The following is a 57,671-nucleotide window of genomic DNA, read 5'->3' as shown; positions in this document are numbered from 1 at the left end:
TAGGGCCGGTAAAAAGCTAGTCATTTACTCAGTAAGCGAACGTCGAGTTGTTCGCGTTTTGGACTCATCTAATGGCATAAATTCTTTAGTCTATGGAGTACACGAAACCCCTTCCGGCCTGTGGTTAACTACACGTTCTGACGGTGTTATCCAATTAGATAAAAAGAACTTTGCCTTAGTAAATAAACAAAAGAGGGATAACCAAAGCGGTTTTATTACCTCGACAATAGCAATAGAGAATAGTATCTGGTACTCGGATGCCAGAGGGGTTCATAAGGTTCACCTACCGACATTGAGAGAGGCGGACAGTATTCCCAATGCACAGCTGGAATTTAATTCTCTTGGCGAAGGCGCCGTCATTGCCACTTTTGATAAGACAATTTATTTCGGTGGTAATAAAGGCTTTGTCAAGATCTCAAAGCAAGCGATTAACGCTAGTGACCAAGTGAAGAAAACGCTTCCTCCCCAACTTTACCAAGTGAGTGTGTTTGGCTCATTAGCAAAAGCCAGACAAAAGCAAATTGAAAATGACGAAGCTTCAAATTATTTGTCTTTAAAAGAAAAAATCACCTATGAAAAGCAGTTGGAGCTTAAGCACGACGAAACCCGCTTTAGTATTTCCTTTGGGCTAGTTAACCCGGTTTATCCAAACCAAGTAACCTATCGTTACAAGCTCACCGGTTTTGAGAATGACTGGATTTACGTCGATAAAGAACGCACTGCTCAGTTTAACAATATTTCTTTTGGTAACTATATGTTTTCAGTGCAGGCTAAAGAGCCAGGTAAAGCTTGGTCTGAAAGCAAAAACTTGAAAATAACCATTGAGCGCCCCCCTTGGCTTCATACCGTTGCCCTTGTTTTCTACGGTTTAATTGCATTGGCTATCCTTGCCTTTATTTTACGCCAGTACCAAATAAGAAAAGCGAACCAGCTTGCTATAAAGGAATCGGAAGAGCGATTAAAGCTTACCCTGTGGAGCTCTGGCGATGAACTGTGGGACTGGGACGTGTATCGAGGGCAAGTATATCGCGCAAACACTTGGGGCACGTTAGATTTCCCTCAAGACGATATTCGTACTACTGGCGCCTATGATGCCAATATCCATCCTAACGACATTACTCGTGTTAAATCTGCATTGCGAGAGCATTTAGAGGGCAACAGTGATTTTTATGAACTAGCCTACCGCGCTAAGACGTTTAAAAATCAGTGGATTTGGATTCTTGACCGCGGGAAAGTGGTGGAGCGTGACCATAACGAGCAGCCGGTGCGAATGACGGGTACGTTAAAGAACATCCACCACTTAAAAGAAGCTGAAGAGCAGCTTAACCTGTTTAAGCGCTCAATTGAGAACATTTCAGAAGGGGTATTTATTACCAATACCCAATTCAAGTTTATCAGCGTCAACAACGCCTACTGCAGCTACACTGGGGAAACCCGCGACCAAGCCCTTGCAAGCTATATGCATTTTCACCTGTACCCTGATGCATTTACCGAAGAAATCAAGAAAACCCTTAAGTCAAAAGGCAACTGGTCTGGTGAGGTAGAGAGCGTACGAGTAAACGGTGAGCGCTACGAAATGGAGTTAAATATTGACGCCGTGCACGATGAAGACGGTAAGATTAGCCATTTCGTAGGCGTTTTCAGCGACATTACGTCACGTAAAAGTACTGAAAAAGAGCTCTTAAAACTTGCCAATGTTGACCCGTTGACCGAGCTCCCCAACCGTTCGTTTTTCCAAGCAAGCCATCAAAACTTAGTGCGAAAGTCCAGCGCTCACTCCTTACTTTGCTTGGACATGGATAACTTCAAAAAGATAAACGACTCACTGGGCCACCAAACCGGCGACATTTTAATTAAACAAATAGCCAAGCGACTACAGCGTATAACCGGCAAAAATGCTACTTGTTATCGCCTGGGCGGTGATGAGTTTAGTATTTTAATGGAAGATAACGCCGATATTCATACGGTAACCCACTACGCACAAAGCTTGTTAGATACCTTATCGCGCCCCTTTATTATCAATAAACAAGAGTTTGTGCTCGGAGCGAGTATTGGTATTGCCTTTTACCCTGACGACGGTGAGTCACCCCAAGAAATGCTTAAAAACGCAGATACAGCCATGTATTTTGCGAAAAATAACGGCGGCAACAGCTATCAGTTCTTTAGTGGTGAAATGAATCAAAATGCGGTGAGGCAGCTGCAAATTGAAAACTTAATTCGTCAAGGCATAAAAGACGACCTGTTCACCGTGTATTACCAACCCAAGGTGGATATAGCCTCTGGTAAATTGGTTAGTATGGAAGCCCTAGTGCGTTTTGAGCACCCGCAAAAAGGCATTGTAAGCCCAGGGCAGTTTATTCCCTTAGCAGAGCAAACAGGTCAAATTATTGAAATTGGCGAACAAGTACTTCGCAAAGCCTGCGCCGATACTAAACGCTGGGTGAATCAGGGGTTGTTTAGCGGTCGCGTTGCCGTCAATATTTCGGCAAAACAGTTCGAACTGCCAGACCTAGATGACAGAATAAACAAAATATTGAGCGATATAGGTTTGTCACCGCTTCACCTTGAGTGCGAAATTACTGAAGGCACGCTGATGGAAAGCCCTGAAAATGGCCTTCAAATGATGACGCGACTACGCGAGCGAGGTATCCATTTAGCGCTGGATGATTTTGGTACCGGCTATTCTTCACTGGCGTATTTAAAACGTTTCCCGTTGAATACATTAAAAATTGATAAAGCGTTTATTGATGATATCGCGAAAAGCAATGTGGACCGACACATGGCTGCGGCCATCATTAACATAGCCCATAACCTAGGCCTTAAAGTGGTAGCCGAAGGTGTAGAAGAAGAGTCACAATTAGACATACTACGTCGCTATGACTGCGAGATGTTACAGGGCTTCCTATACAGCCGCCCTCTAAACGCTGAACGTTTCGAAAAGCTGCTTACCGAAAATCAAAAGCTACATACATTATTAGGCAGTAGCCAGTACTAACGCCTTTAACGCACCTTCAGCACTCTTTACTGAAGAGGGCATTTCTTACCCTGCTAACTACCTTCAAGCGGCAATGTAAGGCAAAACTCTTCCCTTTGAACCTTTGTATATTAGACTTTAGTGCCAATATTATGGCGCTAGCTTTTACCCCTCATCTCGACTGCCCCAAAAAAATCATAACCCCATGATTTAAAAGCATTAATTAAATATTTAAAATGTTGGCACGTAACTAGCTATAACTAAAGTGCCGGTAACAAATATAAAAATCGGCTTTGTTTGTTCGTTCAAAAAAATTAGAGGAAATTAACATGTTAAAAGAGTACGCAGTTGCACTAGTACTTTCTACCGCTACCCCAGTAGCTGCAGACAAACAAGAAGGCGCTAAACAAGCTCCCGAGTCGCAAAAAGAAACCGTTACTCAGCCAGAGTACATTAGACCTAAAACAGGTGGTAGTAATAACGGCGTAGGCTTCTAGTTTGAAGTTGAAACGATTTTCCAAAAAAAGAGAGTGCGTACTCTCTTTTTTTATATCTGCAAGATTAGAACAGCTTGAAGTTAATGAGGTAGTCGCTAAGTCTACGCTGCAATATAAAGATTATTAAACCCCACCGCATTGCGCCAATGTATATGGCGAGAGATAGTGAACATAGGCAGCAAAACAGGGCCTAGAATAAGACCAGCAAACGCCCACTTCTTCGCATTCATTCCCCATTTAAACGCTTCTACATAAAAATATAGAGAAAAGATAACGCTTAATACTACGAGTGAAATCACACTGCCTCCGCCTGTTTAACCTAATTACGCTGAGTTACTGGCCCCATAAATTATTCAATTTAACTTACTGATAATTGACGCCAACAATTTGACACGTTCATTTTTTAACCGCAGGAATTCTACCCAAAATAGAACAATAAACCAGCTAAAATACGCGTTAGACATAAAAAAACCGGGCAACGCCCGGCTTTTTAACATTTTATAAACTTAGCTGTAAAATTTTTGATCGTTTTCTGCCATTTTCACTAACATTTCAGCAGGTGCAAATTTATCGCCCACAGCAGTAGCATAATGGTTTAAACGAGCAACAACATGTTTAATTCCCAGCGTGTCCATGTAGCGGAATGGGCCGCCTAAGAATGGAGGGAAACCAATACCGAAGATAGCGCCAATGTCGCCGTCGCGGGCATTGCGGATAACGCCTTCGTCTAAACAGCGTGCTGCTTCATTTAGCATCATAAGCACGCAGCGTTCGGCAACTTCTTTTTCGCTTAGCTTAGCAGACGGTGATAGCCCAAGTAATTCGTAGATTGATTCATCCACTTCTTTACCTGGTTTTTTGCCTTCATAAGAATAAAACCCTTTTTGGTTTTTCTTACCCTTTCTGCCGTCTGCAAGTACTTTGTCGAAAGCACTTGGCGCAGTAAAGCGCTCGCCGAAGGCCTCTACAAGGAATGGGATGATCTTAGTACCAACGTCAATGCCCACTTCATCAAGAAGTTTCACAGGGCCTACAGGGAAGCCAAACTTAACCAGAGACTTGTCGATGTGTTCAATTGGCTCACCGTCAAGAATAAGGTTTGCCGCTTCATTCATGTAAGGTGCCAAAATACGGTTTACGTAGAAACCCGCACCGTCTTTAACAACAACCGGTGTTTTGCCTTGCTTTTTAGCAAATTCAACCGTCGATGAAATGACTTGGTCAGACGTTTTATCGTGAGCAATTACTTCGGCCAAAGGCATTTTGTCTACTGGCGAGAAGTAATGCAGACCAATCACGTTTTCAGGACGTGCTGCCTTAGCTGCAATTTGTGTAATAGGAATAGACGATGTATTGGACGCGAAGATCGTGCTTTCTTTGCAGTTCTCTTCAATATCCGCCACCATCTTCTGCTTAAGATCTAAGTCTTCAAATACAGCCTCAACCACGATATCCGCGTCTTGGTAGCCGCTGTAATCCAGCGTACCGGTAAGAAGCGCTAACTGCTTCTGCATTTCGCTGTTACGCATGAAACGCTTCTTCACCTTTTTGTTTAAGATGTCATAGCTGTACTTCATTGCGTTTGCGATGCCATCGGCACGTACATCTTTAATACGAACAGGCACACCAGCTTTGGTCGACGTTACATAAGCGATACCACCGCCCATCAAACCACCGCCAAGCACGCCTACTTTCTTCATCTTTTCAGGTGTAACACCTTCAACACCATTTTCTTTTTTCATTTCAGTCGTAGCAAAGAAAATCTGACGAAGTTGAAAAGATTCTGGCGTCATTACTAGCTTACCAAAGGCTTCTGCTTCGGCTCTAAGCCCCGCTTTCATGCCTTCGTTCATGCCTGTTTCAATAACGTCAATAATGTAACCCGGTGCAGGGTAATTACCTTTGGTTTTTGCAAACGTTGCTTCACGCGCTTTTTTAAACATCATATTACGGCCTGGACCTGTTTTTTCTAACACTTTGTCCATCGCGCTTTTTTGCGGTGCTTCACGTTCAGGCTTGCGTTTAAGGGCAAACTGCTCTGCCACTTTCAAAAGCACGCTATGCGGCACGACTTCATCTACAATGCCGTATTTTTTGGCTTGCTTGGCGCGTGCAGGTGAGCCAGTAAGCATCATTTTCATTGCTTGCTGAATGCCAATTAGGCGAGGAAGGCGCTGCGTACCGCCACTGCCCGGTAATAAACCAAGCTGCACTTCCGGTAGACCTACCTGAGTACTAGTTGAATCGGTACATACACGGTAATGACATGCAAGCGCAAGCTCTAAACCACCACCTAACGCTGGGCCGTGGATAGCCGCTACGAAGGTAGCCTTCATGTTCTCGATTCTATCGAAAATAGCTTGTCCACCTGCGGCTATAGTCGTTGCATCCTCAGCAGTTTTGCATGCTGCTAACATGGTAATATCAGCACCCGCTACGAATGAGCTTGGTTTGCCGCTTGTTAATACAACGCCTTTAATACTGCTATCACGCTCAATATCGTCAAGCATGGCAGATATTTCATCGCCAAACTCAGCTTTAAGCGTGTTCATGCTTTCGCCAGGTACGTCCATGCTAAGAATGGCAACGCCATTATCTTGCTTAGTTAGCGTAAATGCGCCTGATGTTGGCTGAACTTCATTTGTCATTTCTTGTTCCTGACTCATATTATTCTGTCTCCACAATCATTGCGGCACCAAGACCACCCGCAGCACATGCAGTAAGAAGGCCTGTACCACCTCCACGGCGATTTAGTTCGTTAAGCATTTGCGTAATCATACGTGTACCGGTTGCGGCAAACGGGTGACCATAAGCAATTGAACTACCCATCACGTTGAACTTGTCCATGTCAATTTCGCCCGTCGCTTTGTCGCGGCCGAGTTTCTCTTTGGCGAACTTGTCACTTGCAAACATTTTAACGTTTGCCAAGGTTTGCGCTGCGAACGCTTCGTGCATTTCAATTAGCGTTAAGTCGTTTAGGGTCATGCCTGCCCGGTCTAGCGCAATAGGTGTCGCGTACGAAGGCCCCATTAGCATGTCTTCCCAAACGTCGATTGCCGAAAACGCGTAGCTCTTAATGTAACCAAGCGGCGTATAGCCTAGCTCTTTCGCTCGGCTTTCTGTCATCATCAGCACGGCAGAAGCGCCGTCGGTAAGAGGTGTGGCGTTTGCCGCTGTTACCGAGCCGTATTTTTTATCAAATACTGGGCGAAGTTTCGCGTAGCCTTCAAGCTTAGAGTCAAAACGTACGTTGTTATCGCGCTCAAGCGCTCCTTTGTACGGTTCTGCGTAAGCAGTCATCACTTCGCTAGACAGCTTACCTGCTTCCCAGCTTTCAGCCGCTAGGCTGTGCGAGCGATGCGCAAGCTTGTCTTGCTCTTCACGAGAAATTTGATGTGTTTTTGCCATCTGCTCTGCTGTTTGCCCCATCGACAAACCTGTAGAGTACTCAGCGACTGCAGGAGGTACTGGCGCTAGATCTTTTAAGCTTAAACGCTTGAAGATGTTTAGCTTTTGGCCAAGGGTCTTAGTTTTCTGCAAATCAACCAGCGCACGCGCAAGATTCTTAGAAACCCCAATAGGTGATACCGACGTTGAATCAGCACCACCAGCAATACCTACTTGTACCGTACCAGCCATCATGCTTTCTGCGATGTTAACCGTAGATTGAAAACTCGTCGCACATGCGCGAGATACGCTGTAAGCGTCGGTATGAATATTCATGCCTGTGCCAAGCACGATTTCGCGCGCAATGTTAGGCGCTTCAGGCATTTGTACTACTTGACCGTAGACAACCTGGTCAACCCACTCTTTTTGAACACCATGGCGAACGAGAAGTTCGTTTACGACCATTTTACCTAGATCAACAGCCGGAACACCGTGGAAATATGTAGCCATTTTCGCAAACGGAGTACGCAACCCCGCGACAATGGCGATGCGATCACCCTCTCGGGTAGTAACTGATTGTTTTGTTGCCATAATGCACCTAAATTAATGACCGACTTCCGTTTGAGCTTATCGCTCCAAAGTGGTCTGACCTGTAATAAACCCGATTTTTACAAACAATGAACAAAATAGCAAATAATGCAGGGTTAAGGGCAACATAAATGAAACTAAAGTTTGCCCTGTTTACAAATTTTGACCGTTTTATGCTATCAAAATTTAAAAAGCTTGCTTTGCATCCAACCGCATATCGCATTTTTATTACTGTTTGACGACTTGAAGAAAGATAGAATGAACCTTATATGGAAATGAAAGTCTGTTTTGTGTCATTGTGACGGGCTAGAGCTATCTAAATTAATATGTAATTTACTTTTTAGCTAAGCGATCACTTTATAAGATATTTAATAAATCTATCGTTCAAATGACACTTCCTGATAACGAGAACTCAAACGGAAATTTTGCATTATGGCAGCAGCGCAATTTCAACAGTTACACGCTTATTTAGACCAACAGATTATCGGTCAGCATGCGTTAACCAAAAGCCTTCTAATCGCTCTTTTGGCCGACGGCCACCTTCTAGTAGAAGGTCCTCCTGGGCTTGCAAAAACACGCGCAATCAATGCACTTGCTAATGGTATTGACGGCGACTTTCATCGCGTACAATTTACCCCAGACCTTTTGCCTGCCGACTTAACCGGTACAGACATATACCGTCCCGAAACCGGTGAGTTTGTTTTTCAAAAAGGGCCGCTTTTTCATAACTTAGTGCTAGCCGACGAAATCAACCGCGCACCAGCAAAAGTGCAATCGGCTTTGCTTGAGGCCATGGCGGAACGTCAAATTACGGTAGGCAGTAAAACCTACCCTCTTCCTCCGCTATTTTTAGTAATGGCAACGCAAAACCCGCTAGAACAGGAAGGAACTTATCCACTACCTGAAGCACAGCTAGACCGATTCTTAATGCACGTGGACATCGATTATCCTGGCGCCGAGACAGAATTAGAGATATTGCGTTTAACGCGAGGTGAAGCCCTCTCAGAACCGCCTGTTACGCCACCAACGCTAACTCAAGACGATATTTTTACGTCGCGTAAAGAAGCCTTGTCTTTGTATATGGCGCCTGAGTTAGAACAGTATTTAGTTCAATTGATTATGGCCACACGTCAGCCTGCAAATTTTGACGCGGAATTAGGCCAGTGGATAGCGATGGGAACAAGCCCTCGAGCAACCATCAGTCTAGATCGCTGTGCACGCGCTCACGCATGGCTTAGCGGCAGAGACTTTGTTGGTCCTGATGATATTCAAGCTGTGGTTCACAACGTGCTTCGCCACCGTATTATTCTGTCATATCAAGCCGAGGCTGAAGGCGTAACGATTAACGACGTACTTGATAAGATTGTTGCAACTGTCGCAGTCCCTTAAGCTATGGTGAATGTACAAGCGCAGCTAAACAAGCTGCAAAGTAATGGCGTCTCGTTGTCTACAGCAGAATTATTACGCTACCAGCAGTTAGCTAAGCTGTTTAGTTTGGCGCCTAAACGTATGCCACAAGCTAAACTTGCTGGAAGTTATCTCACCAAGCACAAAGGCCGAGGCATGGAGTTTGATGAGGCCCGTCATTATCAGCCCGGTGATGATATTCGCGCTATCGATTGGCGCGTTACTGCGCGCACGGGTAAAACTCACACTAAAGTGTATCGGGAAGAGCGAGAGCGCCCGGTTTTTCTATTCTGTGACTACCTACCCTCAATGGCATTTGGCACGCAGCTGCTTACTAAAGCGGTGCAAGCCGCGCATGTATCTTCATTAATAAGCTGGTCTGCTGCCGCTCGTGGCGATAAAGTTGGCGCACTAGTATTTAATCAGCAACAGCACAAAGAAATTAAACCACTAACTCGCAAAAAGGCCGTGTTGCACGTGTGTCATGAACTTATGGCATTGCACGAACAGAGCGCGCAATCTGAGCCGGACAAACACAAAGATGAACAAGCTTTTGCCGATGCGTGTGCTAGGGCAAGACGACTAGCAAGGCCGGGGAGCCTGGTTTATCTTGTGTCAGACTTTCAGCATTTAAGTACCCAAGCTATTCAACACTTGAGTCACTTAACACGACACTGTGAAGTAAGGGCTATCGTAATTAACGATCCAATAGAACACGCCTTGCCACAAACCAGTTCATTACAAACCGTCAGCGTTTCTGATGGCCGAAACCAACAACGCTGGGTGTTAGGCGACAATACCGAGCAACAGCAATATCAAAAATGGCGCAGTGAACACAACAGCGCGATTTATAGCACCTTGCGCAAAAACAATATCGCTCGATTCAGTATTTCAGCGGGTCTTCCCCTAGACGAACAGCTTCAAAGTATGCAACAAGAACAAAGGTTGGAGCTTAATTAATGCAGAGCAGTATTCTTTCAACCCATTTTTTATCAAGCTTTCTGTCTAGTTACACAAAATCAGCTGCTCAATCGATGCCACCGGCAAATCAAATGCCAGTGCCCCCTCAGCAGCAAGACCCTCTTGCTCAACTGCGCGATATACACGTACCTACAGAGGTCAATATTTGGCCATTAGATTGGGGTTGGTGGGTCGCTATCGCAGTAGTCTTACTTGCCCTATTTTGCCTATATAAAGCGACCACTGCTCACATGCGTCACAACAAGGCGCGTAAGCAGGCTTTAGCCTTACTTGAATCGATTTCAGCAAAACAAAGCAATTGGCCCGTGGCGTTAAACTCAATTCTAAAACGCACGGCTATGAGCTATTACCCAACTCAGCAAGTAGCCGGGTTATATGGTAAACACTGGCAAGCGTTCTTAACCTCTGCATTGAAAAGTAGTGATAGAAAACTTGAAAGTGATTTAGGTTTGTTAATAAGCAATGTTTATCAAGCCACCCCCAACCCTAGTGATTTTGAAACCTGCAAGGGGGCAGTAAAAAACTGGCTTTCAAAAGCCAAACTGCCAAAAAACAAGGGGGCTTACGGCGGTGTGAATGATGGCGGTCTAAACGATGGCAGCCCTCATGATAAACAAGCCAAGGAGCCTCATCATGCTTAATTTTGCTTGGTGGTGGGTCTTTTTCGTACTCCCCTTACCTATTATCGTTCGCCTGCTTTCTAGAAAAGCACAAGACATACCCATGGCTGCACTGCGGGTCCCTAATTTGCGACCTGGTGATATGTCAGAACAAGCCAAGTTGAAGCAAACCAAAATTCCGCTAGTGATCAGTAGCTTGATATGGCTGCTGCTAGTCACGGCTGCCGCGCGCCCTCAATGGTTAGGAGAGCCTGTCAGCATACCGAATGAAGGTCGAGAAATGATGTTAGCGGTAGACTTATCGGGCAGTATGAAGATAGATGACATGCAGCTAAATGGCCGACAAGTTAACCGTTTAACCATGACTAAGTCGGTGGTTTATGACTTTATTCAGCGTCGCGTTGGCGACAGAATTGGTCTTATCTTATTTGCCGATACCGCGTACGTTCAAGCACCGCTTACCTATGACAGAGATACCGTTTCTACACTTCTGAGTGAAGCTGTCATTGGGTTAGTTGGCGAACAGACTGCCATAGGCGATGCGATAGGTTTAGCAGTGAAACGCTTTCACGAACGGGAAGAGTCCAATAACGTGTTAATTCTTCTTACCGATGGGCAAAATACTGCAGGGAATATTACCCCCGAACAGGCGAAAGAGTTGGCAATTAGTAAGGGTGTGAAGGTATACACTATAGGTGTGGGCGCAGATAAAATGCTGATCCAAAGCTTTTTCGGCAGCCGACAAATAAACCCGTCGCAAGAACTTGATGAAGGCATGTTAACCGACATTGCGACTAGCACCGGCGGTCAATATTTTAGGGCTCGAAATGCCCAGGAACTTCAAGCTATTTATCAACAACTTGACGCGCTTGAGCCTATTGAAGGTGAAACGCGTAAGATGCGTCCATTGAGCGCACTGTTTTACTATCCCCTTGGTGCTGCGATATTACTGTCAGCACTATGGGCATTCTTGACGGTGCTTTTATCAACATTTCGTTGGTTCGCACAAAGGCGAATTAACTCGTCCCAGCCACACCCGAATTCAGTTGATTCAATACGAGCAGCCCGAACAAATAGGGAGACGAAGTAATGGAATTCGACTTCTTAAACCAATTTCATTTTTTACGCCCCGAATGGTTTATCGCGCTCGCTCCCCTGATGCTGCTTGTGTTTTTAATTAGAAAAACCACGGCTAAGCAATCTGGCTGGCAATCTGTGATCCCTTCTCATCTATATCAATACATGGTGATTGGAAAAACCGAAATGGGCGCAAAACCTCCAATGTGGATGCTTGCTTTTGTGTGGATTATAAGTGTGATAGCACTCGCTGGCCCAACCTGGGAGCGCCTGCCGCAGCCGGTTTACCAGTTGAAAATGGGACACGTTATAGTCATAGATATGTCGCTTTCAATGCGCGCTACCGATATGACGCCAGACAGGCTAACTCGCGCCAAATATAAAGCGATAGACCTTGTTAACGCTATTGGTGAAGGCGAAATGGGCTTGGTTGCTTACGCTGGCGATGCGTTTGTCATTAGCCCCTTAACCGAAGACGCAGGAAATATCACAACCCTAATCCCAAGCCTGTCACCGGAAATTATGCCCGTGCCGGGTAGCGACCCACTATTAGGTATAGAGAGTGCGTCAGAGCTTCTCACGAATGCCGGATATAATTCAGGCATGATCTACTGGATTACCGACGGTATAGAGTTAGAACAACAACAAGAGCTTCAAGAGTATGTGGCCTCTATTCCTTTTACAGTAAATGCACTTACGGTGGGAACGTCTGAAGGCGCGCCTATCCGCCAGCAAAGCGGCGAGCTATTAAAAGACTTCACCGGCAGCATCGTTATACCCAAGTTAAACGAAGGCGCAGTGAAAGGCGTGGTTAAAACGAGCGGCGGACGCTTTGAATCCTTTACATCAAACGACACCGACATTGATGCCCTCGCCTCGGTATCTCTACTAGATAAAAGCGACAGCGAAGAGAACGAAGAAGAGAGTAATTTACAAGGAGACCAGTGGAAAGAAGTTGGCCCTTACTTGCTGCTTATACTTCTTCCATTTGCCGCCTTTGCATTCAAACGCGGGTTAGTTTTCATCGTGTTGGTGGGTTTACTTAGCCCCTCTATGATTAAAAACGCCCATGCTTTGCAACGTGCCCAACCCTCTGAAATTGCTGGCACATCACAAGGCATAGGCACATCACAAGGCATAGATGCACCGGAAAGCGCAAAGGAGATGGCAAATCAACCTGATTCACTTTCATGGTGGCAAACGCCATTTATGAATGACAACCAAGAAGCATTGAACAGTTACCAAAGAGGCAAGTACAAAGACGCCGTTAATCAGTTTAATGATGAAGCATGGAAAGCATCATCACTTTATAAATCAGGCGACTACGAAGGTGCATTAAATGCCTTCAAAAACATTCCTGGCCCCGAGAGTCTTTACAATCAAGGCAATGCACTGGCAAGACTCGGTAAGCTTGAAGACGCAATTAAGAAATATGATCAGGCGTTAAGCGAAGCACCCGATTTCGACGATGCAAGAACCAACAAAAAGATTGTCGAGGATTTGCAGAAACAGCAGCAACAGCAGAATCAGGAGCAAAACCAGAACGAAAATGGCGATGATGGCGAACAGAGTAACTCGCAGGATAATGGCCAAGATAGCTCTGATAACTCTGATAGCCCTAATAGCAAACAGCAATCAGGGGACCAGAACAATCAGGAAGGTTCAAACGAGCAGAATGGTCAGCAAGACGATAATGAGGGTCAACAGTCTGACCAAAGCCAAGCTAACGATGAACAGCAAAGTGGCGGAGATAACTCACAACAGCTTGATGATTCCGAGATGAACACTCAGAACGAGTCATCAGACTCTCAGCAGCAAAATGCAGAACAGGAAGAGTCTGGTCAAGGTGACAGCGTGCAAGCACAAAAAAACGAACAACAAGCAGAGCAGGAAGCACAGGCAATGCAAGGTCAAGAGACCGAGCTTACCGACGCAGAAAAAGAAGAGCTGCAGCGAATGGAGAGTTTAATGCGCCGCGTGCCAGACGACCCTGCATTCCTACTAAAACGAAAAATGCAATTAGAAGCACAAAAACGTCAGCGTCAACGTATGCCTTCAAACCGGAGTGATTGGTAGATGAGAGCCTTATTACAATCTACACGTATAGTTTTTTTATTAACCTTACTCTTAAGTACGGCGGCTTATGCCGATGTAAATTCGCTGGAAGCCACCATTGATAGAAACCCTGTCATGTTGGATGAAGCCATTCGCTTAACGGTTACCGCAGACGGCAGCGCGGACAGAGATGCATTCGACAGCTCTCCCCTGCTTAAAGACTTTGTGGTCGGGAGAACATCAGTAAGTAGCCAAACCTCAATTGTCAATTTCGACACCAAGCGCACCACCGTTTGGACCACTACGTTATTTCCTCGTAAGGAAGGCACGTTCACCATTCCTTCATTAACCATTGAGGGAAAGTCTACCCAACCTATTCAGGTCAAAGTTATTCCGGTTCAAGAACAAAGTAATGTCGCCCGAGACTATTTTGTTACCACGGATATCGACTTGAAAGAGGCCTATTTAAATCAACAGCTGCTTTACACGGTTAAGCTGTTTCTTTCTAGCAATATTGAGCGCGGCAGCCTACAAGCGCCAGAAATGCAAAATGCGGAAATCACCCAGCTAGGAGAAGATAAACAGTATACAGATATAGTAAACGGAAGACGGTATCAGATTATTGAACGTCAATTTGCTGTTGTGCCTCAAGCGTCCGGCGAGTTCACGCTAAGAGGCCCTATTTTCACTGGCGAAGTTATGGCTGCCAATACTAACCAACGTTTTGGCTTCTTCAACCGCACCCAGCAAATTAATCGGGTTGGGCCTGACATTACGGTGAACATTAAGCCCATTCCTCAGGGGATAGATTACCCTTGGTTACCTTCTGAAATGGTGCGAGTGGATGAAGAATGGCCACAAGGTGATAGTTTTGTAGCAGGTGAACCAGTCACCCGTATTGTTACGCTAACCGCATTGGGCGTAGTAGAAGAGCAGCTTCCTGATATTCCTGAGTTTTATCCGCCAAACTTTAAGCTGTACCCTGATCAATCTAATACTACGACAGTCGAAAAAGACCAGAGCTTAATTTCACAGCGCCAAACGTCGCTGGCGATCATTCCAACGCAGCCGGGTAACTTTGTCTTACCTGAAATTACTATTCCTTGGTTTAATACGCTTACTCAGCAAACTGAATATGCCACTATTCCCGCTCGTTCAATTACGGTAGCGCCAGCGAGCGGCGCAAATAATGCTAATACTCCGAATAGCTTAGACACTTCATCAATCAGTAATGCAAGCAATGAAGATATTCAAAATGATATACCGTCAACTGCAACACAGCCTAACGCTAGTGCTAGCAATGAGGATAAACCATTAGACAGCGCTTCAGGTGAAGTCAATACTGACGAAAATACCCAGCTTAATTGGATGGTAACTTGTGCACTACTTGTGCTATTCATCATTGCGCTTACAGGATGGTTAGTTACCTACAGAAAGCTTAAACAGGCTCAGTTTATGGGACCTGAGATCACTAACAGAACCGGTTCTGCACAGCGCCTCCACTCTTGTGCTCAGTGGGATGAAAAAGCACAGTTTCAAAACCTAATGTCAGTAATAAAGGCAAAGGACACACGTTTACTTACGCCTGCTCTTAAGCAGTGGATAAACGCGTTAACTTCGGGTAAAGCGCAACTTTCGCAGTTTGAAGGAATCAACGCTAGTGTTAATGAGCTCTATGCTCTGCGCTTTTCAGCCAATAAAGCTGACGCTAGCACCCAATCTAAACAGGTCATGAAAGCTTTAGATAAACTTTCACATGAAGCTAAGCTTGCCCGCAGCGAATGGAAGCAAAAAAGTGAAGGGAACAATAACACGCTATCTGCCTTATATCCTGCTTCATAAAACGCATTTCATTTGCCAATACACTAGAATTTGCGTAATGAAAGCCCTTGCAACTAGCTAAATCATAGTGGCAAGGGCTTCGTAACAGAAATGTTTGCGTTCGAGAAACAGTCGAGCCTTTGAGCCTTATTGTCCTCTTTAAGGCTTATTAACCTTAGAAGCTTTAGCTTATAAAAATAATCAATTAAACGCGACGGGGAATACAATGAAGAAAACACTAGTAAAGCTAACGCCAATTGCGTTGGCCATTACCACGCTTACGGCTTGCTCTCCTGCAAGTGAAACCGCTAAAACAGCGCCAGAACCTATTAAAACAGAACAGCCAGCCGGGCAGTCTGAATCAGAACGCCTAAATGCGTTCTTCGAACGTACTTTTGAAGAAGATCTTAAGCGTTCGCCATTATTTCAAAGTTACTTGGGTAAAAAGTGGGACTATGACAAATGGGACGACATCAGTGACGAAGAAGCTGACGCTCGCATTGCCATCGCCAAAAACCGACTAGAAAAGCTTAATAGTTTTGACACCAGTAAGTTAAGTGAACAGGAACAGCTAAGCTTGCGCCTGTACAAACTGGGTATTGGGCGCGATCTGGCTAACGATGAATTTAGGCATCACCGCTATATTGTGCATCAGTTCCGTGCCGCACATACGCAAGTGCCTAGTTTCCTTATCAACATTCACAGTGTAAAGAGTAAAGAAGATGCTCAGGCGTACATTGGACGACTAGACAATGTACGTACGTACTTTGATCAAGTTATCGAACAGATGAAAGTTCGCGAAAAAGCCGGCGTATTCCCCCCAGCATGGGCCTACGATCAAATGATTGATGCGTCAAAAAACGTGATTACCGGCGCACCGTTTGATTCTAGCGAAATACCTTCAACTATCTGGGAAGATTTTCAAAATAAAGTAAATAGCCTAGATATTACAGAGGCGGAAAAAACGACGTTATTAGGTGAAGCGAAAGCCGCTTTGGTAACTTCAGTCATGCCGTCATACGAGAAGTTTATCGAAGAACTCGCTCATCAAAGGGAAATCACGCCTGAAGGCGATGGTGTGTGGCGCTTACCAAATGGTGATCAATGGTATCAGAATCGTCTAAACTGGTTTACCACTACAGGCCTAACCGCTGAAGAAGTCCATCAAATTGGCTTAGACAATGTAGAGCGCATACACGATGCAATGCGCGACATTATGAAACAAGTGAAATTTGAAGGCACCCTTCAAGAGTTTTTCGTTTTCATGCGTGAAGACGAGCAATTCTATCTACCTTCAACAGATGAAGGTAGACAGCAATACCTTGATATGGCGAAAACAGCCATAGACGACATGCGAGAAGCTATTCCTGAGTACTTTGGTATTCTTCCTGAAGCGCCAATGATTGTTAAACGCGTCGAAGCATTCCGGGAACAGTCTGCGGGCAAAGCGTTTTATCAAAGCCCAGCGCAAGATGGCAGCCGCCCAGGTATTTATTACGCAAACCTTTATGACATGAAAGCAATGCCTACTTATCAGCTAGAGGCGCTGGCGTATCACGAAGGCATCCCTGGTCACCACATGCAGCGCGCTATTGCACAAGAGCTAGAAGGTGTACCTCAATTCCAGAAATTCTTGAGCTTTACCGCATACACAGAAGGTTGGGGCCTATATACCGAAGAACTTGCAAAAGATATGGGCTTTTATGAAGACCCTTATTCTGATTTCGGTCGTCTAGCCATGGAACTTTGGCGCGCTTGCAGACTTGTGGTTGATACGGGTATTCATGCGAAAAAATGGACGCGTGAAGAAGCCGTAGATTACCTTGTTGAAAATACGCCAAACCCTGAGTATGACGCGCAAAAAGCCATTGAGCGCTACATAGCTATGCCAGGTCAGGCTACGGCCTATATGATTGGTAAACTGAAAATTATGGAACTTAGAGCGCATGCCCAAGCTGAACTTGGTGACAAGTTTGATTGGAAAGGCTTCCATGACGAGGTGTTGAAGTACGGTCCAGTCCCACTTTCTATTTTAGAAGAAAACATTAATGCTTGGATTACTTCCCAAAAACGTGCCTAGTTTTTCGAACTAGGTCTCTGATCACTGGAAATAAAATGAAAACGCGCCTTTCGGCTAACGAAATGGCGCGTTTTTTATGCCATAGTGAGAAAAAATTAAGTTTTTGGATTTTTTTATGTTTGGGCGAAATAAATCCGATAGTGCTCAGGTCTTATCGGGTATGAAAGCAAAACACCAAAGATATGAAGCACTGGTAAAGGCATTTCACGCCGACATTTACCGCTATGCATTCTGGCTTATTAAGGACCAGAGCATTGCTGAAGATGTTGTGCAGGAAACGTTCTTACGTGCATGGCGCTCGTTAGACGCCCTAAATGATGAAAAGGCTGCAAAGTCATGGTTAATAACCATTCTTCGTCGTGAGAATGCCCGTCGGTTTGAACGCAAACAGTTCGACACGGTAGATATTGATGATTGCCATATTCAAGACGACACCCAGCAGGCAGACGGCGACCTGAAAGACAGAGAGCTTCAGCGGCTGTTAGGTGGGCTAAGTGTGGAATACCGCGAACCCTTGATCCTTCAATTGATTTTCGGGTTTAGTGGTGAAGAGATTGCCAACCAGTTAGGGCTTAATAAAAACACAGTAATGACGCGTTTATTTAGAGCGAGAAACCAGCTAAAAGAGGCATTAGAGAAACAAAATGAACAGAGAGGTCGTGTAAATGGATGAGTTAGAATTTAGGCGTCGTATCTACGCCAATCCAGAAACGGCTGACAGTGATGTTATAGAAGCGGCAAAAGCGGATGAAAGTAAACGCAGTTTTTGGAATGAACAAAAGCAGTTAGATAAGCAATTAAAGCAAGCATTGAAAGTCGATGTACCAGAGGACCTAGCTAGCAAGCTTATTTGGCAACAATCGACAGACGAGTTTAATCGCTATAAAAGAAGAAGCCGTTGGTATTTGGCCATGGCAGCATCGGTTGCCTTTACAGTAGGCATCGGACTTACCATGTGGTATCACCAACCGCTTAGCATTGGCGGGCAAGCACTTGCCCACATGCAGTATGCCGAAATGGAGAGTGCCCACTCGCTGCTTCCTGCAGACATAGATATGGTAAATGCAAAACTGGCAAGCTTTGGTGGTAGTTTCAGTGAAATGCTGGATGGCGTTGAAGTTGTGAATTATTGCCACTTGAGCACTGTAAGAAGTCTTCACCTTATTGTGAATACACCCCAAGGCAAGATGTCTGTATTCGTAGTACCTGAGCGTGGCGATATCTCAGTGCCCAGCGAGTTTGCTGACGGTCAATATCATGGAGAGAGCATAAAGATGAATCATGCGAATGTGATGATTGTTGGCGATAAAAACGCTGATTTGAGCGAAATGAAAAAAGCAGTCTCTGAAAGGATTCAATTTTCAGCCTAGAAAAAAGCTTGCTCCTTGTTCCAAAAAAGTGCTGAACTTATGCACTTCCCTTCGTCGGCCCATTGTGGCCGATTTTTTTACCTAAATTTAAAGTGAAAATACGTTCAATAAAACTTATACTTTAGGGTTAAAATAACCGTTTTAATTTTCAGCAAACATTTCAGCTTATCCGCAGTATAGAGGTAGCAAATTCAATGGCCGCTTGGTGTCGTTTTACAAGGGGGAAGTTTGGTCTACTTTTCATCATTTTCTTCAGTCACTCGCTTCATGCACAGTTAGACACTAATTCTGAGAAGTTGAGGCTTAAAAAGTTAGATGCTTATAGTCGGTTAGCAGCAGTAACTATTTATAACTGGAATAATCAATCTGATATTGATAATGACCAGATAAAAGCCAAAATTGAAGACTTACAAATTCAATCTGATGACAGTAGTGAAGGCATCATCTTTAGACATTTATTGGCTACGGGGACAGCTAACGAAACGGAAGGCCCTCGAGTTCCAATATACGTTAAGTCACCTTTGCTTGAGAACCATTGGAACGAGCTAAAGTCGCTCAATACAGATTTGTACGCTGCCACAAGGGCGTATTATATCTATGCGAGAGCAGTTAACGATTTTGACCGGTCGTCACTGCGAATCAATGTTACAGTGCCTTCGCTTAAACGCTTAAAGCGTGAAGTTTTGGAAACGGGTAGCAAAACAGCAACCGCCATAGCTAGTGTGTGGCTATCAATGGAACTCACGCTAGCTAATCCCATTCAGGCAATCAATGAATTAGAATATGCACTCCCCCATTTGCCCGCGCGAGCTTCTTCACGAACTCTTGAGAATGCGTTAAGTAGCGCAACTGCACACGAGTGGCTTCGCATCGCTTTTACAGAGCTATCGGTACCGAGTAGAGCTTACTCTCACTCAATGAAGATAATCGAGCAAAGTAACCTCAAAGATGGTTCTGTTACGTGGGCATACTTTACTTCGATTGACTCTCTTCTTCTCCAAAATAAATATGACGACGCCCTGCTGACCTCAAATAAGGCCATTAAATTTGTAAAAAATAGAAATTCAGAATTTGAGATGTTTTTAAGTTTGTATCAAAAATTGCGAGTGCTTGTAACGGGGTTTCAGCAAACTCATGATAGTGAAATCAGCTTAGTTATAAACAAGATGGAGGCGATAGATAATGTTCAGATAAAAACTCGAGCAGAGGAGCTTTTTTATCTTTATCAGTCTTATAAAGCTATTGCTGAACGTAATAAAAAAGGGCTTTTTGAAGCAACTAACGGGTATACAAAAGCCATGCTAGATACCCTGCCATCTACGGAATTTAGAGCTAAGCACCTGCTAAGCAAAGAACTCGAACTTGCTCGAATTTATGACGCCGCTGGCAATTACGAAAAAGCCTATGAGCATTTAAAAGCGTACAACCAACTTCTCTTCGAGAAGAATACAGAGCAATTTCAATTTTCTTCGTCAAACTATTCAAATAGCATCGCGAAGGATATTGAGCTTGTCCATTATCGACAAAAAGAAATCAACGCCCTACGAGACGAAAAAGAAGGGCTATCCACCGATAAAGAGGCAATGAAAACCACCATTTTTGCGCTCATTGTCACTATTCTTCTTATACTTGCTTTATGGCTTTGGATTTCTAAACGACAAAGTGATTTACTCGCAGAGCGGGACTCTCTTACTGGCGCCCTCACCCGTCGCGCAATGTTGAACAGCCTTAAGAAGTCGCTTAAAGGCAGTAATACATCGTGCATCGCCCTGCTCGATGTTGATAATTTTAAAAAGATTAACGATAGATATGGTCACACCGTAGGCGACGAAGTGTTAACTACACTCACTCGAATCATCAAAAATAGAATTAGAAAATCAGATAAGCTTTGCCGGTACGGTGGTGAAGAATTTTTGATCTACTTCTCTGACTCAAATGAACAATCGGCCAAGCGCATACTCGATGAGTTAAATATTGCGCTTTCCCACCAAAAACACTGGGCTCATACCAATGAGAAGTTTTCAGTTAGCTTTTCTTCCGGTCTGTTAAATGTTAACGGAGAAACTAACTTGGATACCATTATCAAAGCCTGTGATGAGCTCCTTTATAAAGCAAAAAGGTCAGGCCGTGCGCGAGTAGAATCTTTCGCGTATTAAAAATTTTGCCAAACTTAATTCACCTTTAGTCGTATAGAAAACAAGCAAGGTCACTGACTGACGTAGAGACTCTGCGTCATAGGTGTTAGCATGAGATAAAAAACATAGGGAATTTATATGGCTACTGGCACGATAATCTCGTTGGGTTTGTATTTCGTTGTAATGTTGGGAATAGGCCTTTTCGCTTATCGGCAAACAGACACCAACGTAGAAGGCTATATGCTAGGCGGCCGCCAATTAGGCCCCGCTGTAACCGCACTTTCAGCAGGCGCATCAGATATGAGTGGCTGGATGCTCATGGGTTTACCTGGTGCCATGTACGTATCGGGCTTATCTGCAGGCTGGATTGCCGTTGGGTTAGTTTTAGGTGCACTCGCAAATTATATGTTGGTCGCTCCGCGCCTTCGCGTTTACACCGAAGTGGCGAACAACTCCATTACCCTCCCCGACTATTTTGAAAACCGCTTCGCCGATAATTCTCGTCTACTAAGAGTTATTGCCTCAGTTGTTATTGTTGTTTTCTTTACACTTTATACGTCTTCTGGTGTTGTCGCCGGTGGAAAGCTCTTTGAAACATCCTTTGGATTGACCTACGAAACGGGGTTATATGTTACTGCTGGTGTTGTCGTTGCCTACACCCTCGTAGGTGGATTTATGGCAGTGAGCATGACCGATTTCGTGCAAGGCTGCATAATGTTCGTATCACTCATTATGGTACCTGCTGTGGTCATCAGTGAGCTTGGCGGCATTGGGGCTTCAATTGACGCGCTAGATACCATTAACCCTGCGCTATTTGATGCATTTATGGATGCCTCAACTAACGAAGCACTTAGCGTAATCGGTATTGTTTCACTAATGTCATGGGGTCTAGGCTACTTCGGTCAGCCACATATTATCGTTCGTTTCATGGCTATCCGTTCGGTAAAAGATATTCCTACCGCTAGAAACATTGGTATGAGTTGGATGATTGTTTCTATCATCGGCGCGCTAATGACGGGTTTATTTGGGTTGGCTTATATTACCGGTAACGGCAATGACATTGACCCAGAAACAGTATTTATCTACCTTTCTCAAATTTTATTCCATCCGCTTATTGGTGGCTTCTTACTAGCTGCGATCCTAGCGGCTATCATGAGTACCATTTCGTCTCAGCTACTAGTAACGTCTAGTTCACTTACCAGCGACTTTTACCAAGCCTTCCTTCGCAGAGATGCATCTGATGGTGAGTTAGTAATAGCGGGTCGTGTAAGCGTTGTAGCCGTAGCACTCGTGGCTATCTACCTGGCTTATGACAGAGACAGCACGATATTGACCTTAGTGAGTAACGCATGGGCTGGCTTTGGTGCAGCATTTGGCCCGCTAGTACTGTTTAGCTTATTTAAACGTGAAATGACCCGCCGCGCGGCATTAGGGGGCATGATAGTTGGTGCTGTGACCGTACTACTGTGGATTTATCTTCCTATTGAAATCGGCGGCCAAAAGCTTGGTGACTGGATGTACGAAATTGTCCCTGGGTTTATTTTATCTAGCTTAACCATCATGATTTTAAGTAAATCTGGTTCGCCAAGAGAAGGTGTGGTCGATACGTTCGACGCTTTCCAGACCAAGCTGAATGAAAAGTAATTAAAAATAACGCGTAAATAAGAGTAAAAGTAAGGCCCTGTTTAGTTTTCTAAGCAGGGCCTTATCTTTTTCTATCCCTGCAAAATAGGGCCTTATGCTTCAATTGTATGACAGTTTTATTTATTGGAATAAGATTGCTATTTTAAATAGCAAAATCGCATACTACTTTTGAATTTAAATATGTTATCGTTCTATGCAGAAAAATAACCCGCATATAACTTTTTTGTATATAACATAAATTCGGACTTCAAAATGACTGCTAGTATCCCGTCTGTAACGCATTTGAAACAACTCGAAGCCGAGAGTATTCAAATTTTCCGTGAGGTAGCTGCTGAGTTTGAAAACCCAGTAATGCTTTACTCTGTAGGAAAAGACTCTTCAGTGCTGCTTCACCTTGCCCGTAAAGCGTTCGCGCCAGGCAAAATTCCTTTTCCTCTTTTACACGTAGACACCACGTGGAAGTTTGGCGAAATGATCAAATTCCGCGACGAGCAAGCAAAGAAACACGGTTTTGATTTGCTTGTTCACATTAATGAAGAAGGTGTTGAAGCTGGCGTTGGTCCATTTAGCCACGGCTCATCGAAACACACTGATATCATGAAGACTCAAGCGCTTAAGCAAGCGTTAAACAAATATAAGTTTGACGCAGCGTTTGGTGGTGCACGACGCGACGAAGAAAAATCTCGTGCTAAAGAGCGCGTTTACTCTTTCCGCGACAACAACCACCGCTGGGACCCTAAGAACCAGCGCCCAGAACTTTGGAATATCTACAACTCACAAGTTAACAAAGGCGAAAGCATCCGCGTTTTCCCAATGTCTAACTGGACTGAGCTAGACATCTGGCAATACATCTACCTAGAAAACATTGATATTCCACAACTGTACCTTTCTAAGCCTCGCCCTGTGGTAGAGCGTGATGGCGTATTGATTATGGTTGACGACGACCGTATGCCGCTAGAAGAAGGTGAAGTACCAGAAATGCGCTCTGTGCGTTTCCGTACCCTTGGCTGTTACCCATTGACCGGTGCGGTAGAGTCAGAAGCTGCGACCTTACCTGAAGTTATTCAGGAAATGCTGCTGACCAAAACGTCTGAACGCCAGGGCCGAGTTATCGACCACGACAGCTCAGGTTCTATGGAGAAGAAGAAAATGGAAGGGTACTTCTAATGGCCACCGACAACGTTGTTTGGCATAAACATGAAGTCAACAAGACCACCCGCTCTGAAAAGCTTGGTCAAACGCCTCGTGTATTCTGGCTAACGGGTTTAAGCGGCTCTGGTAAATCGACATTAGCAAACCTGCTTGAGAAAAAGCTCCACGAGCAGCACAAGCACACCTACCTGCTTGACGGCGACAACGTGCGCCACGGGCTATGTGGCGATTTAGGTTTCAGCGATAAAGATCGCGTTGAAAATATTCGCCGCATCAGTGAAGTTGCGAAGCTATTCGTCGACGCAGGTACTCTTGTGCTTACCGCTTTCATCTCTCCGTTTAAGGCAGACCGCGATTACTGCCGTAGCCTAATGGATGACGGTGAATTTGTAGAAGTGTTTGTTGATACGCCACTTGAGGTGTGTGAAAAGCGCGACCCGAAAGGGCTATACAAGAAAGCGCGCAGCGGTGAGATCAAGGACTTCACGGGCATAGATTCAGCCTATGAAGCACCTGAATCACCAGAAGTGCACCTAACCTATCAGGATGAACCGGCAGAGCAAACCGCTGAGCGTTTATATGCTTTGCTACAAGAAAAGGGATTGGTGTAATGACACAGCCTTTAAATACCCTTGCACAAAAAGTGCTAACTATTGCCAAAGAAGCTGGCGATAAAATTATGGCGATTTATGAAAAAGATTTTGCCATTTATGAAAAGCAAGACACCAGCCCGCTAACCGAAGCTGACCTTGCCGCCCATAACGTTATTGTAAAGGCCCTTGAAGCGGAATCTGATCTGCCTATTTTGTCTGAAGAGTCAGCTGATATTTCGTGGGACGAACGCAAAACATGGTCGTCATACTGGTTAGTAGACCCGCTAGACGGCACCAAAGAGTTTATTAAGAAAAACGGCGAATTTACGGTAAACATTGCACTTATCGAAAATGGCAAACCGACTATGGGTGTGGTTTACGCGCCTGCGCTAAATAAGAGCTATGTTGGTATTGTAGGTGAAGGTGCATGGACCGAAGTAGATGGTGAATTTACTGCCATTTCTGCGGCTAAGCACGATGGTGCACAAGTGTGGAAAGTGGTGGGCAGTCGTTCTCACCAAAGTCCTGAAATTCAAAATTTATTGGCACAGCTTAAAGGTGAAACCGAGCTTGTGGCGATGGGCAGTTCACTAAAACTTTGCTTAGTGGCAGAGGGCGAAGCGCATCTTTACCCTCGTTTGGGCCCAACATCTGAGTGGGATACAGGCGCTGCACATGCAGTTGCACTGGCTGCTGGGGCAAATGTAACTGTCCTAGACCCAGAAAATCCATTAGATGACAACGCCGACGCTCTTACCTATAACCAAAAAGAGTCTGTGTTAAACCCCTTTTTCCTTGTGAGCGCATAACATGAACAACGAAAACGAATTATTAAGACAGGACGTTCTGTCTTACCTTGAGCAACACGAAAAGAAAGACATGCTACGTTTCCTTACCTGCGGTAGCGTAGACGACGGTAAGAGTACTCTTATTGGTCGCTTACTTCACGATTCAAAAATGATTTATGAAGACCAGCTTGCTGCCATCACAAAAGACAGCAAAAAAGTAGGTACTACGGGAGAGAAAGTTGACCTTGCCCTTCTTGTAGACGGCCTTCAGTCTGAACGTGAACAAGGTATTACAATTGACGTAGCATACCGCTACTTCTCTACCGACAAGCGTAAATTTATTATCGCTGATACCCCAGGGCATGAGCAGTACACACGCAACATGGTAACGGGCGCGTCAACGTGCGACCTTGCTATTATCCTTGTTGATGCACGTGGTGGCGTTAAAGTACAAACCAAACGTCACTCTTTCCTAGTGTCTCTACTAGGCATTAAGCACGTTATTGTTGCTATCAACAAAATGGACTTAATGGACTATTCAGAAGAAGTGTACAAGCAGATTCAGGAAGATTACCTGAAGTTTGCTGAACAGCTAGATATTCCTGATATTCAGTTTGTTCCTATTTCAGCGCTTGAAGGTGATAACGTTGTAGGTGTCAGTGAAAAAACACCTTGGTTCGACGGCACACCACTTATGGAAATGTTAGAAAACATTGAAATTGGTGAAGACGACAATCAAGAAGATTTCCGCTTCCCTGTACAGTATGTTAACCGCCCTAACCTAGACTTCCGTGGCTTTGCTGGTACGGTAGTATCAGGCCAGGTTGCACCAGGCGATGAAGTAACGGCACTTCCCTCTGGTAAGAAATCAAAGGTGAAGCAAGTCGTTACGTTTGAAGGCGACCAAGAGCGCGCTTATGTACCTCAAGCGGTTACGCTAACCCTTGAAGACGAAATTGATATCTCTCGTGGCGACATGATTGTGAAATCAGACAACTTGCCACTGCTAAACACCCAGTTCAAAACACATTTAGTGTGGATGTCTGAAGAGCCGCTAATGCCAAACAAGCAGTACTTGTTTAAATTCGCGACTAAGTCAACGCCAGGGGTTGTTGCTCATATCGATAACCAAATTGATGTGAACACGCTGGAAGAAACAGATGCCATGCATCTAAATCTTAACGAAATTGGTGTGGTAGACGTTAAGTTCACACAGCCCGTCGCCTGTGACCCGTACAAGCGCAATCGTCCTACAGGTTCATTCATTGTTATCGACCGTTTAACCAATGGTACGGTAGGTGCAGGTATGATCATCGATGAAATTGCCGGTGATGCACAACATACTTCGCCTAACTTCTCTGAGTTTGAACTTGAATTCAATGCATTAGTTCGCAAGCACTTCCCGCATTGGAACTCTGTGGATATCAGTAAACTATAAGCAGGACTGGAGCAATATGGATGTGACCCAGTTCATCGTACTGGCAATTTTTGTCAGTACGATATTCGCGCTGATTTTTACCAGTCAGCGCCCTTCCACTGTGTTTTCTGGCGCAGTGTTAGCTTTACTGGTTACCCAGCAGTTATCTCTTGATGACATCTTGCTAAACTTAACAAACAAGGGCCTAATCACCCTTGTTTTGTTGCTTTTAGTAAGCAGTGCTATTGATAAAACCGCGTTAATAAAACGCATTGGTAGAAAACTTGTTAGTGCTAACTTTACGCAGTCTTACTGGCGACTGTTCTCACTTACTTTTGTTTCTTCAGCGCTACTCAACAATACAGCAATTGTGGCAAGCCTTATTGGCCCTATAAAACAAAACCAATATCACCCCGCTTCCCGATTACTGATCCCGCTCTCGTACGCTGCAATACTCGGGGGCACGGTGACTTTAATTGGTACCTCAACCAATCTAATCGTTGATAGCTTTCTACAAGAGCACGGGCACCCTGGCTTCAATTTTTTCGACTTCACTCTGTATGGCTCCATTGCTGGGCTAAGCTGTGGCCTTCTCATGTTCATGTTATTACCTTTGCTACCTAATATTGGCAACAAGAACAATAACTATCATGAGTATATGGTTGAAGCAGAAGTCGAAGCAGGTTCAGAGCTAATCGGCAAAACCGTAGAACAAAACCATTTACGTAACCTGCCTGAGCTTTTTTTGGTAGAAGTAGTGCGCAATGGCAACCTAATCTCGCCTGTTGGCCCTGACTTAGTTATTCTGGAAAACGACAAGCTGATCTTCTCTGGTAATGTCCAAAAACTGGATAACTTAAGCCATATAAAAGGCTTAAGCATGTTCGCAGAAACCGATGGGGTATTGCGTGAAAGCTTAACTGAAGTTGTGGTGGCAAACCGCGCTCAAATAATTGGGCAAACCATTAAAAATCTCGGTTTTAGAGCTTTGTTTGATGCGGCCGTTGTAGCCATTCGCCGCGATGGAGAGCAACTATCAGGGAAGTTAGGCGAAATAAAGCTTCAGGCGGGTGACTTCTTGCTTTTAGCTACGGGACCAGACTTTGCGACTCGTCAAAATTTAAATAAAAACTTTTTTATTTTGTCAGAGCAAAAAATCGCCCGCCCACTAACCAACAAGCAAGAATGGATTACCCTTGGCGGCTTCCTTACCACGGTGTTATTGGCCGCGACTAATGTCATCTCATTGGCTATCGGTCTATTGTTTTTAGCCGCTGTGCTTATTGGCGTAAGGGTTACGTCAAACGGCGAAATGAAGCGAAACCTCCCGCTAAACTTGATTGTTGTAATAGTAGGTGCGCTAAGTTTAGCCACTGCGCTCGAAAACTCTGGGGTCATTACCACTACAACCGAAGCACTAATGCCTCTTTTGGCGGGCACTGATTGGTTTGTAGCGCTCGTGGTTATCTACTTATTCACCCTACTCTTAACCGAATTTGTAACCAACAATGCGGCTGCGGCATTAATGTTCCCGTTTGCTTATGGGCTAGTGCAAATTATCGGCGCACCGCTAATGCCATTTGCTTTAGCAGTTGCCTTTGCGGCAAGCGCGAGCTTTATATCGCCATTTGGTTACCAGACTAACCTTTTAGTCTATAACGCTGCCAACTACAAATTTGCGCACTTTATAAAGATAGGCCTACCTATATCTGTGATGTACAGCACAATAGTGCTAACGCTGCTGAATATAACTTATCTATAGGCTGTATACGGTCTTACTAGCATAAAAAACAAAAGGGAAGCCTAGCTTCCCTTTTTACTGCTCTTTAACCGAATCTGCGCGCTACAATTAACTAACTTTATTCATTTTCCCTTACAAAAAATGACTCTTTATCAGAATCTTGTGCTGTACATAATGTGTGCCCGCCATTACTCTTTATACTCATCCACGTGTAAACGAACAATAATTTACAATCATTGTTTTACACAAAATCTAAGCAGCAAATAAAAACGAAGAAAGAGGAGCAAGGGATGCACACTGTGACGAATCCTTTCCAAGCGTGTAATGATATCTTTTTTAAACCGAATGGCGTATTCAAAGCGGTTGGCGAGCACAACAACTGGAGCTGGATGCCGTTTATCTTGGTTATGGCTATTACACTGGTATCACAATATCTTTATGTGAACTTTGTCGATATTGAGTGGTTTGCAGAGATGAACATTGCGGCACAAGGTGACATGAGCCCGGCAGAAGAAGAGCAAATGAAAGCTTTCTTCACTAGAGATGCATTGCTTTGGTCTTCCATTATTGGCGCCTTTTTTGTTCCTATTATTATAAACGCGGTGTACGCCGTATACGTGAACTTAATGACACGTTCAGATGACAGTCATGTTTTCGGTTTCACAGATTGGTACGGTTTTGCATGGTGGCTCTCTATGCCATACGTTCTGACTGGTTTAGTTGGTGTGGCACTGCTGTTGTTTGCTGGCGACCATCAGGTAGCGCCATCAATCTTGTCGCCAGCGTCTCTTGGGTATATTGCGAATATCCCGATGGACTCGCCTTGGTACGCCTTCGGTCAAGCGTTAAGGCTAGAGCTTTTCTGGGGTATCTATCTTGCTACTGTGGGCATCTCGCAATGGACGTCTTTTCCTCTTAAGAAGGCAGCTTTAATTGCATGCGCACCGTATGTGGTTATTTATGGCATTTGGCTGATTGCCTTGGCGCTATTCTAAGAAACCTCTGCTCAATAGCCTTCTTTCATTTGGCTATCACTTGGCGCTGTTTCCGATGAAAAACTCGGGCAGCGCAACACACTTAAGACCACAAGGGTAGCTGAATAGTCGGCTTACTTCCCTCACGTAGTGGTCTAAAATAGTCTTTATTCTGATAAAACGCTTTATCTTGTTGAGTGTGCCACGAAGGTACACCAAGCAAGGGAAGTGGCTTCAAAAGCGGTGTGCTCTCAAAATAATTTAACGCTTTGATACGTACCATCATGGCATCGTCAACTATCGTTCGCTGCTGCCATTTATCAAGACGGCTAAAACCGTGAGGCACAGACACTGCCAGCCATTTGCCAGTGAGACCGACAAACGGATTAAGCATCATTTCTAAATTTGCGTGGCCAAAAATAAAGGGGCTTACTTTTGAATGCCACAACGCTCGCTTATAAACAAAAACTTTCTCCCATTCATGCGCGGCGAGGTCACTTAAGAATGCTTCCAACGCATTAGCTGTACAAGGCGAGGTTCCATTAATTTTGTTTTGCCAATTGGTGCCGCTATCAGAGAATTCACTGTGTGAGCGCGGACTATTTTCTTCAGGTGCTTCGATAGCAAGTACGACTCCGCACTCATCGAAGTGAGTAATGCGATTGCGACGCGGCGTTCTGGGGTTTACACCATGGGATTTAATATCATTGATGTGTAGCTCATTTAACAATGATTTTGTTTTTGGAAATTGAAGCCAGATAAGGGCATTAAATAGGTCATGCCAGCTTTGCTCACGAGTAGGGACAACCCCATCTTCGCTGATGATGGTTTCGTAATAACGCTGCTCATCTTCTGAAAACTGGCTTTGCCCTTTAAACAACGGCCCTTTCCAGGAATTACGGTAATGCACCGTTAAATTGTTTAGCAAGTCAGGTGTAGGGAAAGTACTTCTACTTAGCAAGCCAACCTCTTCTAAAAGGTCCGTAACTGGTTTACTCGCGTGTTTTAGTAAGTAGTCTTTACAGAAGGGTATTGAGTCTGATTGCATATCAACTATTGGTTCGCTTTGGGGTTTTCTCTATACTGGGAGCGTATTGTAGAGCAAACAGAGACTAACAATGAAAAAAATGTTTTTGCCATTGCTTGTACCTACCCTTCTAGGCGTAAGTGCTTGCACACCTAATAACGACAGCACCTCAACAAACGAGTCAGTGCAGAAGACTATGTCTGCAGCTTCTAATTTCGACAGTGTTTACAATAGTATTTCCGACGCCGACATTCGCGATCCACTAAAAGTATTATCTTCAGATGAGTTTGAAGGTCGTTTACCAACGACTGAAGGTGAAAAGAAAACCATTGAATATTTAGTTAGTGAATTTACTAAAGCAGGGCTTAAGCCGGGCAATGGCGATAGCTTTCTACAAAAAGTAGCGCTCATGGAAATCACGGCTGACCCCGACATGACCATGGTTATCGGCGACAATAACTTCGCGTATAAAGAGCAAATGGTTGCCTCATCTAAACGTGAGGAAAGCTCTGTATCTCTTGAAGATTCGGAGCTGGTGTTCGTAGGTTATGGTGTAAATGCACCAGAGTATGACTGGAACGACTACGAAGGATTAGATGTTGAAGGCAAAACAGTCGTCATGCTAATTAATGACCCGGGATTTGAAAATCCAGAAAGTGGTAAGTTTCAAGGCACAACGATGACCTACTACGGCCGTTGGAGCTACAAATATGAAGAAGCGAGCCGTCAGGGCGCTGCAGGCGCCATTATTGTTCACGAAACTGCCCCTGCCTCTTACGGCTGGTCAGTTGTAGCTAACAGCTGGAGTGGTCCGCAGTACGGCCTAGTAAGTGCCGACAAAGGAGCAAGTCGTGTGGCTGTTGAAGGTTGGTTAACGTTAGATGCAGCGAAAAAAGTGTTTGCTGATGCAGGGCTCGACTTTGACCAGGAGAAAGCAAACGCCATGCAAGGTCCTTACAGCAAAGCAATGGATATCAAAGCATCGGTTACGGTTAACAACACCTTCAAAAAGTCAGAGAGCAACAACGTTATCGCGACTCTGCCGGGCGCAGAGTTTCCTGATGAGCATATTATCTACACAGCCCATTGGGATCATTTAGGTAAAGATGAGAGCAAAGAAGGCGACCAAATCTATAATGGCGCTCATGATAATGCCACGGGTACTGCGGCTATTCTAGCCATGGCCAAAGCATACTCAGAGTTGACGCCTGCACCAAAACGCTCGGTATCATTTTTAGTAGTAACTGCTGAAGAGCAAGGGCTGTTAGGCAGTAAATATTATGCAAGCAATCCTGTTATTCCGATTGAAAATACGGTTGCTAATATCAACATGGACGCAATGAACGTATTAGGTAAAACCAAAAACGTTGCCGTTGTAGGCATGGGTAAGTCAGAAATGGAAGACTATCTTGAAGCCGCTGCGGCTAAGCAAGACCGTACACTGACTCAGGAAGACAGACCAGAAGCTGGGTACTACTACCGCTCAGATCATTTCAGCTTTGCCAAACAAGGTGTTCCAGCTCTCTATGCAGAGGGCGGTAACGAACCAGCAGATGAAGAAACCGCTAAATACAGAAAACGCATGAACGTTATTGTTACGGGCTGTTATCACCAAGTATGCGACCAGTATCGCGATGATTGGGATTTAAGCGGAATTGTGCAAGACACGCAAATGCTGTTTGACGTAGGTGTGGGCGTTGCAAATGCTGACGCTTGGCCTAAATGGAATGAAGCAAGTGAGTTTCAGCGCACAAATTAATATGTGCTCTGACTTCTAAGCGTTAAAAATGCTTAGTTATGCAGTAAAACTAAAAGGGCCTTTTTATAGGCCCTTTCTTATTTTTCATTCCTAAAGCACTGGTTCAAGCGGCATCCAATCGCTATTTTTTACTATTCAGAAAACTCCCGCGCTATTTAGTTGACATAATAATTATGCGCTCTAAATAGGATAAAAATGTTAATAAACGGCTATTTTGGGATAAATGGCATAAGAATTTCCATTTTCTCATCATAATGTGCTTGCAATTTCCTGTCAGACTGGCACATTCAAGGCACGCGATAAAAGAATAAAAACAATCCTTCGCTCACTCGTACGCGAGTACCGACAGAAAAAACTTCAATTTATTTTTTTCAACAAGTGAACAGAGAGAATCCGTTATATGTGTGGTATTTTCGGTATCCTTGATATCAAAACCGATGTGTCTGAACTCAGAACCCAAGCCCTCGATTTATCAAAACTTTTGCGCCACCGTGGCCCTGACTGGTCGGGTATCTGGAATAATGACAATACCATTCTTTGTCACGAAAGACTGGCGATTGTCGACGTAGATACAGGGGCACAGCCTCTTATCAGCCAAAACGATAAGCAAATTCTTGCTGTTAACGGCGAGATTTATAATCACAAGCAGCTAGCCGCTGACTTAGATGAACCGTATCCATTTAAAACCCGTTCAGATTGTGAAGTTATCCTTCCTCTCTTTCAGCAAAAAGGTATCGACTTTATTGATGACCTAGAAGGCATGTTCGCGTTTATTCTTTACGATGAAGAACAAGATGCTTACCTGATTGCCCGTGATCATATTGGTATTATCCCGCTTTATACGGGTTACGATGAACACGGTAACTTCTATGTTTCATCTGAAATGAAAGCGTTAGCAGGCGTATGTAAGACAATCAGTGAGTTTCCTCCAGGCCACTACCTGTGGAGCAAAGAAGGTAAAATCACCAAGTACTACAAACGCGACTGGATGGAATACGACAACGTAAAAGACAACACCAGCAACCTAGAAGAACTGCGTGTAGCATTCGAGAAAGCGGTGAAGTCACACATGATGTCTGATGTACCTTACGCGGTACTTCTATCAGGCGGTCTGGACTCTTCATTGGTTTCAGCTGTCGCTGCACAGTACGTCGCCAAGCGTGTTGAAGATGAAGACAAGACAGATGCATGGTGGCCTCGCCTACACAGTTTTGCTGTAGGTCTTGAAGGTGCACCTGATCTTAAAGCCGCGAAGAAAGTGGCGGATATGATTGGTACCGTTCACCATGAAATCCATTTCACCATTCAAGAAGGTTTAGATGCCATCCGTGATGTTATCTTCCATCTTGAGACCTACGATACAACCACTATCCGCGCCGCTACCCCTATGTACCTTATGACCCGCAAGATTAAAGCAATGGGCATAAAGATGGTGCTATCTGGTGAAGGTTCTGATGAAATTTTTGGTGGTTACCTGTATTTCCATAAGGCGCCAAACGCCAAAGAATTCCACGAAGAGACAGTACGTAAGCTAGATCGACTTCACATGTTTGACTGTGCGCGTGCTAACAAAGCCACATCAGCATGGGGTGTAGAAGCTCGTGTACCATTCTTAGATAAGAACTTTATTGACGTAGCCATGCGTTTAAACCCACAAGACAAAATGTGTCTAGATGGAAAAATGGAGAAGTGGATCCTTCGTAAAGCGTTTGATAACGGCGAAACCCTTCCAGCAGAAGTACTGTGGCGTCAAAAAGAGCAGTTTGGTGATGGTGTAGGTTATTCGTGGATTGATTCAATTCGCGATTTCGTTGAAAACGAAGTAACTGACCAGCAACTTGCAACAGCGGAGTTCCGCTTCCCAGTTAACACACCAGACACCAAAGAAGGCTACTACTATCGCACTATCTTCGAGAGCTACTTTCCTCAAGAAAGTGCCGCGCGCTGTGTGCCAGGTGGTAAATCTATTGCGTGTAGTACAGCAGAAGCACTTGAGTGGGATGAGAGTTTTAAAAACAACGCAGATCCTTCTGGCCGTTCGATGAAAGACGTCCACGCAGGCGAGTCTTAAGAGACAATCGTACAAGCAGATCTAACACTTAATAAACGCGGCCTAAGCCGCGTTTTTATTATCTAACTATTATTTTGAAGCTTCTCTTTTTGGTTTATACCATAAAGCAGAATTAGTAAGAGGGGTCTCAATGGGTAATAACGGATTTTCGAGGGTGAAAATTTTACGCTCATTAACTCCTAAAGACGCTAGGATTGGGGCGTACGTAGATTCAAATAACGCATCAAAAGACCCATCTTCAATGGCTCGATTAAGGCCTGTTTCAATAAGATTCGCTAACGTCTTGTTACTTGAACTTACAAAGTAATACATAGCGGTGGGGTAATACAACGCCATTGAAGGCTCAAGGTAAAGATTGTTACGACGACCTTCCACCTCAAGCTCTGCATCCACTTCCATAACAGAACGAGGAAAGAAGTCCCCTTTCCCTTGTTTAATCATGTCATACGCTTCGCGGAATTCAGGCACAGTAAAAACATTAAACCCACTGGCTTGAAGAATTTTGGTGTCTGGCCACTCTTCGCCTTGAATCGGTACGAGTTTACGCATATCGGTCAGCGACAGCACACCGTTGAACTTCGCCTTTTTATTTTCGTTTATAACGAAAACACGAAGTCCTATAAGCCCTTTAGCGATAGGAATTCGAATGGGGGTCAGTTCTTTCTCGCGCTGGCTATCCGTCATGCTCCACACAACATTAACTTCTCGGTTTTCGCGCAGCTGACGCATCGCTTTGCCCGTCAGCAATATACGGTCAGAAGGGCGCAGCTCATAGTTTACCCCCGTTTTATCAAGAGCGAGCTTGAGCAGAGCAATAGGATATTGGGCCCGTGCGTCCGAGTCATCAATAGGACGAGGGTAAGTTATGGTCCACGTTGCAGCTTCAGCCATCGATGCAGCAGTAAAAGAACATAACGTGAAGGCCGCTATTAAAGCTTTTTTTAGCAGATTAAGGCAATGCATCTTCTTTATGTCCTTTGTTAATTTGAATACTCCAGCGCAAAATAAATTTGCTCGTAAATCCAGCGCGCCTTAAACACCTATTCAATACCAATGTATTTATGTGTTTGTAAAGATAGCCGCCAGTTACGTTCAATACAAGTACGCACTGCAAGTTCTGTGGCTCGTTTCTGTTGGCTAATTGGTTGTAAACAAATCTGTTTTCCATCTAGTGACGATACATTCGCAAGCAGCGCATCAAGCTCGTCAATATGCTTTTGCATGGCGATGGGGTGCTTGATTTCATTCGCTCTTTCAAGCGCATTTGCTAAGACGTCATACCCGCCTTTCATGTTTATTTTAGGAGAAACCGTCACATACGTACGCGTGTCACAAAGTACTTCAAAAGTACCGCTGGTCTCTATTTGTGTTGTGTATCCGTTGTCGTGAAGTAGGCTCGTCAGAGGACGTAGGTCGTACATACATGGCTCACCGCCAGTAATAACTACATGCTTTGCCACATAGCCTTGTTTCCCAAACTCAGTCAACAAAGCCTCCTCACTGGAGATGAAATAGGTTTCAGACTCTTCGCCTTTTGTGATCACAGCTTGTGGCGACACATTCAAGTCAGGCTTAATTTCCCACGTGTGTTTAGTATCACACCACGGGCAGCCCACAGGACAGCCTTGTAAACGAACAAAGATAGAGGGAATACCAGTGTGAGCACCTTCACCCTGGATAGTTTCAAACATCTCATTGATGTTTAATGTGGACATTACAGACAATTTGACACCCTTTAACGATTGTATGTTGGGATTTTACCAAGGATCACATAAAATTCGGGCATAATTTCTTAAATATTCGAAAAACTATGTCAGAAAACGTTGTTGTTATCTATTCAGGAGGCATGGACTCCTTCACTGTGCTGCACAAAGCGATAAAAGCAGGCAAAAAAGTTCATGCACTGAGTTTTAACTACGGTCAACGCCACAAAAAAGAGCTAGATTATGCGGCGAACGTATGTAAATCCCTTAATGTCCCACACAAAATTGTAGATATTAGCGCTATAAATACGCTTATCGGTGGCTCTGCCCTCACCTCTGATATCGACGTACCAGAAGGCCACTATGAAGAGCCAAGCATGAAGCAAACCGTGGTGCCAAATCGCAATATGATATTGCTCTCACTAGCCGTTGGCTACGCAGTAAGCTTAGAGGCTAACGAAGTTTACTATGGCGCTCACTCTGGCGACCACGCCATTTATCCAGATTGCCGTCCTGAATTCGTGCATAAAATGAATGATGTATGCGGGATTGCTAACTATACTCCTGTTACCATTATGACGCCGTATATTGACGACAGTAAAACCGCTATTTTAACGGACGGCTTGTCGATGGGACTGGATTATGGACAGACCTGGACATGTTATAACGGCAGGGAAAAAGCGTGTGGAAAATGCGGAGCATGCGAAGAACGCCTCGAGGCATTTAAAGAAAACGATGCAATCGATCCTTTAGAGTACGAATAAGCGTTGCGCTAACCCGCACACGTTGTCCTATACAAAAAACACCTCTTGTTTAGCGTGCTTTTATGAGCGCGTTCAAACAAGAGGTGTTTTCATATCGTTTTCGTTGATAAATCTACTTCTGACTTTCAGAAATAAAATAGCTCAACTCTTTAATACAGTGACGTAGAACCGGATTTAACCGTGTGTTTTTGCCATTCATAACAAACAACTCGTGACTGAAGTTAAATAAACTCCCCTGCGCAATTGGAACAAGTCCTAGCGCCGCCCCTTGCTCTTTTGCCATATAGTCTGGCAACAAACCTATGTATTCACCGGTCATTATGGCCGACATTGCTGCGTCAAATGAGTCAGAGAAGGTCTGGATAGATAGTCTGGTCTCATCTTCGATATAGTTAGCTGACGATAAGCCTGAAATGCCGATAGCTGGATAGTCACCAATTTTAACGCCATCTGGTAACTCAGTATCGCGATACTTCGCCAAAGGGTGAGTTGGCGCACAGTACAATCGTCCTTCCGTCTTAATTCCGACCGGGTGGAAGGTTACTGATTCAGGCTTAACCATGTCGTAGGTTGAAACAACAAGGTGGCATTCACCAGATAGCGCGACATGTTCAACCTCATTGTAAAGACGTGTTTGAATATTCACATGAATATCGTCAAACTTCTTCATCGTACTCTTAACAGCTTTACTCACGGCTAAATGCATTGAAAGCGGAAGGCCCGCCATTAATACTAGCGTGATATGGCCAGAGTAGTCATCGTGCAACGATTTCAGATTAAACACAAAGTTGTCGAAGGCATTGAAGATGCGTTTAGTTTCTTGAAAAACCACCTCGCCTTCTTTTGTCATTTGAAAGCCACCACGGCCACGGTGGCATAGCACCAAGTCTAAACGCTCTTCTAGCTTTTTGATTGCGGCACTGATATTAGGGCGTTGCATACGCAACACAGGTTCTGCCGCAGTAAATCCGTTGCAGCTTGCTACCGCGTAAAACACTCGCAGTAGCTTGATATCTGACTCCTGAAGACGATTAAGCATATTAGCACCTGTTTATAGGTATAGTTATCGATACTCAAACTAGAACTATATGTAACTAATTGCGCTATTACAACGATATTTTGCGGCTTTTCGTCTCATTATGTGATGAAAATTACAAATTTGTGCTAGCCAAGTCGGCATTCAACCCAAAATATCTATAGGAATACAAAGGCAATAAAAGAAGAAGTACGCTTTAGCTCAGTGTGAGTTATTCAGTTTAATACTAAAGCACTCATACTAGGGCCTGATGACCTTTACAATACATCAAAGATCAACGGGCCTAGATAATTTCTTGACAGATTGCAGCGAAAAAAAAGTAACGTTACCTTCGATAAGTGTGGACTAAGACAGTGTAACTACCTGCTTTCTCAGCGCTTCTATGTCGTCACGCAATGACGCTGCTTTTTCAAATTCAAGTTCTCGAGCATATTCGAACATTTGCTTTTCAAGCTCGGTAATTTGGTCCATCAGCTCAGTGGCACTGGCTGTCTTCTGTTGCTTTTTCTTTTCTTCAACTTTGCGCAGTCTTACCTTACCAGAAGCAGGATGTGCACTATCACCTAAATCCATAATATCAGTAATAGGCTTATTGAGACGCATTGGTGTAATACCGTTAGCCTCGTTATGCGCCATTTGCTTTTCACGACGGCGTTCGGTCTCGTCCATCGCCTTTCTCATCGACTTAGTAATACTGTCAGCGTACAAGATAGCTTTACCATTCACGTGACGCGCAGCTCTACCAATAGTTTGAATTAAAGAGCGCTCGGCTCGCAAGAAGCCTTCTTTGTCGGCATCTAAAATCGCTACCAGCGACACTTCCGGCATATCTAAACCTTCACGCAACAGGTTAATACCAACCAAGACGTCGAATTTACCTAATCGTAAATCACGGATAATTTCAATTCGCTCTACGGTATCGATATCCGAATGAAGGTAACGAACTTTAACGCCATGTTCATTTAAATATTCGCTTAAGTCTTCAGCCATACGCTTGGTTAACGTAGTAATAAGCACACGTTCGTCAAGCTCTACCCGCTTTTGAATTTCAGACAGGACATCATCAACCTGAGTAGCTACAGGACGTACTTCAATAACAGGATCAAGCAAACCTGTTGGACGCACGACCTGCTCTACTATCTCACCGTCAGTTTTCTTTAATTCATAATCGCCTGGCGTCGCAGAAACATAGATAGTTTGCGGGCAAATCTGTTCAAATTCCTCAAACTTAAGCGGACGATTGTCCAACGCCGACGGCAGCCTGAAACCAAACTCTACCAAGGTCTCTTTTCTAGAGCGATCCCCGCGATACATAGCCCCTACTTGAGAGACAGTTACGTGAGACTCATCAATAAACATTAGGCCATCTGCTGGAAAATAGTCTAATAAGGTTGGAGGAGGTTCGCCCGGTGCTCTTCCTGAAAGATAGCGAGAGTAATTTTCAATTCCGGAACAATAGCCAAGCTCCATCATCATTTCGATATCAAACTGGGTCCGCTGTGAAATACGCTGCTCTTCAATCAGCTTGTTCGCCTCTTGAAGTTGCTTTTTGCGATCGCCGAGTTCTTCCTTGATATGCTCAATAGCATTGAGGATTTTCTCACGCGGCGTTACATAGTGCGTTTTAGGAAAAACCGTTGCTCGAATAACCGACTTATCGACAGCACCGGTTAGCGGGTCGAACAGACTAATTTTATCTATTTCATCGTCAAACAACTCAACCCGAACAGCTTGCTTTTCAGAGTCCGCAGGGAAAATATCAATAACATCGCCACGCACGCGGAATGTACCCCGTTCAAACGCTAAATCATTACGCTTGTACTGTAGTTCAGCTAGGCGACGTAAAATGTCACGTTGGTCCATGGTGTCGCCCTGGCGAAGGTGCAACAGCATTTTCATGTAGGATTCCGGGTCGCCCAAACCATAAATGGCCGATACACTCGCCACAATGACAACGTCTCTACGCTCCATCAACGCTTTGGTGGCGGACAGTCGCATTTGTTCAATGTGATCATTAATTGACGCGTCTTTCTCAATAAAGGTATCTGTACTTGGTACATACGCTTCTGGCTGATAATAATCGTAATATGAAACGAAGTACTCTACGGCGTTATTGGGGAAGAACTCTTTCATCTCACCGTAAAGCTGAGCCGCTAATGTTTTGTTGTGTGCAAGAATAAGCGTTGGTCTTTGCACTTCTTTAATGACATTAGCCATGGTAAAGGTTTTACCCGACCCCGTAACACCTAGCAGTGTTTGGCCGGCCAAGCCACTTTCAAGGCCGTCAACCAAAGCTTCTATAGCTTTTGGTTGGTCGCCTGCTGGCTTGTATTTAGAATGAAGCTCAAACCCTCTACTCATTTAATTAACCTTTTCTTTAGCTTACTGCTTAACATTTTGCTTGCGGTCAAACTACTCAACATTGAAAACACACCGCCTTAAGTGGACGCTTTGATATTAGCTGTGCTCAGACGTTTCTTTATCTGATTCAAACTGGATAATCGCACGTTTGAAAACAACAAATGAAACACTCGCCATTGCAATATTGGCAATAACGGTTCCTGCAAATAACCCTTTAAGTCCAAATAGAAAACTACCCGCAACGCTGATAGGTACGAAGAAAACAAACAAGCGGATGACACTTAGCGTTAATGCCGTCATTGGGCGATGCATGGCATTCAACGATGAGTTAGTCAGAATGATAATGCCTTGCATGCCATAACCCAGCGGCACAATCATCAGAAACAACTGTATTAGTACGCTTACTTCTGCTTCATTAGCAAAGGCGACGGCTATCCAGCTAGACAGTCCCCACATGACAAGAAAAATGGCCAACTGCCAAATCAGAACAAATTTCAATGTAAGCGAATATGCCGTTTTTACCCGTTCTACTTGGCCTGCTCCAACGTTTTGACTAATAAATGGTGGTAGTGTCATAGATAGCGCTAGCACGACGATACTAGCAATAGACTCCATTCTATTCCCTACGCCCCAGGCTGCAACCGCTTCAGCACCGTAGCCAGCAACTACAGCGGTCATCACGCCACCGGCAACAGGGGTAAGCATATTTGCTCCCGCCGCAGGTAGTCCTATTTTTAGAATTTCACGGCTGCTATCGCGCAGCTCGGTAAGTGTAAGTAGTCGAGGCAACATCAATTTTCTACGAACGGCTAAAATATAAAGTATCCATAATGCGCCAACTATCCATGCTATAAAGGTGGCGAGTGCTGCACCTTTTATTCCCATTGCCGGAATGGGACCAAGACCGAAAATGAAAATAGGGTCAAGCAACGCGTTTAATCCGCCGCCCGCCGCCATAACAATACTGGGAGTGCGGGTATCACCACAGGCTCGCAGCACACTATTGCCTACCATTGGCATGGCAAGAAAGATGCTCGACAAGTACCACAACCCCATATAATCAGATATGTACGGCATTAAATTGTCTGTTGCATTAAGTAATTTGAACACAGGCTCTATCGTGAAAAAGCCAACGATTGCTAATGCACCCACAAGCAAAACGGACAGCATTAGTGAACCCGTCGCATAATGGCGAGACTTGGTTATTTCTTTACTACCCTGTAACTTGCCTATAATTGCAGAGGTACCAATACCTAAACCTATGTTTAGGCTTATTACGGTAAAAGTAACGGGAAAGGTAAAGCTAATAGCGGCTAAAGGGTCGGTGCCCAACAAGCTCACAAAAAAGGTATCGATAAGTCCAAAGCTCATCATCATTACCATTCCCAGTATCATGGGAATAGTCATACGCTTTAACGTAGTACCTATATCTCCTTCCAATAAGTCGGAAGTACGTTGTTTAGCGTTACTTTTTATCACTTGAGCTCCGGCAAACTAAAATCCCCATATCAATTGCGCGTTAGTGTAAAAGAGTGAACACTATTTAGCTACGCGTATTCGACAAACAAAACAAAGCATAAGAGGGGTGTATGAAAAGCGATGTTTTTTGCAAAAGTTGGCGCAACGAATTAATTCGCCGGCAACGCAATAAAACCACTAGTTTTTTGTAAAGATAAAATAGAACATCTGTGTAAACGTTCATTGCAGTTTAATTTCTATCTTGTGTCACTTTTAATATGTTAATAAAACGATTTGGTCGTGTACGGCTACTTTGAGAACGCGTTTAAAAGACAAACTAAAATGTTAACAAAGTGTAAGGCGTTGAGAATTAAGATGGATTTCGTTGAACAGCATTTAGGCATTCGCTGAATTAACACACAAGCTACTTTTTGTTCAATCGATCTATTTCGATCGGGAAATAAGATCACAGAAATCAACTTAACCCACTGTATCAAAAAGATTATATCACCTACCATGCCAAAAGTTGCTTAGATCAAGACACACGCGATCTCCTAAACAAATACAGTGAATCTAAGCTATCAACATAGTTATCCACAGATTTAGTGGATAACTAACGCCAGACCATATTCGGCGGGATTTCGTGCTCAATTAATTTCTCAGCACGTAAGTGGTGACTAACCTTTTAATCCTCAGGTACAGGTTACAGATTTATTAAAAGCTGTACATAATACCAGTATGGAAGCAGTTTTTTATTCTATTTCGTTATAACTCTTCATTTTAAAGAGATATGTGACTTAATGCTTAGATTGGAATCTCCAGCGAATGAAACAGCATCTTATATATGAACTAATAGGCAGTAATGCACAGTTATTAACCATCACTTTCTCAGCATTGGCGACAAAATGAGCATAAAAGTCCTAAAAAGCTATTTTTTGCGCAGTCAGCACAAATATTTCATTTATGTTGTTGACAGTTCCTAAGTACGTCTTTAATATTCGCCTCCGTTGAAGCACAGGTCCCCCTTAGCTCAGTTGGTTAGAGCGACGGACTGTTAATCCGCAGGTCCCCCGTTCGAGTCGGGGAGGGGGAGCCAACTTCAGCAAACAACTTAGGTGTCGATTCCCCCTTAGCTCAGTTGGTTAGAGCGACGGACTGTTAATCCGCAGGTCCCCCGTTCGAGTCGGGGAGGGGGAGCCACTTAGTTGGCTCTTAATCGTATCACCCACTTCATTCTATTTTAATTCCTAAAACAACGCGTTTAGACATTAAATAACCCTAATTCAATCAAGTTGTTAAACCCGTTCTAAAAAGGGATAATAGACCCAATCTGTTTTTCTTTTTAATTCGCGGGCATTGTCCGTCAAGATTCCTCAAAGGAATTGCGTTATTCATGACTGAATTTTTACTGCTATTGATTGGTACAGTACTGGTTAACAACTTTGTGTTGGTTAAGTTTCTCGGCTTGTGCCCGTTCATGGGTGTGTCTGGCAAACTGGAAACCGCCATGGGTATGTCTATGGCCACCACATTTGTACTCACTCTTGCCTCTGCGTCGAGCTACCTAGTGGAAACCTATTTACTTGCTCCACTAGGCATCGGCTACCTTAGAACACTAGCCTTTATTCTTGTTATCGCGGTGGTGGTTCAGTTCACAGAAATGGTCGTGCACAAAACAAGCCCTACCTTATATAGATTGTTAGGTATATTCCTCCCTCTTATCACAACCAACTGTGCAGTACTTGGTGTAGCACTATTAAACCTTACCGAACAGCATAATTTCATGCAGAGCCTTATTTATGGTTTCGGCGCTGCGGTAGGATTTTCTTTAGTACTGGTGTTATTTGCGGCCATGCGTGAGCGTTTAGCTGCTGCTGATGTACCTGTATCTTTTAAAGGTGCTTCGATTGCAATGATAACCGCTGGTCTCATGTCTCTTGCGTTTATGGGCTTTAGTGGATTGGTGAACGTATAATGACGATAACTTCTGCAATTATATTCGCCGTCATTGCCATTGGCGTCCTTGCGCTTATTTTTGGCTTGGTTCTGGGCTACGCGAGCATTCGCTTTAAAGTTGAGGGCGACCCGCTAGTTGAGCAAATAGATGCCGTACTACCACAAACTCAGTGTGGCCAATGCGGATATCCGGGCTGCAAGCCTTATGCTGAGGCAATTGCTGAAGGTGATGATATTAATAAGTGCCCACCTGGTGGCGAGGCAACGATTAAAAAACTCGCAGACTTGATGGGAGTTGAACCTAAACCCCTTGATGCAGCTCATGGCGAAGAAGGCGTTAAAAAAGTCGCGTTTATACGCGAAGACGAATGTATCGGCTGTACCAAATGTATTCAGGCCTGCCCTGTCGATGCCATTTTAGGTGCCGCCAAACACATGCACACGGTTATTACTGATGAATGTACAGGGTGTGACCTATGTGTCGATCCCTGCCCTGTCGACTGTATCGACATGGTGCCAATTGCTCAAACAACTTCTACATGGAAGTGGGATTTTGAATCATCGCCTAAAGGTGATATCCCCATCAAAATGGTGTCGTAATTGTGATGTATCCAAGTTTTGATTCAATTATAGAAACCCTTGAAGCGGGAAAGATGTACTCATTTCCAGGTGGCGTACATCCCGACGATAAGAAATCTCTATCTAATACATCAGTAATAAAGAAACCGTCGTTACCCGAATTATTGATTGTCCCTTTAAGGCAGCACATTGGCTCAGACGGTATCTGCTGCGTAGAAGTTGGCGATACCGTATTGAAAGGCCAAATTCTTTCGCAAAGCTCATCGCCTTTTTCTGTGCCAGTTCATGCGCCAACCTCGGGCGAGGTTGTTGCGATTGCTCCGCATGTTGTAGCGCATCCTAGCGGCCTGACAGAAATGTGTATTTCGATACGTCCTGACGGTAAAGACACATGGTGCAACCTATCTCCAATAGCAAATTATAGCGACATAGATAAGAACAAGCTTATAGAAGCTATTTGCCAAGCAGGAATTTCAGGAATGGGTGGTGCCGGCTTCCCTACCCATATAAAAACCTCAACGTCTAAACCTGTTGAGTTTCTTATTCTAAATGGGATTGAGTGCGAGCCTTACATTACTTCTGATGATCGCTTGATGCGTGAGCACGCCTGGCAAATACGCCAGGGTTTAGACATTCTTACTCACCTTATTGGGCCGAAGGCCATTGTAGTTGCGGTTGAAGACAACAAGCCAGAGGCTTTCGAAGCACTTAATATTGCCTGTCAGGATAAGAAAGACTATCGCGTTGTTAGCGTTGAAACAAAATACCCTGCCGGCGGAGAAAAACAGCTAATTCAGGTACTGACTGGCCGAGAAGTTCCAAGAAATGGATTGCCTGCCGATGTAGGCGTGATGATGTTCAACGTGGGTACCTGCTATGCCATCGCAGATGCTATTTTACACGGCAAGCCGCTGATTGAACGGGTTGTTACCGTAACTGGTGAAGCCGTTGAATCACCAAGCAATTTTAGAGCGTTGTTGGGTACGCCCGTCTCTCATCTATTGGATGAAGCAAACTACAACCCGAAAAAACAGAAAGCACCTAAAGTGATTATGGGCGGGCCTATGATGGGCTTTACCTTATCAGACGCTACGATCCCCGTGGTTAAAACCACAAACTGTTTGCTGGTTCCTGCAAAAAAAGAGCTGGTAGACGACAATGCAGAGCGCCCCTGTATTCGCTGTAGCGCATGCGCCGACGCATGCCCTGCGTCGTTGCTCCCCCAACAAATGTTTTGGCACGCCAAAGCAAAAGAATACGATAAAGCCGAAGAATACGACCTTTTCGACTGTATAGAGTGCGGCGCATGTGCTTATGTTTGCCCCAGTGAAATCCCACTGGTGCATTACTACCGCCAGGCTAAATCCGAAATACGCATTCAGCGTGATGAAAAGAACAAGGCCGAGAAGGCTAAACAGCGTTTTGAGGCACGTAAAGAGCGTTTAGAGCGCGAAAAACTTGAGCGCGAAGCAAAACATAGAAAAGCAAAAGAAGCACGTTTAGCCGCAAACAAGGCCAAAGAAGAAAATGCTGTAGCCGATAATGCGAATAGCGCTGTTGATGCTGACGCAACTGAGGCCAAGGACAAAGTAGCGGCGGCGCTTGCGCGTGCGAAAGCAAAGAAAGCAAAGAAAGCGGCTATGCAGGCCAACGCAACGGGTGAAAGTAATACAACAAATACCGACGAACCAAACATTGCAGCAGATGATAAAAAAGCACAGGTAGCGGCTGCTATTGCCAGAGCAAAAGCCAAGAAAGCCGCACAAGCCCAGAATGAAGCTCAAGTTGAAAGCGCGGATAAGCAAGTTGAACAAGCGTCATCGCCAGAAGATGATAAAAAGGCAAAGGTTGCTGCAGCAATCGCCAGAGCAAAAGCGAAAAAAGCCGCACAAGCCAGCCAGTCTGAAGCATCTTCAGCAGAAAAACCTGCGGGCTCTCAAGGCGAAAAGCATACTGAACTTTCCGATACTGAAGCTAATTCAGAGCTAACCGCTGAAGCGCAGAAAAAAGCGCGTATTGCCGCGGCAATCGCTAAAGCTAAAGCGCAAAAAGCTGCTAAAAATAGCGAAAGCGGGCAACCCGTTGAATCAGATTCAGTGCAAAGCAGGTCAACTCAATCAGACGAGCAATCAAATAATCAACCTGAAGCACAGCTAGATGGAAAAGATGAAAAGAAAGCTAGGATCGCAGCGGCGGTAGCGAAAGCAAAAGCCAAAAAAGCGGCTAAGCAGGAAGAATATCAAGGAAGCGAGCAAACTGATGCTAACGACGCTGCCTCAACAAATGAAGCTGACGAGAAAAAAGCGCGCATTGCTGCCGCAGTGGCAAAGGCTAAAGCAAAGAAGCTTGCTCAAGGAAGTAATGGCAATTTAGCGACCTCATCAAATACTGCTGAACAAGAAAGCAGTAAAGCACATGAGCAGAGCGAATCGTCTAGCCATGCAGGTCAAGCGTCAAGCACGCAAGCCCCATCTCAACCGACGGCACAAGATGAAAAGAAAGCGCGCATTGCAGCTGCAGTAGCAAAGGCTAAAGCAAAAAAAGCAGCAGCTGAACAAGAGAAAGAATCAAAATGAAGTTAAGTTTATCGAGTTCACCACACCAACGGGTTAAACGCGATACAGGACAAGTCATGCGTATGGTTATTTACGCCATGCTCCCTGGCATGATTGCGCAATCCTTCTTTTTTGGCTGGGGAATGCTCATTCAAGCCATCATTGCAGTAGTAAGTGCACTGGTCATTGAAGGCGTGATTTTATTTTTAAGAAATCGCCCCATCGAGCGCACATTAACAGATTACAGCGCAGTATTAACCGGCTTACTCATCGCAATTAGTATTCCTCCTACCCTACCTTGGTGGATGACGGTAACGGGTGTTTTCTTCGCTATTGCGGTGGCTAAACAGGTTTACGGCGGGCTTGGCTTTAATATTTTCAACCCTGCCATGATAGCGTATGTGGTGCTGCTTATTTCATTCCCTGCGGCTATGAGCCTATGGCTGCCTCCTGCGACTCACGCTGGCATTACGCCAAGTTTCTTTGATTCGGTATCACTTATATTTACTGGTTTTACTACTAGCGGATACGATGTCATTCAACTCAAAACCATTGCCGATGGTGTAACCATGGCGACGCCGTTAGACACATTGAGAACCGACCTAACGCAAGGCGTAACATACTCAGAGTCATTAGCGAAGCCAATCTTCGATGGCGGAGTACTCGACGCTGCGGGTGCAGGATGGGGAATGGTGAGCCTTGCCTATTTACTTGGCGGCCTCTACCTTTGGAAAACCCGCGTTATCAGCTGGCATATCCCGGGAGGTATGCTGCTAAGCGTGTTTGTTTGTGCATCACTGCTTCATTTAGCAAACGCCGATTACTACGCTTCACCGCTATTTCACCTGTTTAACGGTGCTGTCATGGTAGGCGCCTTCTTTATCGCCACCGACCCGGTTTCAGCGTCAACAACACCAAGAGGCCGTATTATATTTGGTGCAGCGATTGGCTTTTGGGTGGTAATAATCCGTACCTTTGGTGGTTACCCCGATGCGGTAGCGTTCGCGGTGATCATTATGAACATGGCGGTGCCTTTGATTGATTACTATACCCGCCCTCGCGTTTACGGTAAAAATATGGGCAAAGGCCGAGGTAAGCAGTAATGATGAAAGAAAGCTTGGCCAAAAACGGCCTTATGTTAGGTGCGTTTGCCGTTATTACCACAGCATTAATAGCACTCACTTTTTTTGGCACCCAAGATAAAATTGAGCAACAAAAGCAGCAAAAGCTTCTAAGCGTACTTAATGAAGTTGTGCCTGGTGAATTCCACGACAATGCCCTTTACGCCAACTGCACAGAAGTCGAAGCCCCCGAACTTGGCATGAGAAAAACTCATAAGGTATACCGTGCTACGCTAAACGGCCAACCTAGCGCGCTTGTGTTGGAAGCCACTGCTCCAGACGGATACAGTGGAGATATCGATATCGTTGTTGGTGTAAAAGTGGATGCACAAGTTGGTGGAAACACACAAGGCAGCTCGAGTACTGACTCGCTCGACGGTGAGAGCGAAAATCTCAATATCACCGCGTTAGCGCTCTCGGAGTTGGCTGAGCTTGACTCAAAACCTCAGAGCCCACCAGAGCAAGACGAGAATGCGTCCGATATTTCTGCGCCCAACACTAATCGAATCAGTATGAGAGTGCTTGGCGTACGCGTTATCGAACACAAAGAAACCCCTGGGCTTGGTGATAAGATAGAGCTTGCAGTAAGCGACTGGATCACAAGCTTCAGCGGCAAGTCTTTCTCACCAGAGAATTTAGCGCCATGGCAAGTCAAAAAAGATGGCGGCGAATTTGACCAATTCACAGGCGCTACTATAACGCCAAGAGCGGTAGTTACAGCCGTACGTGAGGCTTTAGTTTACGCACAAGCTAACCAAAGTGCGCTATTCACCGCTCCCAACACCTGTGCAACAACAGATTCGGTTGAAACAATAGATACCGTTAACGTGGATGAAACGCAACCTCACAGTGTAGAGGAGCTATAACGTGACTGATTTTCGCGACCTATCCTTGCAAGGACTTTGGAAGAACAACCCTGCGTTAGTACAACTGTTAGGGTTGTGCCCGCTATTGGCCGTTACCGCGACGTTTATCAATGGTCTCGGGTTAGGCCTTGCTACGATGTTGGTACTTATTGGCAGTAACGTTACCGTTTCACTCGTTCGTAATGTGGTAAGAAACGAAATCCGCATTCCCGTTTTTGTTATGATCATTGCTGCGTTTGTTACCATTGTTCAGCTATTAATGAATGCTTACACCTACGACCTTTATTTAGCGCTAGGTATTTTCATTCCGCTGATTGTAACTAACTGCGCCATCATAGGCCGCGCAGAAGCCTTTGCATCGAAAAACGGGCCGCTCGCCTCTGCCTACGACGGACTCATGATGGGACTGGGTTTTACCGCAGTGCTGGTCATTTTAGGTGGAATGCGCGAGATATTGGGTGCAGGTACATTGCTAGCAGGGGCAGACAGACTGTTTGGCCCAATTGCTGAGAACTGGACCATAACGCTTTTCAACACTGAAAATCCGTTTTTGCTTGCGATACTGCCGCCTGGTGCCTTTTTAGGCATGGGTCTTCTTATTGCTATCAAAAACAGTATTGATGCAAAGTTAGCCGCTAAGCAAACATCGCCTGCAGTGAAGGCTGAACGGGTACGCGTTACAGCTGAAAGCTGAACGCTAAAAATCAAAAACAAAAAAGTATTTAGAAATGAATGATGTAGTTAAGCCGGCCAAACCGCTTTCTAAGCAGGAAAAAGTAAAAGAAATCATGCGAATACTGGATAATCTTTATCCGGAAATTCCTATCTTTTTAGATCATAAAGACCCATATACGTTACTCATTGCAGTTCTCCTATCGGCACAATGTACAGACGAGCGCGTTAATCAAATTACGCCAAAGTTATTCGCTCGCGCAGATAACCCCTACGACATGGTGTTGATGAGTATTGAAGAAATACAAGACATTATCCGCCCTTGTGGATTATCGCCTATGAAATCGAAAGGCATTTGGCATTTGTCCGATATGATCATTAAACAACACAAAGGTGAAGTTCCAGCGAACTTTGAAGCGCTGGAGGCCATGCCCGCTGTGGGTCACAAGACTGCCGCTGTGGTTATGTCTCAAGGCTTTGGTATTCCTGCTTTCCCGGTAGATACTCATATTCATCGTTTAATGTACCGCTGGGGTCTATCGAATGGAAAAAGCGTAGAGCAAACAGAACGCGATGCAAAACGCCTGTTCCCTAAAGAAAGATGGAACGACCTCCATCTGCAGATTATCTTGTACGGCAGAGAATACTGCCCCGCTCGCGGCTTTGATCTAAATAATTGTACTATTACCCGTGAATTCGGTAGAAAAAGTTTTATAAACGAAGTGCTAAAAGAGCAAGAGAAAAAGCAAAAATTGGCGCTTAAGAAGAAGCGTAAATAGAAACTTTCAGAAAGGAGCCTTAGGCTCCTTTTTTATTCTCCATTTACTTTCTCTCAAAAGAGATTTTGCGATTAACTTACGACTTCGGCTTGTGGTTTACCTCGAAAGCATATCTCAATTTGGCTATGATAAACACGTCATATTTTGCTCACGCAAATAAACAAAAATATAAAAATAAATCCATGGAGAACACATGTCTCGATTAAATAACATCGCTAGGAATCTAGCGTTTGGTGCATTAGTTAGTGCATGTAGCTTTGGCGTTTTCGCTAACACCTCACCCATCACAGACGAGCAAAAGAAAAATGCGGAAGCGTTAATTCAAAAAGCGCTGAAAAGTGACTTAGGCTATAGCATCGTCGAATCACTAACCACAGAGATAGGCCCACGCCTTGGCGGTTCGGAAGCTGAAAAGCGAGCCAGAGATTGGGGCGTAGAGGTAGGAAAGCGTCTAGGCTTTGATAAAGTCAGCATAGAAGAATTCACTATGCCATTTTGGGATAGAGGGCACCTACACATTTCACTCACGGCGCCTTATGCCCAACCGCTTTACGGCACAGCGCTTGGCGGAGCGGCTCCTTCAGAGAGCGAGATAAACGCTGACATCGTGTATTTCAGAGATATTCATGCACTAACCGCAGTTAAAGACGGCGCACTAAAAGGCAAAATTGCGTTTGTCGATGGCGATGCCATGGTAAAAAGTCAAACGGGTGCGGGCTATGGCCAGGCTAATCAACGTCGCCGTATTGGTTGGCAACATGCGCAACGTGGTGGCGCTGAAGCCTTAGTTGTGCGTTCGGTAGGCTCAGACTCTCACCGCTTCCCTCACTCTGGCATGATGAGCTCAGACGGTGATAACTGGGCAGACATTCCTGTTGTAGCTATTTCTAACCCCGACGCTGATCACTTACGACGCCTGCACAATTTGGGCAAGCCGCTGTCGTTGTCGCTCCACTCTGAGTCAAAGTGGAAAGGTGAAGTAAACAGCGGCAACGTAATACTGGATTTAGTCGGTAGTGAAAAGCCTGAAGAGATTGTGCTCATTGGCGGACACTTAGATAGCTGGGACTTAGGCACCGGCGCTGTTGATGACGGCGCGGGCGTCGCTATTACCACAGCGGCAGCCGCATTAATTGCATCTCTGCCTGAACGCCCTAGACGCACCATTCGTGTAGTTATGTTTGGCGCTGAAGAAGTAGGCTTGTTAGGCGCGTTTGCTTATGCAAAACAGCATGAAAAGAACCTTGCTAACCACGTACTTGCTACAGAGTCTGATTTCGGTGCGCAAACAATTTGGCAACTTGTGTCGAATGTGAACCCTGAAGCAACAGTACTGGTAGATGAAATCGCAAAAATCCTGTCACCGCTAGGTATAATTCGTGGTGGTTCAGACGTTGCCGGTGGCGGCCCGGATATTATACCGCTAGCAGCGAAAGGCGTACCTACTATTCGGTTAAATCAAAACGGACGAGATTATTTCGATCTTCATCACACGCCTGATGACACATTGGATAAAATTAACCCTGATGAACTGGCTCAAAACATTGCAGCTTATGCAGCAAGCATATATTTGTTAGCAGATTCAGATGTCGACTTAAAAGCCAAATAATAGTCACAGGTTATTTCTAATGACATTGGTTAGTACACACCCGTACTAGCCAATGCTTCTCTTGTAACAGCACACCTTTATTTGCAGCGCTTTATACATACGACGCAGTTGCACTACTGAAAATGTAAGACCTATAACCTTTTAGCTTTAATGCCGTGAATTATTGGCCATACAGCGAGAAGGTCTCTTCGACACTTCTAGTGAAGCAAGAAAGCATAGAATAGTTAGTTAGTTAGTTAGTTAAGAGCAGTGAGCCTAATTAGCTCTTTTGAATGAGTTGAGCTATGAACCGCTTTGCTTCTTGTCTTGATGATAACTGAACATGTCGATAGGTATTCGCATGTTTAAAGGCAACAGCTGTTTTATTTATGGAGATATTTGATATTAACGCACCTGGAATAAGGCTGTTAATGGTAGAGATAGAGTTTTGAAATTGCATATTAAATACTTCTTTATTGATATTGTTTGTTTTGAATTCCTCGCAGGTTGGGTAAAGAAATCTAAAAACGAAAATTAGGCTCTTTCACATTTTCCGTGGAAAAGAGCCCATCTTTGCGGGTTACTTCAGATAAGGGAAATAACCCTAAGCTGGCTTACAGGTCTTAAAGAACTGTTACGTTAGCAGCTTGTGGGCCTTTTTGGCCTTGTTCAACTTCAAAGCTAACCGCTTGACCTTCAGCAAGAGTCTTGAAGCCGTCAGAAGTGATTGAACGGAAGTGTACGAATACGTCTTTGCCACCAGCTTCAGGAGTAATGAAACCGAAACCTTTTTCTTCGTTAAACCACTTAACTGTACCGTTTACAGAATTAGACATAATAATAACCTTTTAAAAAATTGATGTAATGGTGGAAGCCACCGAATAGCAATAGACATAACTAAGCTAGTAAAGCAGTTGTATATCTATCTAGCACTTCAATTTGAAGGTATAAAGAAAGGTACAGCGCAGTATTAGGTAAAGCATAAAACATATCTAGAGCGAGCGAGACAGTACAGGTAATTGGTCGCCATGTCCAATTATTTCGGATTATTTTTCAAGCATTCCAATGCGACCTAATAATGGAGCCCACAATGAATACGTATGTTTGTATAACGCCAATAGCAGCTACGTTAATCTTATTCTTTTTTTGCTAGGTTTTAATTATGACAGACATGTACTCATTATTGGATAAAACCGCCATTGTAACAGGCGGTGGTAAGGGGCTGGGTAAAACTATAACCCACTTTCTATTAGATGCAGGAATGAAAGTAGCTATCTGCGGACGCACTGAACAGACGATAAACGAGACAGTTGAACAATTAGATGCGCTATTCCCCGGTAAAGTCATTGGGACAAAATGTGATGTATCAAAAAGTGATGAAGTAGCAAGTTTTGTAAAAGAAGTTAAAAATACATTTGGCGAACTTCGCGTTCTTATCAATAACAGTGGGTTTGGTAAAGAAACGCTTATCTGGGAAACCAGTGAAGACGATTGGGACGAAGTGATGGATACCAATGTAAAAGGTTCCTTCCTTATGTGTAAGCAAGTAGTGCCCCATATGATTGAAAACCAAGAGGGTTACATTATCAACATTGCCTCTCAGGCGGCACTAAATGGATATGCTAATGCGGGCGTTTACTGCGCGTCAAAATTCGCATTAGTGGGGCTTGGGAAAGCTCTTCAAGAGGAGGTGCGGCCTTATGGCATTCACGTACATTCGCTCAACCCTGCACTCATTCAGTCACAGAAAACAGGATCAGAGAAAGTAGACAAGGGTCTGATTCAAAACGAAGACTTAGGCAAAATGGTGGTTTATCTGTTAAGCCAACCACGTAGACTTAAAATTGATAATATCGGCATGTGGGGTTTTTAATACGTTTAAGTGGAATTGTAAAACTGTCTTAAAGCGTTAACATTTCCCCATTATCATTGTGTGTTGTTTGTGTATATCAATGAATGTGCTCTGTATGAGTGGAGTTCTGGATACATGTGGCAACTGCAAACGCGCACTTACAATGCAGTGTACCATCGGGTAATTCTGATGGTTCAAATAGGAAATAGTTATGCGAATGCTTCACACCATGCTTCGAGTTGAAAACTTAGAGGCTTCACTTCACTTTTACACCTCATTGATGGGCATGCGCCTTCTCAGACAATCAGAAAACAAAGAGTATGAGTACACCCTCGCTTTTGTAGGATACGGAGAAGAGACCGATAGCACTGTGTTAGAGCTTACCTATAACTGGGGTGACAACACCTATGATAAGGGTAACGCGTACGGCCACATCGCCATTGAAGTAGACGACATCTATCAGTTTTGCGAAAACTTAGAAGCAAATGGCGCTGAGGTGTATCGTAAACCCGGCCCTGTAAAAGGTGGCTCTACCGTCATCGCTTTTGTACGCGATCCAGATGGGTATGCCATAGAACTTATTCAAAATAAGTCTATTTCACTATAGCAGCACGACGTCGCCAATATCTTCTAAGCGCTTGTAACGTAAGCTTTCTGTGAAATGTACGGCATAAATAAGATGGCGATAAAAGTAAACACATGGAGTGGCAGTCACATGCTAGGTAACCGCTTATTATTTTCTTTAAACTGGGTAAGCAAGGGTATAGCGGGTTCGTCGAACCAGCTCAAGCTGCTATTAAAGGGCAATGCTAGGTTGCGCAATAAATACACGACTAGATTGGCATCGTTACTACCTGCTTTGGTGGTGCTATTTACAGGTGCCCTTGCCTCTGTGAGTGCGTTTGCAGCTGATGCTACGAATAGTAAAACCTCGCACGCTGAAGCAGAACATACCACTAGTGAAAAACTGCATTTTACCGTTATCGCCCATCGCGGTGCTTCTGGCTATTTGCCGGAACACACTCTTGAAGCAGCCACGCTAGCGTTCTCCCTGCGTCCTGACTTTATAGAGCAGGATGTTGTTATCACCAAAGATGACATCCCCGTTGTACTACACGACATTCACTTAGAGACAGTGACTAATGTTGAAGATATTTTCCCCGCGCGTCACCGAGAGGACGGACGCTATTATGCCCGTGACTTCACCCTCGAAGAGCTTCGAGCATTGCGGGTACATGAGCGTACTAGCGGTGAAGGCAAGCAAGTTTTTAAGAGTAGGTACCGCGGCACCCAGGCTGATTTTAAAGTAGCCACGTTAAGTGAACACTTTGAACTAATCAGTGAGCTTAATCGACAATTCGGCACGTCTGTAGGCGTGTACCCAGAAGTAAAGTCCCCTGCTTTTCACATTGCTGAAGGTGTTGATGCCAGTAAGATGGTTATCGACACATTAAATAACTACGGATTTGCGGGTGAGAGTGGCAATAGCTACCTGCAGTGCTTCGACTTTAACGAGGTTAAGCGTATTCGTGAAACCCTTGGCTATAAGGGCAAAGTGGTTATGCTAATTGGCGAGAACGATTGGGGTGAAAGCGACACCGACTACGATTGGCTGCGTACGCAAGAAGGCATGAAGCAAGTTGCGACGTACGCGAACGGAGTAGGCCCTTGGTTAGGACACTTGCTCGATAATGACGCTATGGCTCAAGGAAAAATAGAAGCCGCGAGTTGGGTTAAATACGCCCACGACAACAATCTGACAATCCACCCTTATACCTATCGTCATGATGCGTTACCGGCGGGTATGAGTTCACAACAAGTCTTGGACGTATTACAAAACGTCGTCGATGCTGACGGGGTTTTCACCGACCATTTAGTACCTGTGCTAACGTGGCGAGACAATCAAAACTAAGATAAGTAGGAACGGGGTTGAGGCGCTTTAATGAGCGCCTAAGATTTTGACAGTCGTACCACCACGCGTCTATTTTGGGCGCGGCTTTCTCGCGTATCGTTAGGCGCAATATGGCGTTTTTCACCGTGGCCTGTTAGCTCGATCCTATCTTCAGGTACACCTAGCGTAGTGAGATAACTTTTTACTTCATTAGCCCGTCGAATAGACAACTGTTCGTTGTTGTAACGTCCACCGTAACTGTCTGTATAACCATCGAGAAGCACAAGCTTCAATTCGCTGTCTTCTTTTAAATATTCGCCAATCATAGTTAAGCGCTTTTGCGAATACTTAGTAAGTTCTGTGCTGTTGTTCTGATAAGACAATACGGTGTAAGCGATGTCATCAAAACTAAAAGGAAGCAAGTTCGAAACGCACTTAACAAAATCGCGATACACGCCCGAAAAGTTGCTTGCGTTTAATGCCACGCTCACCTGGTCGTATTTGTTGTACCAATCTTGGTAGTAAATCGTAGGCCAAAAGCCTTTCTCTAACTCAGATAGCATGGTCCATGCAGCATCTTGCGGCAAGTCGCCGTTATATTGCTTGCGAATAGACATATCCGCGATGGTCTTTGGCGCCACACCCGGCATCCACTTTGGCGGAACAGAGTAGACTGCAGCCACACCGAACTTGTTTGGCAGCATGTACATATCTAATTCAAATTCCATGTTGAGCTGCTTCGACGCAGAACTCGTGAACATGGCTTCCCCGTAGCCAGGCAACTCGTGGTTAAGTGTACATTGCAGGCGCGTGTCAGAATCAATACGCCAGTTGGAGCTTTCTATGGTTGCAGAATATTGCCGCATGGCAGCATGGGACGACAGCGCCCCCACCATCCCCAATAAAGCGATATATTTAAATTTCGACACCATTTCGACACCATAACGAAAGTCAGACTAACATGAATGTAGGCCTTTCATACGCCCACCAATCTCTAGCGCCATAAATTGTACCCATTCGCTTTAAGTCGCGAATTGAGTGTTTTAAAAATTCATGGTTAATATGATTATCGTCCAGAGTGTAGAAAAGTTTAGCGTTTAATACCATTAGCGTTTCGTACTATTAGCGCTTCCCACCTTCGCGGTTTTCAAATTGAAACTGGCAACTCGAAGATATCCTTGCGATAATTCCCTTTGCTAATAAGTTTCGCAGGTAGGTTCGCATTTAAAGCGGCCAACCAGTTTCTGCAATCTAGTCTTACAAGAGTGTTTATGTCTGCCAACCCGCCCCTTCTTTCCCAGCGCTTTCGAGGTTATTTTCCCGTTGTCATCGACGTTGAAACGGCCGGATTTAATGCAGGCACTGACGCCTTATTAGAGTTAGCAGCGGTTACGGTGAAAATGGATGAAGACGGAGTACTGCATCCTGACCAAACCTTTCACTACCATATAGATCCGTTCGAGGGCGCTAACCTTGAGCCTGCGGCATTAGAATTTAATGGCATTGATCCGAATTGCGCATTACGAGGTGCTATTGAGGAAAGCGAAGCCATGAAGGATTTATGTAAAGGCATTCGCAAAGCACAGAAAAATGCAGACTGTCAGCGTTCTGTTATCGTTGCTCATAACGCAACTTTTGACCAAAGCTTCGTTAATGCGGCGATTGAGCGCTGCAATATAAAGCGCACGCCCTTTCATCCATTTGTTTCCTTTGATACCACCAGCCTAGCGGGCCTTGCTCTTGGTCAAACTGTGCTGGTAAAAGCATGCCGGGCGGCTGGGATATCGTTTGACCAAAATGAAGCGCATAGCGCCCTTTACGATGCACAGAAAACCACCGAGCTATTTTGCTATATGGTAAATCGCTATAAGGCCTTAGGTGGCTGGCCAATAGAAGAGCAAGAATAGTTTATTTAGATAAACGCCATAAACAAAAACAGCGCCATAAGGCGCTGTTTTATTATCTTTAAACAGGTTAGCTTATAGCTTATCTGCTTCTTCAGATAGGTATTTAGCTACACCTTCAGGTGACGCATCCATACCCGCTTTACCTTCAGTCCAACCGGCTGGGCAAACTTCACCATGCTCTTGGTGGAATGCTAGCGCATCTACCATGCGAAGCATTTCGTCAACGTTACGGCCTAGTGGAAGGTCATTGATTACTTGGTGACGCACCATGCCTTCTTCGTCGATTAAGAACGAGCCACGGAACGCTACGCCATCTTCTGGATGCTCTACATCGTACGCTTGGCAGATGTCGTGCTTAACGTCAGCAACAAGGGTGTACTTAACCGGACCGATACCACCTTGATTTACCGGCGTATTTCTCCAAG

The 57,671-nt window shown here is 44.5% G+C and carries 46 protein-coding genes and 2 tRNA genes (2 of these 48 running past the window's edge); 36 read left to right on the top strand and 12 right to left on the bottom strand.

All coding sequences use genetic code 11. From position 1 onward, the window contains the following. Both ACXAGV_RS13890 and ACXAGV_RS13885 read left to right on the top strand, forming a co-directional pair. A protein-coding gene (locus ACXAGV_RS13890; protein WP_474873764.1) for an EAL domain-containing protein crosses the window boundary here: on the top strand, window positions 1-2,995 show its 3' portion. Its footprint begins 1,562 nt before the window's first position; 2,995 of the gene's 4,557 nt are visible here — the last part of the coding sequence; its start codon lies off the left edge, out of view; the stop codon is at window positions 2,993-2,995. A gap of 308 nt (window positions 2,996-3,303) precedes the next feature. After that, the gene (locus ACXAGV_RS13885; RefSeq protein ID WP_474873763.1) at window positions 3,304-3,471 is read left to right on the top strand and encodes a hypothetical protein; all 168 of its coding nucleotides are present in this window, start codon (window positions 3,304-3,306) and stop codon (window positions 3,469-3,471) included. Between the two features lie 101 nt (window positions 3,472-3,572). Here the strand turns inward: ACXAGV_RS13885 and ACXAGV_RS13880 are convergent, their stop codons facing one another. The 3 genes from ACXAGV_RS13880 to fadI form a co-directional block, all read right to left on the bottom strand. Continuing rightward, entirely contained in the window at window positions 3,573-3,770 is a 198-nt protein-coding gene (locus tag ACXAGV_RS13880) for a hypothetical protein (RefSeq protein WP_474873762.1), read from the bottom strand. Between the two features lie 207 nt (window positions 3,771-3,977). Continuing rightward, window positions 3,978-6,119 carry a fatty acid oxidation complex subunit alpha FadJ gene (gene fadJ, locus ACXAGV_RS13875; protein WP_474873761.1) on the bottom strand — a complete coding sequence of 714 codons (2,142 nt, stop codon included), beginning with the start codon at window positions 6,117-6,119 and terminating at the stop codon, window positions 3,978-3,980. Window positions 6,120-6,138: 19 nt separating this feature from the next. After that, on the bottom strand, window positions 6,139-7,449 hold the full coding sequence (fadI, locus tag ACXAGV_RS13870; RefSeq protein ID WP_014948809.1) for an acetyl-CoA C-acyltransferase FadI: 1,311 nt from the start codon (window positions 7,447-7,449) through the stop codon (window positions 6,139-6,141). A gap of 429 nt (window positions 7,450-7,878) precedes the next feature. Between fadI and ACXAGV_RS13865 the strand changes: the two genes are divergently transcribed. The 17 genes from ACXAGV_RS13865 to ACXAGV_RS13785 all read left to right on the top strand — a co-directional run bounded on the left by ACXAGV_RS13865 (window position 7,879) and on the right by ACXAGV_RS13785 (window position 29,322). Further along, the gene (locus ACXAGV_RS13865) at window positions 7,879-8,835 is read left to right on the top strand and encodes an AAA family ATPase (protein WP_014948808.1); all 957 of its coding nucleotides are present in this window, start codon (window positions 7,879-7,881) and stop codon (window positions 8,833-8,835) included. A 3-nt stretch (window positions 8,836-8,838) separates the two neighbouring features. After that, window positions 8,839-9,813, top strand: coding sequence for a DUF58 domain-containing protein (locus tag ACXAGV_RS13860; protein ID WP_474873760.1), 975 nt, complete (start codon window positions 8,839-8,841; stop codon window positions 9,811-9,813). Then, window positions 9,813-10,475: a DUF4381 domain-containing protein gene (locus ACXAGV_RS13855; protein ID WP_474873759.1), complete on the top strand. Its 663-nt coding sequence runs from the start codon at window positions 9,813-9,815 to the stop codon at window positions 10,473-10,475. Before ACXAGV_RS13860 ends, ACXAGV_RS13855 begins: the two co-directional genes overlap by 1 nt. Next, window positions 10,468-11,544: a vWA domain-containing protein gene (locus ACXAGV_RS13850; protein WP_474873758.1), complete on the top strand. Its 1,077-nt coding sequence runs from the start codon at window positions 10,468-10,470 to the stop codon at window positions 11,542-11,544. The genes ACXAGV_RS13855 and ACXAGV_RS13850 overlap by 8 nt, the downstream gene beginning before the upstream one ends. Next, complete coding sequence (locus tag ACXAGV_RS13845; RefSeq protein ID WP_474873757.1) at window positions 11,544-13,607, top strand: vWA domain-containing protein; 2,064 nt, start codon at window positions 11,544-11,546, stop codon at window positions 13,605-13,607. Before ACXAGV_RS13850 ends, ACXAGV_RS13845 begins: the two co-directional genes overlap by 1 nt. Then, window positions 13,608-15,428 (top strand): BatD family protein, encoded by a 1,821-nt coding sequence (locus tag ACXAGV_RS13840; RefSeq protein ID WP_474873756.1) that lies wholly within the window; start codon window positions 13,608-13,610, stop codon window positions 15,426-15,428. Window positions 15,429-15,633: 205 nt separating this feature from the next. Next, window positions 15,634-17,487: a DUF885 domain-containing protein gene (locus ACXAGV_RS13835; protein ID WP_474873755.1), complete on the top strand. Its 1,854-nt coding sequence runs from the start codon at window positions 15,634-15,636 to the stop codon at window positions 17,485-17,487. 115 nt (window positions 17,488-17,602) lie between these two features. Beyond that, a complete protein-coding gene (locus tag ACXAGV_RS13830) occupies window positions 17,603-18,160 on the top strand; it encodes a sigma-70 family RNA polymerase sigma factor (protein WP_474873754.1) in 558 nt (185 codons plus the stop codon). Then, a complete protein-coding gene (locus ACXAGV_RS13825) occupies window positions 18,153-18,857 on the top strand; it encodes a DUF3379 family protein (RefSeq protein ID WP_474873753.1) in 705 nt (234 codons plus the stop codon). Before ACXAGV_RS13830 ends, ACXAGV_RS13825 begins: the two co-directional genes overlap by 8 nt. Window positions 18,858-19,051: 194 nt before the next feature. Beyond that, window positions 19,052-21,013 (top strand): GGDEF domain-containing protein, encoded by a 1,962-nt coding sequence (locus tag ACXAGV_RS13820; protein ID WP_474873752.1) that lies wholly within the window; start codon window positions 19,052-19,054, stop codon window positions 21,011-21,013. A gap of 117 nt (window positions 21,014-21,130) precedes the next feature. Continuing rightward, a complete protein-coding gene (putP, locus tag ACXAGV_RS13815; RefSeq protein WP_474873751.1) occupies window positions 21,131-22,636 on the top strand; it encodes a sodium/proline symporter PutP in 1,506 nt (501 codons plus the stop codon). Between the two features lie 252 nt (window positions 22,637-22,888). Beyond that, window positions 22,889-23,803, top strand: coding sequence for a sulfate adenylyltransferase subunit CysD (gene cysD, locus ACXAGV_RS13810; protein WP_474873750.1), 915 nt, complete (start codon window positions 22,889-22,891; stop codon window positions 23,801-23,803). Further along, complete coding sequence (cysC, locus tag ACXAGV_RS13805; protein ID WP_474873749.1) at window positions 23,803-24,399, top strand: adenylyl-sulfate kinase; 597 nt, start codon at window positions 23,803-23,805, stop codon at window positions 24,397-24,399. The genes cysD and cysC overlap by 1 nt, the downstream gene beginning before the upstream one ends. Beyond that, the gene (cysQ, locus tag ACXAGV_RS13800) at window positions 24,399-25,190 is read left to right on the top strand and encodes a 3'(2'),5'-bisphosphate nucleotidase CysQ (RefSeq protein ID WP_474873748.1); all 792 of its coding nucleotides are present in this window, start codon (window positions 24,399-24,401) and stop codon (window positions 25,188-25,190) included. The genes cysC and cysQ overlap by 1 nt, the downstream gene beginning before the upstream one ends. 1 nt (window position 25,191) lies before the next feature. Further along, window positions 25,192-26,607: a sulfate adenylyltransferase subunit CysN gene (gene cysN, locus ACXAGV_RS13795; protein ID WP_334057748.1), complete on the top strand. Its 1,416-nt coding sequence runs from the start codon at window positions 25,192-25,194 to the stop codon at window positions 26,605-26,607. Window positions 26,608-26,623: 16 nt separating this feature from the next. Then, the gene (locus tag ACXAGV_RS13790; RefSeq protein WP_474873747.1) at window positions 26,624-28,348 is read left to right on the top strand and encodes an SLC13 family permease; all 1,725 of its coding nucleotides are present in this window, start codon (window positions 26,624-26,626) and stop codon (window positions 28,346-28,348) included. A 269-nt stretch (window positions 28,349-28,617) separates the two neighbouring features. Next, window positions 28,618-29,322 (top strand): YIP1 family protein, encoded by a 705-nt coding sequence (locus ACXAGV_RS13785; RefSeq protein WP_474873746.1) that lies wholly within the window; start codon window positions 28,618-28,620, stop codon window positions 29,320-29,322. 82 nt (window positions 29,323-29,404) lie between these two features. On the opposite strand, the gene ACXAGV_RS13780 is transcribed toward ACXAGV_RS13785, so the two are convergent. Next, a complete protein-coding gene (locus ACXAGV_RS13780; protein WP_474873745.1) occupies window positions 29,405-30,349 on the bottom strand; it encodes a DUF3025 domain-containing protein in 945 nt (314 codons plus the stop codon). Window positions 30,350-30,419: 70 nt separating this feature from the next. Here ACXAGV_RS13780 and ACXAGV_RS13775 point away from each other — a divergent pair, with 70 nt between their 5' ends. Next, on the top strand, window positions 30,420-32,087 hold the full coding sequence (locus tag ACXAGV_RS13775) for a M28 family metallopeptidase (RefSeq protein WP_474873744.1): 1,668 nt from the start codon (window positions 30,420-30,422) through the stop codon (window positions 32,085-32,087). A 400-nt stretch (window positions 32,088-32,487) separates the two neighbouring features. Further along, window positions 32,488-34,158 carry an asparagine synthase B gene (asnB, locus tag ACXAGV_RS13770; protein ID WP_474873743.1) on the top strand — a complete coding sequence of 557 codons (1,671 nt, stop codon included), beginning with the start codon at window positions 32,488-32,490 and terminating at the stop codon, window positions 34,156-34,158. A 69-nt stretch (window positions 34,159-34,227) separates the two neighbouring features. On the opposite strand, the gene ACXAGV_RS13765 is transcribed toward asnB, so the two are convergent. Both ACXAGV_RS13765 and queE read right to left on the bottom strand, forming a co-directional pair. After that, the gene (locus ACXAGV_RS13765) at window positions 34,228-35,121 is read right to left on the bottom strand and encodes a type 2 periplasmic-binding domain-containing protein (RefSeq protein ID WP_474873742.1); all 894 of its coding nucleotides are present in this window, start codon (window positions 35,119-35,121) and stop codon (window positions 34,228-34,230) included. Between the two features lie 77 nt (window positions 35,122-35,198). After that, entirely contained in the window at window positions 35,199-35,873 is a 675-nt protein-coding gene (gene queE, locus ACXAGV_RS13760; RefSeq protein ID WP_474873855.1) for a 7-carboxy-7-deazaguanine synthase QueE, read from the bottom strand. Between the two features lie 95 nt (window positions 35,874-35,968). On the opposite strand from queE, the gene queC reads away from it, so the two are divergent. Beyond that, the gene (gene queC / locus ACXAGV_RS13755; protein WP_474873741.1) at window positions 35,969-36,625 is read left to right on the top strand and encodes a 7-cyano-7-deazaguanine synthase QueC; all 657 of its coding nucleotides are present in this window, start codon (window positions 35,969-35,971) and stop codon (window positions 36,623-36,625) included. A gap of 112 nt (window positions 36,626-36,737) precedes the next feature. On the opposite strand, the gene ACXAGV_RS13750 is transcribed toward queC, so the two are convergent. The 3 genes from ACXAGV_RS13750 to ACXAGV_RS13740 all read right to left on the bottom strand — a co-directional run bounded on the left by ACXAGV_RS13750 (window position 36,738) and on the right by ACXAGV_RS13740 (window position 41,501). Continuing rightward, the gene (locus ACXAGV_RS13750) at window positions 36,738-37,664 is read right to left on the bottom strand and encodes a LysR family transcriptional regulator (protein WP_474873740.1); all 927 of its coding nucleotides are present in this window, start codon (window positions 37,662-37,664) and stop codon (window positions 36,738-36,740) included. Window positions 37,665-38,006: 342 nt separating this feature from the next. After that, complete coding sequence (uvrB, locus tag ACXAGV_RS13745) at window positions 38,007-40,022, bottom strand: excinuclease ABC subunit UvrB (protein ID WP_136780874.1); 2,016 nt, start codon at window positions 40,020-40,022, stop codon at window positions 38,007-38,009. Between the two features lie 96 nt (window positions 40,023-40,118). Continuing rightward, window positions 40,119-41,501: an MATE family efflux transporter gene (locus ACXAGV_RS13740; protein ID WP_474873739.1), complete on the bottom strand. Its 1,383-nt coding sequence runs from the start codon at window positions 41,499-41,501 to the stop codon at window positions 40,119-40,121. Window positions 41,502-42,499: 998 nt separating this feature from the next. On the opposite strand from ACXAGV_RS13740, the gene ACXAGV_RS13735 reads away from it, so the two are divergent. From ACXAGV_RS13735 to ACXAGV_RS13690, 10 genes are all read left to right on the top strand, one after another. Beyond that, window positions 42,500-42,576 (top strand) — tRNA-Asn (locus ACXAGV_RS13735). 27 nt (window positions 42,577-42,603) lie between these two features. Continuing rightward, window positions 42,604-42,680: transfer RNA gene (locus tag ACXAGV_RS13730), tRNA-Asn, on the top strand. 193 nt (window positions 42,681-42,873) lie between these two features. Continuing rightward, a complete protein-coding gene (gene rsxA, locus ACXAGV_RS13725) occupies window positions 42,874-43,455 on the top strand; it encodes an electron transport complex subunit RsxA (RefSeq protein ID WP_014997766.1) in 582 nt (193 codons plus the stop codon). Then, on the top strand, window positions 43,455-44,036 hold the full coding sequence (gene rsxB / locus ACXAGV_RS13720) for an electron transport complex subunit RsxB (RefSeq protein ID WP_474873738.1): 582 nt from the start codon (window positions 43,455-43,457) through the stop codon (window positions 44,034-44,036). The genes rsxA and rsxB overlap by 1 nt, the downstream gene beginning before the upstream one ends. Window positions 44,037-44,041: 5 nt before the next feature. Next, on the top strand, window positions 44,042-46,591 hold the full coding sequence (gene rsxC / locus ACXAGV_RS13715; protein WP_474873854.1) for an electron transport complex subunit RsxC: 2,550 nt from the start codon (window positions 44,042-44,044) through the stop codon (window positions 46,589-46,591). Further along, window positions 46,588-47,673 carry an electron transport complex subunit RsxD gene (rsxD, locus tag ACXAGV_RS13710; protein WP_474873737.1) on the top strand — a complete coding sequence of 362 codons (1,086 nt, stop codon included), beginning with the start codon at window positions 46,588-46,590 and terminating at the stop codon, window positions 47,671-47,673. The genes rsxC and rsxD overlap by 4 nt, the downstream gene beginning before the upstream one ends. Further along, entirely contained in the window at window positions 47,673-48,557 is an 885-nt protein-coding gene (locus tag ACXAGV_RS13705) for an RnfABCDGE type electron transport complex subunit G (protein WP_474873736.1), read from the top strand. The genes rsxD and ACXAGV_RS13705 overlap by 1 nt, the downstream gene beginning before the upstream one ends. A 1-nt stretch (window position 48,558) precedes the next feature. Continuing rightward, complete coding sequence (locus ACXAGV_RS13700) at window positions 48,559-49,251, top strand: electron transport complex subunit E (RefSeq protein WP_474873735.1); 693 nt, start codon at window positions 48,559-48,561, stop codon at window positions 49,249-49,251. 34 nt (window positions 49,252-49,285) lie between these two features. Beyond that, entirely contained in the window at window positions 49,286-50,008 is a 723-nt protein-coding gene (locus tag ACXAGV_RS13695) for an endonuclease III domain-containing protein (RefSeq protein ID WP_474873734.1), read from the top strand. Window positions 50,009-50,201: 193 nt separating this feature from the next. Next, window positions 50,202-51,617 carry a M20/M25/M40 family metallo-hydrolase gene (locus tag ACXAGV_RS13690; protein ID WP_474873733.1) on the top strand — a complete coding sequence of 472 codons (1,416 nt, stop codon included), beginning with the start codon at window positions 50,202-50,204 and terminating at the stop codon, window positions 51,615-51,617. 602 nt (window positions 51,618-52,219) lie between these two features. On the opposite strand, the gene cspE is transcribed toward ACXAGV_RS13690, so the two are convergent. Then, window positions 52,220-52,432 carry a transcription antiterminator/RNA stability regulator CspE gene (gene cspE / locus ACXAGV_RS13685; RefSeq protein ID WP_025254517.1) on the bottom strand — a complete coding sequence of 71 codons (213 nt, stop codon included), beginning with the start codon at window positions 52,430-52,432 and terminating at the stop codon, window positions 52,220-52,222. Between the two features lie 326 nt (window positions 52,433-52,758). On the opposite strand from cspE, the gene ACXAGV_RS13680 reads away from it, so the two are divergent. The 3 genes from ACXAGV_RS13680 (at window position 52,759) to glpQ (ending at window position 55,360) form a co-directional block, all read left to right on the top strand. Next, window positions 52,759-53,469, top strand: a complete 711-nt coding sequence (locus ACXAGV_RS13680; RefSeq protein WP_474873732.1) for an SDR family oxidoreductase — start codon at window positions 52,759-52,761, stop codon at window positions 53,467-53,469. A gap of 190 nt (window positions 53,470-53,659) precedes the next feature. Continuing rightward, a complete protein-coding gene (gene gloA / locus ACXAGV_RS13675; protein WP_179982761.1) occupies window positions 53,660-54,055 on the top strand; it encodes a lactoylglutathione lyase in 396 nt (131 codons plus the stop codon). Window positions 54,056-54,127: 72 nt separating this feature from the next. Further along, on the top strand, window positions 54,128-55,360 hold the full coding sequence (glpQ, locus tag ACXAGV_RS13670; protein ID WP_474873731.1) for a glycerophosphodiester phosphodiesterase: 1,233 nt from the start codon (window positions 54,128-54,130) through the stop codon (window positions 55,358-55,360). Window positions 55,361-55,398: 38 nt separating this feature from the next. Here the strand turns inward: glpQ and ACXAGV_RS13665 are convergent, their stop codons facing one another. After that, the gene (locus ACXAGV_RS13665) at window positions 55,399-56,271 is read right to left on the bottom strand and encodes a flagellar protein MotY (RefSeq protein ID WP_474873730.1); all 873 of its coding nucleotides are present in this window, start codon (window positions 56,269-56,271) and stop codon (window positions 55,399-55,401) included. A 339-nt stretch (window positions 56,272-56,610) separates the two neighbouring features. On the opposite strand from ACXAGV_RS13665, the gene rnt reads away from it, so the two are divergent. Next, the gene (rnt, locus tag ACXAGV_RS13660; protein ID WP_474873729.1) at window positions 56,611-57,246 is read left to right on the top strand and encodes a ribonuclease T; all 636 of its coding nucleotides are present in this window, start codon (window positions 56,611-56,613) and stop codon (window positions 57,244-57,246) included. A 72-nt stretch (window positions 57,247-57,318) separates the two neighbouring features. Here rnt and ACXAGV_RS13655 read toward each other — a convergent pair whose 3' ends face one another. Then, on the bottom strand, window positions 57,319-57,671 hold the 3' portion of the coding sequence (locus tag ACXAGV_RS13655; protein ID WP_474873728.1) for a peroxiredoxin. 253 nt of this gene lie beyond the right edge of the window; 353 of the gene's 606 nt are visible here — the last part of the coding sequence; the start codon falls outside the window, past its right edge — the gene reads right to left on this strand; the stop codon is at window positions 57,319-57,321.

The sequence above is a fragment of the Alteromonas sp. ABH4_453 genome, from assembly GCF_056160665.1.
This window is presented reverse-complemented; position numbering and strand designations above follow the sequence as displayed.

Coding starts and splice junctions, on each gene's coding strand:
- rsxB (WP_474873738.1), top strand. CDS start 43,455: ATGACGATAACTTCTGCAATTATATTCGCCGTCATTGCCATTGGCGTC.
- cysQ (WP_474873748.1), top strand. CDS start 24,399: ATGACACAGCCTTTAAATACCCTTGCACAAAAAGTGCTAACTATTGCC.
- ACXAGV_RS13680 (WP_474873732.1), top strand. CDS start 52,759: ATGACAGACATGTACTCATTATTGGATAAAACCGCCATTGTAACAGGC.
- cysC (WP_474873749.1), top strand. CDS start 23,803: ATGGCCACCGACAACGTTGTTTGGCATAAACATGAAGTCAACAAGACC.
- ACXAGV_RS13695 (WP_474873734.1), top strand. CDS start 49,286: ATGAATGATGTAGTTAAGCCGGCCAAACCGCTTTCTAAGCAGGAAAAA.
- ACXAGV_RS13830 (WP_474873754.1), top strand. CDS start 17,603: ATGTTTGGGCGAAATAAATCCGATAGTGCTCAGGTCTTATCGGGTATG.
- ACXAGV_RS13765 (WP_474873742.1), bottom strand. CDS start 35,121: ATGCATTGCCTTAATCTGCTAAAAAAAGCTTTAATAGCGGCCTTCACG.
- ACXAGV_RS13835 (WP_474873755.1), top strand. CDS start 15,634: ATGAAGAAAACACTAGTAAAGCTAACGCCAATTGCGTTGGCCATTACC.
- cspE (WP_025254517.1), bottom strand. CDS start 52,432: ATGTCTAATTCTGTAAACGGTACAGTTAAGTGGTTTAACGAAGAAAAA.
- uvrB (WP_136780874.1), bottom strand. CDS start 40,022: ATGAGTAGAGGGTTTGAGCTTCATTCTAAATACAAGCCAGCAGGCGAC.
- fadI (WP_014948809.1), bottom strand. CDS start 7,449: ATGGCAACAAAACAATCAGTTACTACCCGAGAGGGTGATCGCATCGCC.
- ACXAGV_RS13860 (WP_474873760.1), top strand. CDS start 8,839: ATGGTGAATGTACAAGCGCAGCTAAACAAGCTGCAAAGTAATGGCGTC.
- ACXAGV_RS13775 (WP_474873744.1), top strand. CDS start 30,420: ATGAAAAAAATGTTTTTGCCATTGCTTGTACCTACCCTTCTAGGCGTA.
- ACXAGV_RS13850 (WP_474873758.1), top strand. CDS start 10,468: ATGCTTAATTTTGCTTGGTGGTGGGTCTTTTTCGTACTCCCCTTACCT.
- cysN (WP_334057748.1), top strand. CDS start 25,192: ATGAACAACGAAAACGAATTATTAAGACAGGACGTTCTGTCTTACCTT.
- ACXAGV_RS13825 (WP_474873753.1), top strand. CDS start 18,153: ATGGATGAGTTAGAATTTAGGCGTCGTATCTACGCCAATCCAGAAACG.
- putP (WP_474873751.1), top strand. CDS start 21,131: ATGGCTACTGGCACGATAATCTCGTTGGGTTTGTATTTCGTTGTAATG.
- ACXAGV_RS13690 (WP_474873733.1), top strand. CDS start 50,202: ATGTCTCGATTAAATAACATCGCTAGGAATCTAGCGTTTGGTGCATTA.
- rnt (WP_474873729.1), top strand. CDS start 56,611: ATGTCTGCCAACCCGCCCCTTCTTTCCCAGCGCTTTCGAGGTTATTTT.
- ACXAGV_RS13855 (WP_474873759.1), top strand. CDS start 9,813: ATGCAGAGCAGTATTCTTTCAACCCATTTTTTATCAAGCTTTCTGTCT.
- ACXAGV_RS13845 (WP_474873757.1), top strand. CDS start 11,544: ATGGAATTCGACTTCTTAAACCAATTTCATTTTTTACGCCCCGAATGG.
- queE (WP_474873855.1), bottom strand. CDS start 35,873: ATGTCCACATTAAACATCAATGAGATGTTTGAAACTATCCAGGGTGAA.
- ACXAGV_RS13865 (WP_014948808.1), top strand. CDS start 7,879: ATGGCAGCAGCGCAATTTCAACAGTTACACGCTTATTTAGACCAACAG.
- gloA (WP_179982761.1), top strand. CDS start 53,660: ATGCGAATGCTTCACACCATGCTTCGAGTTGAAAACTTAGAGGCTTCA.
- ACXAGV_RS13780 (WP_474873745.1), bottom strand. CDS start 30,349: ATGCAATCAGACTCAATACCCTTCTGTAAAGACTACTTACTAAAACAC.
- ACXAGV_RS13885 (WP_474873763.1), top strand. CDS start 3,304: ATGTTAAAAGAGTACGCAGTTGCACTAGTACTTTCTACCGCTACCCCA.
- ACXAGV_RS13665 (WP_474873730.1), bottom strand. CDS start 56,271: ATGGTGTCGAAATTTAAATATATCGCTTTATTGGGGATGGTGGGGGCG.
- ACXAGV_RS13785 (WP_474873746.1), top strand. CDS start 28,618: ATGCACACTGTGACGAATCCTTTCCAAGCGTGTAATGATATCTTTTTT.
- ACXAGV_RS13705 (WP_474873736.1), top strand. CDS start 47,673: ATGATGAAAGAAAGCTTGGCCAAAAACGGCCTTATGTTAGGTGCGTTT.
- ACXAGV_RS13840 (WP_474873756.1), top strand. CDS start 13,608: ATGAGAGCCTTATTACAATCTACACGTATAGTTTTTTTATTAACCTTA.
- fadJ (WP_474873761.1), bottom strand. CDS start 6,119: ATGACAAATGAAGTTCAGCCAACATCAGGCGCATTTACGCTAACTAAG.
- asnB (WP_474873743.1), top strand. CDS start 32,488: ATGTGTGGTATTTTCGGTATCCTTGATATCAAAACCGATGTGTCTGAA.
- ACXAGV_RS13790 (WP_474873747.1), top strand. CDS start 26,624: ATGGATGTGACCCAGTTCATCGTACTGGCAATTTTTGTCAGTACGATA.
- rsxA (WP_014997766.1), top strand. CDS start 42,874: ATGACTGAATTTTTACTGCTATTGATTGGTACAGTACTGGTTAACAAC.
- ACXAGV_RS13820 (WP_474873752.1), top strand. CDS start 19,052: ATGGCCGCTTGGTGTCGTTTTACAAGGGGGAAGTTTGGTCTACTTTTC.
- queC (WP_474873741.1), top strand. CDS start 35,969: ATGTCAGAAAACGTTGTTGTTATCTATTCAGGAGGCATGGACTCCTTC.
- glpQ (WP_474873731.1), top strand. CDS start 54,128: ATGGCGATAAAAGTAAACACATGGAGTGGCAGTCACATGCTAGGTAAC.
- rsxC (WP_474873854.1), top strand. CDS start 44,042: ATGTATCCAAGTTTTGATTCAATTATAGAAACCCTTGAAGCGGGAAAG.
- cysD (WP_474873750.1), top strand. CDS start 22,889: ATGACTGCTAGTATCCCGTCTGTAACGCATTTGAAACAACTCGAAGCC.
- ACXAGV_RS13750 (WP_474873740.1), bottom strand. CDS start 37,664: ATGCTTAATCGTCTTCAGGAGTCAGATATCAAGCTACTGCGAGTGTTT.
- rsxD (WP_474873737.1), top strand. CDS start 46,588: ATGAAGTTAAGTTTATCGAGTTCACCACACCAACGGGTTAAACGCGAT.